This window comes from Streptosporangium sp. DT93 (assembly GCF_049844535.1).
In the GTDB taxonomy this organism is placed as follows: Bacteria; Actinomycetota; Actinomycetes; order Streptosporangiales; family Streptosporangiaceae; genus Streptosporangium.
The window spans coordinates 10,255-66,695 of the sequence record NZ_JBNCLF010000007.1; the positions used below are offsets into that span (position 1 = coordinate 10,255).

Sequence of the window (56,441 nt, forward strand, 5' to 3'; positions counted from 1 at the left end):
GTACCCCGTCACCGAACCCGACGACGCACCCCACGACAACGCCACGCTGCTCGCCGTGGCCGACGCCGACACCGCGCCGGGCTTGCCGGGGGCACCGCCGGTGCAGCCGGTCGTGGTGACGCTCACCGGGTCGCTCTTGGCACCCTCACCGGCGGAGTTGTAGGCCGCGACCGTGTAGGTGTGCGCCTCGCACGAACCCAGCCCCGACACCGTCGCGCTCGTCCCCGACACCGTCGCCCGGACCGACGAGCCCTCGTACACCCGGTACCCCGTCACCGAACCCGACGACGCACCCCACGACAACGCCACGCTGCTCGCCGTGGCCGACGCCGACACCGCGCCCGGCTTGCCGGGAACGGTGGCGCCGGTGCCGGTGCAGGACGCGCCGTTGAGGGTGCAGCCGGACGGGGTGGCGCCGCCGGGGCTCGCGATGAAGCCGAAGCTCACGCTCGCGCCGGGGGCCAGGGTGCCGTTCCAGCCGACGTTGGTGAAGGTGAAGCGCTGCCCGCTGCGGCTCGGCGTCGCGTCCCAGGAGGAGCTGACGCCTCCCCCGGACGGAAGGTCGAAGGCGACCGACCAGCCGTTGAGGGTGGTGGTGCCGCCGTTGGTGATCGTGTACTTGCCCTCGAACGCCGAACCCCACTGGGAGGTCTTGACGAAGACGGCGGAGGCGGAGGCGGCCTGGGCCGGAGGCGCGACCACCATCGCCAGGAGGAGGGCCGCCAGGGCGGCGAGGGAACGAGCGATGACGCGTGGTTTCACGGTGAACCTCATGTGTTCATGTGTTCGGCGGGAGGTGACCGTACGGCCGCGCCACGCGGGGGGGTGCGCGGGTGCGGACGTGGACGCGAGCCGTACGGCGAGGTGGGCTCCGGCCCCTCGCGAGGAGGGGCCGTGCCGTGGATCAGCGGGGCGCGGCGAGAACGTCCGGCACGACGGCGGGAACGACGGGGACGGCGGCCGGAATGGGCACGGCGGCCGGGGCGGCGCGGCGGAGAGCGGGCGCGGCGACGACGGACCGCGAGGCGAACGGGGTCGCGGCACGGGTCGCGGCGTGTCTCACGATGCCTGTCGCGGGGTGTGGCGCGGCGTGTCCCGCGGCGCCTGTGGCGAGATGTCGCGCGGTGTGTCTCGCCACCTCTGTCGCGGCGTGTGGCGCGGGCAGCGTGCGGCCGGATCTTGCAGCCGATGTCAGGACGGGTAAAGAAGAGGTGCGCCGCATGATCGCTCCCATGGACGGGAAACCTGGGGGGTGAGGCGTCCGGACGGTCGGACCTTCTGTGGGCGACGACTGGCGTCACCGGGTTTTCGCAGCTCGTGGCTTTCCGGCAGGTGGCGGTCGGGCCATTGCCACTTCCCTTCACCACTTCTTTTAGGAAAGTTTCCTAAGAGTTGCCGTGATCGTAGCCTTGACAGAGGCATGCCACAAGGCCCAAAAAGCCATGGAAAGGATTAATGCCAGCGGTAGGGACTCTTCGGTCGATACGGTGGCGTCCCATTAACAACGCCCCTGGAACGGCACCGTGTTCTTCGGCATCGTCGACATCTGGACCTTCGTGCTCGGCGCCTTGCTCATCGTGCCGCTACCCGGCCCGAACTCCCTGTACGTCCTCAGCCTCGCCGTCCGGCACGGGGTACGGAGGTCACGGGAGCCATGGGGGCGGGGAAGGTCCCGGAGACCGGGGCGGCGAGGGAGGCCGCTCCCGATCGGGGACACCCCCCACGGAACCCCTTCCTCAAGGCCCTGCCGATCAGCCTGATGAATCCCAAGGCGATACTGTTCTTCGTCTCGTTCTTCATCCAGTTCGTGAGCCCGGACTACCACGCCCCGGCGCTGTCCTTCCTGATCCTGGGCGCGATCTGCCAGGTGTTCAGCGTCCTCTACCTGTCGATCCTGATCTTCGGCGGGACGTTCCTGGCGATGCGCCTCCGGGCCCGCCGCGGGTTGTCGTCCGGGCTGCGCGCGGGCGTGGGCGCGCTGTTCATCGGCTTCGGAGTGAGGCCGGCCACCGGACCCCTCGGCTGAGGGACCGGTCGTCACGGTCCCCGCTGAACTTGATCGCGACGCTGACCAGCGAGAGGAAGAGCTCGGCGTCGGCCCGGCCCTCGATGGTCATCGCCACCCACCCGGCGTCGGTCCCGGGGGTGATCCGGTGGCAGTCGGTGAGCACCCGGGCCCACCGGTCGATCACCGGGGTGGTCAGGAGCAGCTCCGCGGTGTGATCCCCCCGCATCCTGACGATCTCTCGCCCCCGGGCACGGAAGCTCAGCCCCTTGCGGGTGCGCTTCAGCGCGAGGTCGGGCCAGCCCATGAGCTGGGCCGCCACGCTCGCGACGCCCTCGGTGGAACGGCCGGACGCGCGCGTGCGCAGTGCTGGCATGTTCCAATCGTCATGGACCCGCCCGAAGGAGGAAAGCGTCCGTTCTCCAACTGTTATCGACAAAACAATTCTCTTCCGGAATCGTAATGATCCGTACACCCCTTAGATTGCTTGGGGTGATATTGGAGGATTTTCAGGAGGAGATGGGGGCGCGTCAGGTACGGTGAGTCGCGAATGAACAACGGAACCCGTCCCTGCACACGCCTCGCCGCCTGTTTCCGCGACGGACCTGGAACGCTCGTCGTACGCCGTGATGGTCGTGAACGTCCAGTGCCCGCCGCCGTGCCGTCCCGGGGAGCGCCATGAGCCACCAGCCCGTCGTCCTTCCCCGCCTCGCCGCGCTGGCCAGGCAGGCGGCGCCGAGGATCCTTGAGGGCGTCATCGCCCCCCTCGCCGTCTTCTACGCGGCCCTGGCCGTCCTCGGGCTCAAGGGAGCGCTCATCGCGGCGGTCACCTGGGTGTACGCGGGGGTGGGCTGGCGGCTGATCCGCCGCGTCCCCGTTCCGGGGACGATGATCCTCGCCGTCATCGCGATCACCGTCCGCGCCCTGCTGGGGTTCTGGACCGGGAGCGCGGTGCTCTACTTCCTCCAGCCGGAGCTGGGCACCATCTGCATCAGCATGGTCTTCCTCGCCTCGGTGCGGTTCAACCGGCCGCTCGTGCAGAAGCTGACCCTGGACTACATCCACCTGCCCTCGGCGGTGCTGAAGCACGAGCGGGTCCGCCGGTTCTTCGCCCGCATCACCCTGCTGTGGGCCTTCGTGCTGCTGGCCAACTCCTCGGTGAGCATCTGGCTCCTGCTGCACAACTCGATCGGCACCTACCTGCTGGTCCGCACCGCGGCGGTGGCAGCGATCAGCGGACTGGCGGTGCTCTTCTCGGTGCTCGCCTTCCGCCGGGTACTCGGCCGCCTGCACCACGACCCGGTCACCGCCCCGTCGGCCTGATCTCCTCCGCACGATCTTCCCTGCCCGCGGCCCGCGTCCTCCCGGTCCGCGTCCTTCAGGTCCGGCGTCCCGGGGTCAGGTACTCCCCCACGGAGACCGGCGCGGTAGAGGCGCGGATAAGGGGGCAGAAGGTCTGCATGGTCATGGCACATCAACACCCGAAACGCTGGGCCGGACTTCCGGTCTTCGTCGTGCTTCTCGTCCTGGTGGCCGTGGTGGGATCGCTGTCGGCCGTCAACGCCGGAGGCGAGTACCTGTCGCTGGAGCGGCCGGCCTGGGCGCCGCCGCAGTGGCTGTTCGGCCCCGCCTGGACGGTCCTCTACATCATGATCGCCCTGTCCGGCTGGCTCGCCTGGTCGGCACGCGGCCTGACGCCGGCGCTCGGCGTGTACGCGGTCCAGCTGGTCCTCAATGCGGCCTGGACGCCGCTCTTCTTCGGCGCGGGCCGGTACGGCCTGGCGTTCGCGGAGATCGTCGTCCTCTGGCTCGCGATCCTGGCCAACATCGTGATGTTCCGGCGGATCAGCCGCCCGGCCGCCTGGCTCCTGGTGCCCTACCTGCTCTGGGTGACGTACGCGGCGGCGCTGAACTTCGCCATCTGGCAGCTCAACTGACACCGCCGTCCCGGCGGTCCGGGGACCGCCGGGACGGGAACCGTCATCAAGGCGGGACGGCCGCGAGCCTTCCTGGCAGGACGCGCCCCCCTGGGTGATCCGCGAGCCTTCAGGGCTGGACGTGGACCCTCTGACGATCCGCGGGCCCTCCGCGAGCGGGGCGCGGATCTCCTGGTGATCTCAGGGATGTGATCGAGAACCTCGGGGTTCCTCCCCGATGTGCCCGGATCGGCGGGCGGCGAGCGTGGTGCACGAGAGATCTCTCTCCATGATCACGCCCCTGCCCCCCGAGCCCGGAGCCCCCCGTGACGCAGACCATCCTCGATCTCCTGCACGACGTGATGACGTCGCCCTGGATCTACCTGGCACTGTTCGCCCTGGCGCTGCTCGACGGCTTCTTCCCCGTGGTCCCGGCGGAGACCGCCGTCATCACGGCCGGGGTGTTCGCCGCCGCCACCGGCGCGCCCGACCTGCTCCCGGTGATCGCGGTCTCCGCGCTGGGGGCCTTCGTCGGCGACCATGTCTCGTACCTCGTCGGACGTGGCGCGGGCGACCGGCTGCGCAACGGCAGGCGCAGTCGTAAGGCGTTCGCCTGGGCGGAGAAGGCGCTCGCCGAGCGGGGCGGGCTGGTCCTGGTGGTGGCCCGCTACATCCCCGGCGGGCGGACCGCCTGCACCCTGACCATGGGCGCGGTCGCCTACCCCCGGCGTTCCTTCGCCTTCTTCGACGCGGTGGCGGTGCTGTCGTGGGCGGTCTACTCCGGGTTCATCGGCTACGTGGGCGGCGCCGCGTTCGAGAACGACCCGATCAAGGGTCTCCTGCTCGGCCTGGGCATCGCCGTGACGATCACCCTCGTCGTCGAGGTCGTCCGCCACCTGCGGCGCCGCCGCGTCGTGGCGGAACCGGAGAGGGCCGTGACCGCCCACCTCCCCCGCTGAGCGCCCCGCGTGCCGTCCGCGGCACGCCCGGTCACGCCTCGGGTGGTGCCACGACCGCGTACCCGGAGCTCACGACCTTCTCCAGATCATGGTGTGCCAGTCCCCTCGCTCCGAGGTGGCCAGGACCAGGCGGTCGCCGTTGACGTTCAGCTCGCGGACCTGGACCGCGCCGGCCACGGACCGGTCGAGCGACAGCTCGACGTCGTGGGCGATCTGGCCCTCGCGGATCTCGTACCGGCCCGCGTAGGAGAGGAACGAGGCGGACGCCTCCGCCGACGGTTCCGTGAGTGGCTCCGGGGACGCGCCCCACGGGCTCCCGGCGGGCGACGGGGCGTGTCCGGCCCGTGAGACGGTCATGCTCATGTATCCGTCGGGGGTGTAGCAGAGCAGGCCCACCGCGTCCCTGCCGAAGGGGTGCGAGACCCCGCTCCCGGGTGCCCCGATTCGCCACTCGACCAGGCGCCAGGCGCCCACGAGATCCATTCCGCGAAACTACGGCGGGAGGAGCGGGCGGGTCAACAGCCCCCGACGCGAAACTCGGGGAATCCCCACGGAAGTCAGGGTGATCCCCTATGGCTCCCGTGCGCGCCGCCGGGGCACGCTTCCAGTGTTCACCGCACGACCTCCACCGGACGCCTCCACGAGGCGGTCCGGCCATTTCGCCATGTCTTCATCTGTCTGTGAGGAGTGCGCATGTCCGTGCCGGCGGCAGGCCTGGCGTTGCTGGGGTCGCTGTTCTTCGCCCTCGGCGCCGCCCTGCAGCAGTTCGAGGCCGCGCGCGTCTCGCCGGCCGTGCTCGCGCGGCTGATCAGGCGTCCCCGCTGGCTGCTGGGCGGCCTGGCCATCGTGGCCGGCACCGCCCTGCACATCGTCGCGTTGAAGTACGGCCCGCTCACCCTGGTCCAGCCGATGGGGGTGGCCAGCCTGCTGTTCGCCCTGCCGTGCGCCGCCGCCCTGCGGCGTCGCAGACCGGCCAGGGGCGAGCTGGTCTCCGCCGCCGTGATCGCCACCGGCCTGGTCGGCCTGGTGCTGGTCGTGCCCGTCCACGCCGGCGAGCCGCGGCTGACGACCGCCGAGGCGGTGGTGCTGCTCGCGGCGGCGGCGGCCGTCGCCCTGGCCCTGTGCCTCACCGCCCGGCGCGCCTCACCCGCCGCGCGGGCCTGCCTGCTCGCGACGGGCGCGGGCGTGCTCTACGGGGCGACCGCGACGCTCACCCGCGTCCTGGTCGACGGCGAGTGGGAGTTCTGGTTCCTGCTCGCCGTCCCGATGCCCGCCCTCATCGCGCTGGCCCTGCTCCAGCGCGCCTACGCCGTCGGCCACTTCGGCGTCGCCTTCGCGGCGCTCCAGGTGGCCGACCCGCTCACGGCCGTCGCCTTCGGCGCGCTGCTGCTCGGCGAACCGCTGCCGACGGGCCCGGCGAGCATGATCACCGCGCTGGTCGCCGCGGCGCTCGTCGCCGCCGGCACCGCCGCGCTGGCCCGTACCACCCCGATGTCCCCGTCGCACGAGGCGACGGCACGATGAACGGAGCACCGATGGTCATGTCACCTCCCGCCCCCGTCTCCACCCTCGTCCCCGCGCCGGCGCCGCCCCTCGTCGCCACCCGGCCCCGCCGGGTCCTGATCGGGACGGACACCTACCCGCCGGACGTGAACGGCGCCGCCTACTTCACCCACCGGCTGGCCCGGGGCCTGGCCGGGCGCGGCAACGAGGTGCACGTGGTGTGCGCCTCGGACGACGGACCGGCCAGGACCGAGCGGGTGGAGGGGGTGACCGTGCACCGGCTGCGCTCGGCATCGGTGCTCGTCCACCCGACCATGCGGATCTCGGTGCCCACCCGGCTGGACCGGCTGATCGGCGAGATCTCCCCCGACGTCGTGCACGTGCAGGGGCACTTCGTCGTCGGCCGCGCCGCGATCTCCGCCGCCCGCCGCGGCGGCGTCCCCGTGGTCGCGACCAACCACTTCATGCCGGACAACCTCTTCCAGTTCGCGCGCGTCCCCGAGCCGCTCCGGGAGCGGGCGGGCGCGCTGGCCTGGAGGGACTTCAACCGCGTCTTCTCCCGGGCCGACCACGTCACCACGCCGACCGGGATCGCGGCGGGCCTGCTCGTCGGCAAGGGCTTCGGCCTGCCGGTGGAGGCCGTCTCCTGCGGCATCGACCTGACGCGGTTCCGGCCTCGCGCGGAACCGGGCGCGCGGGCGCGGGCGCGGCGGGCCTTCGGGCTGCCCGACCGGGACACGATCCTGTTCGTCGGCAGGCTGGACGAGGAGAAGCGGCTGGACGAGCTCGTCCGCGCCCTGCCGCGCGTGCTGAACCACACCGACGCGCAGGTCGTGCTCGCGGGCATGGGCGGGCAGCGGGAGGCACTGGCCAGGCTGGCCGGCCGGATCGGGGTCGGCGACCGGGTCGTCCTCCCGGGCTTCGTGCCCGACGAGACGCTCCCCGGGCTGTACGGGGCCGCCGACGTCTTCGCCATGCCGGGCGTCGCGGAGCTGCAGAGCATCGCCACGCTGGAGGCCATGGCCACCGGCCTGCCGGTCGTCGCCGCGGACGCCATGGCCCTGCCCCACCTGGTACGGCCGGGCCGCAACGGCCGGCTCTTCCGGCCGGGCGACGTGGCGGAGCTGGCGTGGCATCTGGGCGGCCTGCTCGCCTGCCCCGGGACGCGCGCCGCGATGGGCGCGGAGAGCCGGGCCATCGCGGTGACCCACGACGACCAGGTCTCCCTGGCCAGGTTCGAGGCGATCTACCAGGGGCTGGAGTGGTGAGCCCGTCGCCTCCCGAGCGCTCCCGCGCGATCGACGTTCACGACGATCGGCCAGGGGGTGAAACGATGGGCTCGGTTCCGCCCGGGCCCCGCGGATGTGCGACCGAGGTTCGAGGCGATCCACCGGGGCAGGGAGCGGTGAACCGCCCGGCGTGACCGGTCGCCTCGCTCACGGGCTCACCAATCGCCCATAGGCTTCCAAAGGTGATATGTCGCACGTACGCGCGCCGGGTCTACCTACGCTAACGTAGGTTACGGTTGCGTAGTCTCTGAGGGAGAAGCCTGATGCGAACGTTCAGTGAGACCGAGCTGCTGCTCGAGCTTGAACCCGTCGTCGCCGGGGAGCTGGATCGGCACCACAGGATGGCCAAGGAGTGGTTCCCCCACGAGTACGTGCCCTGGTCGCAGGGGCGTGACTTCGACGGCGTCTTCGGCGGCGAGGCCTGGGCCGAGGGCGACAGCCGCATCCCCGAGGACGCGCGCATCTCCCTCATCGTCAACCTGCTGACCGAGGACAACCTCCCCAGCTACCACCACGAGATCGCCACCACGCTGGGCCGCGACGCCGCGTGGGGCACCTGGGTGCACCGCTGGACCGCCGAGGAGGGCCGTCACGCCACCGCCATCCGCGACTACCTGACGGTCACCCGCGCGGTCGACCCGGTCGCGCTGGAGCGTGCCCGGATGGTGCACATGGGCGAGGGCTTCACCAACTCCTACGAGGGCGTCCTCGCCTCGGTGGCCTACGTCTCCTTCCAGGAGCTCGCCACCCGCATCTCGCACCGCAACACCGGCATGGCCTCCCAGGACCCGGACTGCGAGCGGCTGCTCGCCCGCATCGCGGCCGACGAGAACCTGCACATGCTCTTCTACCGCAACCTGCTCAGCTCGGCCTTCACGCTCGCCCCCGACCAGACCATGCGCGCCGTGACCGACGTCGTCACCACGTTCCAGATGCCCGGCACCGGCATCGAGGGCTTCACCCGCAAGGCCATGATCATCGCCAACGCCGGGATCTACGACCTGCGCCTGCACCTGGACGACGTGCTCCAGCCGGTCCTGCGGCAGTGGGACGTGTTCAACCTCACGAACCTCGGCCCGGAGGGTGAGAAGGCCCGCGAGGAGCTCGCCGAGTTCCTGGAGCGCCTGGACGTCACCGCCTCCCGCTACGTCGAGCGCCGCGAGGCCCGCCGCGCCCGCCAGGCCGCCAACGCCTGATCCCGTCCTGCCGGGGACCCGTGAGCGGTCCCCGGCGGACGGCGGGATCCACGGGATTTTCCGTCCTTCAGGCCCCGAGCTCGATTCCCCGCCACTCAGACCTCGAACTCGATCGCCCGCCCCTCAGGCGGCGATCAGCTCCCGGACCGGCTCGCGCTCCGCCTCCGGGCGAAGGCTGCGCAGGAGGGCCAGCACGAGCAGCGCGGCCAGGCCGGTCGTGACCGGCGGGACGAGGAAGGCGAGGGCGGGTCCGGAGACGTCCACGAGCCGGCCCGCGACGGTCGCCCCCGCGGCGATGCCCAGCCCGATGGCGCCGCTGAGCCAGGTGAAGGCCTCGGTCCTGACCTCGGCCGGGACGAGCCCCTCGACGAGGGTGTACCCGGTGATGACGGCGGGGGCGATGACGAACCCCGCCAGGGCGGCCCCGCCGTACAGCAGCGGGAGGGACCCGGCGAACACCAGGGCGACGGTGGCCGCCGACAGCAGTCCCAGCGTGACGGCCAGCCTGACCGGGGCGCCGACCCTCCAGCGGACGACGCCGTAGAGGATGCCCCCGACGAAGCTCGCGCCGGAGAAGCTCGCGTAGATCGGCCCCGCCGCGGCGGCCTGCCCCAGGGCCGCGGTGGAGGAGGTGATGCCGACCTGGAGGCTGCCGAAGACGGTGCCCAGGGCGACGAACGCCCCCGCGAGCACGGCCACGCCGCGCAGCCGCAGCACGCCGCGCCCGGAACGGACCCGGACCGGGATCGGCTCGGGAGCACCCCTGCGGACCCCGGCGAACGCGAGCGTCCCGGCCACGACCATGACCAGGGCCACCAGCAGCGCCCACACCGGTGAGAACCCGGTCGAGACGGCCACCAGCAGCACCGGCGCGAGGGTGAAGGTCAGCTCGTCGGTGATCGACTCCAGGGCGAAGGCCGTACCGAGCCTGCCCGACCCGCCGAGCACGTACGCCCAGCGGGCGCGGACCATCGAGCCGATCTGCGGCACCGCGGCACCGGTCAGCGCCGAGGCGAGCACCAGCCAGACCGCCGGCGCGTGCGCCGAGGCGAGGACCAGCAGGGCGCCCAGCGCGGCGGCGTGCACGGCGACCTGCGGAAGGAGCACCCTGGCCTGGCCGTACCGGTCGGCGAGACGTCCGGTACGCGGGCCGATCAGCGCGGACGCCACCGCCGCGGCCGCCGAGGCGACACCGGCCGCGCCGTACGAACCGGTGGACCAGTGCACGAGCAGCAGCACGCCGAGCTGGAGCATCGCGTTCGGCAGGCGCGCGACGAACGCGGGAACGAGGAAGCGCCAGGCTCCGGGCGACCTGAGCACGGCGAGGTACGACGTCAACGGATCTCCGTCCATCATCCAGACGGAGGTTCCGCCCGGTTCGGGGCCCGCCTGGGGTGGCGGGCTTCGACCGGGGTGATACCGCGTGTCGCGGCCGCCGAGCGGTCATGGCATGCGCTCGTCTCGAACGCACCAGCCGGTCAGCTTATGCCATGACGTCCCTTACGTCATATTCGAGGGGCGGGCGTGCGGCCGGGATCACACCGCTGCCGGAGGTTCCCGGCATGGCCGGAATCACCCTCGGGGCGGCCGGGTTCGCTCCCGGCAGGGTCGCGTTCGCCTCCAGCACGGCCGGGCCTGCCCGGGGGCGCGTCCCACGGCGAGCCGGTGCCGACGGCGGACCGCAGGAGAGGCCAGGCCAGGACCGCGAGGACGGCGGCCAGGGCGGCCACGGCCGTCATCGCCCCCGGCAGGCCCGTCACCCCGGCCCAGTGCCCGACGTAGACGGGTCCGGCGAGGAACCCCAGGTAGGCGACCGTCGTCACAACGGACGTCGCCCTTCCCCTCGCCGCCTCGCCCACGTGCGCCGCGACGACGCCCATCAGCGTGGGGAAGAGCACCGCCGTACCGGCGGCGGCCAGGGCCAACCCCGGAAGGACCACCTGGACGGTCGTCGCGACGGACACCAGCATCGTCCCGGCGGCGGCCGTCACGGAGCCGCAGACGAGCACCGTCGCGGCGTGACGGGAGCCGATAGCCCCGGCGCAGAAGCGGGTGAGCGCGACGACGGCCGCGAAGACGGCGGGACCCGCCGAGGCGAGCGCGGGACCCGCTCCGGCCACGTCCGACAGGTAGACCGCTCCCCAGCTCTGGTGGGCGTTCTCCGTGGCGAAGGCCAGCGCGCCCAGGCCGCCGATCACGAGCAGGGGGAACAGACGCACCGGGTAGCCCTGCCGCCTGCCGCCCTGGACGCCCATGTCGCCCTCGGCGGCCCGGTCGGCCCGGTCGGCCTTAGGGTCCCGGTCGAACTGGGGGTCCCGGCAGGTTCGGGCGTCTCGGCCGGTCCGGGCGGCCCCCGCCGCGTCCGGATCGGCCCGCGCATCGGCCGCGACACCCGCCCCTGTGGCTCGCGCGTCGGCCGCGACGGTCCGCGCATCGGCCGTGACGGCCCGCCCGTCGGCCTCGATGCTCAGCGCGGCGCCGATCGCCGCCCCCGCGACCAGCATGAACGGCACGACGACCGGCAGTCCGAGAGCGGACGACAGCCCGGTGGCGAGGCTTCCGGCCACCACCATCGTGGAGAAGGTGCCGTGCGCGCGGGTGATGACCGGCCTGCCGGACCCGCGCTCGGCCGCGCCCGCGGCCGCGTTGATCGCGACGTCGGCCGCCCCCGAGGCGGCACCCAGCAGCGCCAGGCCCGCCGACAGGCTCCAGACGTCGCGGCTCGCCACGGCCACCAGCGTCCCGGCCGTGCCGAGCCCCACCAGCAGGAGGGCCGCCACCCGGAGCCCCCGGCGGTCGACCGCCCTGCCGGTGAGGAGCATCGCGGGCAGCGCCCCCGCGCCGACGAAGAGCAGGGCCGTGCCCAGTTGCCCGTCGGTCAGCCCGGCCTGGTCGCGGATCGCGGGCACCGACGCGCCCCACACCCCCCAGAACGCACCGAACGCACCGAAGCCCGCATAGGCCGTCCGCGCCCGGATTCCCGACTGTCTCCCTGCCATATGTGTAACGATACACACAATCGCTGTGTATCGATACACAGCTATCCTCTGCCCATGAGCGGACGGGCGGCCCGGCGCCGGGTGACCATGGCGGAGGTCGCCCGCGCGGCCGGGGTGTCCGTGATGACCGTCTCGTACGCCTACGGCAAGCCCGGCCGGGTCTCCGACGAGGCGCGGGCCAGGGTCAAGGAGGCCGCCGAACGTCTCGGCTACCCCGGGCCGCACCCCGGCGCCCGCTCGCTGCGCAGCGGGCGTACCGGCAACCTGGGCGTCGTGCTCGGCGAGCACCTCACCTACGCCTTCGACGACCCGCAGGCCGCCCGTTTCATGTCCGGTGTCGCCCAGGTCTGCGCCGATCACGGCATGGCGCTCACGCTCGTCCCCGTCACCGGCGGCCCCGCCGACGTCGACCGGGTCACCGAGGCCGCCGTCGACGCCTTCGTGGTCTGGACGACCGCCGACGACGATCCGGTCGTCGACGCCATCGTCGCCACCGGCCTGCCCGCCGTGATCCACGGTGGGCCGCGCCGCGAGGGCCTCTCCTTCGTCGCCGCCGACGACCGGGCCGCCGCCACCGCCGTCGGCCGCGAGGTCTTCGCGGGGGCCCGGCGCCCGGGGGTGCTGAGCTTCCCGCTCGACCGCGCCCGCGTCTCCCGGATCGCCTTCGGCGCCTCCTCGGCGTCCTCGGACTTCCCCTCCGCGCCCTCCCCGGCCTCTCCCACCTCCTTCTCGGGCGATACCACCCCCGGTGGCGCCACACCCTCCGGAACCGGCTCCGCACCTGCGGGGATCGACCCGGACGCCTCGACCTTCCGGGTCACCCGCCAGCGCCTGCGCGGCTACCGCGACGCCTGGAGCGAGACCGGCGGCGACTGGGCGGCGGTCCGCGTGGCCGTCTGCTCCACCAACAGCGCGTCCGAGGCGGAGGCCCTCGCGGCCGGACTCCTTACCGGCCCCCACGCCTGCGACGCCGTCGCCGCGATGGGCGACGAGCTGGCCCTCGGCGTCCTGCGTGCCGCCGCCCGCCTGGGCCTGACCGTCCCCGGCGACCTCACCCTCTGCGGCTGGGACGACTCCGCCGCCGCCGCACCCGCCGGGCTCACCACGGTCGCCCAGTCCCTGCGCGACCAGGGCGCCCGCTGCGCCCGTACCGCACTCGGCGTCCTCGCCCCCGGCGACCGTGACACCGAGGTCGCCTGGAGCCTCGTCAGGCGCGAATCCACCCGAAGGCCCTGAACGGGGTTGCCTTGACGCCGGTGACAGGGTTCTAACGTGGCCCCGACGACGACCGGCCGGTGAGGATCACCGACGGACGGCAGGGCCACGGCATCCCCTCGACATCGCCTGTGAGGGCCGGCGACCGGCCGTTCGCCGCGTCGTCCGACCCGAGGAGTGACGGTGAAGTTCGGAATCAGCTACAGCACGCCCTTCCACGGCATCGACCCCGACGGGATCGTGGCCTACGCCCGGCACGCCGAGGACTGCGGCTTCGAGTCGCTGTACGTGCCCGAGCACATCGCGCTGTATCCCGGCGCAACGATCGGCGCGTTCGAGCTCCCGCCGACGCTGCCGTACCTCGATCCGCTCGACTGCCTGAGCTTCGTCGCCGCGGCCACGCGGCGCATCCTCCTCGGGACGGGCGTGCTGCTGCTGCCGTACCACCACCCGGTCGTCCTCGCCAAGCGCCTGGCGACCGTCGACGTCCTGTCCGGGGGGCGGATGCGGTTGCTGACCGTGGGACTCGGCTCCCTGCCCGGCGAGGCGCGGGCGATGGGGGTCGACTTCGCCACCCGTGGCCGTCGCGCCGACGAGGCGATCGACGTGATGCGGCTGCTGTGGTCCGGCGGCCAGGACGGCGTCGACTTCGACGGGCGTTTCTTCGCCTTCGAGGGCCTGTGCCAGTTCCCCAAGCCCCACGGGACCGTACGGCTGCCGATCCACGTCGGCGGATCGAGCCGGGCCGCCGCACGCCGTGCCGGACGGCGCGGTGACGGCTACTTCCCCGGCGGCGCGCTCGGCCCGGACGAACGCGCCCTCCAGCTGGACATCGCCCGGTCGGCCGCCGCCGAGGCCGGTCGCGACCCGGACGCGCTGGAGTACACGCGATCGGGATCGATCGACATGACCCCCGACCAGGTCGAGGCGCTGGCCGCGCAGGGGGTGACGCGCATCATCGTGAGCGCCGGCGCCACCGAACCCGACCGGCAACGCGAGGAGATGTCCGCGTTCGCCCAGCGATTCGCCTTCCTTCCGGTGCTGTGACAGGAAAGGAAGAGAACCACGCGAGGCGTTCGAGGCCCGAGGGGGCCTTGTTCAGGAAAGGTCGATGACGAGACCGGAAACGGCGATGCCGATCTCGCCGTCGTATTCGGCCCCTGCGGCGGCTCGCGCGGCCGTGGCGTCCGTACCCGGCTGCAGGTGCGTCAGCAACAGGTGCCGGACGTCGGCCTCCTTGGCCTGACGGCCCGCCTGGCGGGCGCTCGACAGGCTGCGCCGCGAAGCCTCCGGGACCCGGTCCGCATAGGTGGCCTCGGCCAGGAACAGGTCGGCGCCGCGCGCCAGCTCCACCCCCTCGGGGCTCGGGCAGGCGTCGCCGGTGTACGCGAGCACCCGCCCGCCCGCCGTCAGCCGTACACCGGCGTTGGGCACCGAGTGCGGCAGCAGACGGGTCAACGCACGGAACGGGCCGATGTCGATCCGGTCCCCGGCGGCGAACTCGCGCAGGACATGGGCATCGGCCAGCATTCCCGGGCGGTCCAGCGCGAGCACCGCGTCCAGGGCGCCGGGCAGCGCGTACACCGGCAGGGGGGCCGGCGGATCGTCACGGAACGCGCGCGCCCGCAGCAGCGGGTTCAGATCGGCGCAGTGATCGGGATGTCCGTGACTGACGAACACCGCGTCGACCTGGACGGCGGCGACCCGCTCCAGCAGCCGCGGCACCGTCGCGTACCCGGGGTCGACGAGCAACCTGAACCCGTCGTGCTCCACGAGATAACCGCTGCAGGCCTGTCCGGCCCCCGGCCACGCACCGCATCCGCCAAGAATCGTCAGCAGCATCCATGAACCCTAACTCCCGGCTCGCCGGCCGCGGCGCGTCCGCGGGAGTGCCGACGAGGAAGGCATTGATCATCCACCGGCCGCAGGGAAATGCCGATCTGAAATTCAAAGTCAATTTCAGATATTATGACACGTTTTATTATTGACGTTTTTATTTGACCATGGAATAGGCTCTGGCAGAACCACCGAAGCGGATTTACCGTGAGCCCATGAGTGAGCTGCGAAAACGCAAGTACGAGCGGTGGTTCCAGGCCGCGGACGTCGACGACGACGATGCGATAACGCGTCAGGACGTCGTCACGATGGGCGAACGCTACGTCCAGGCCAGGGACATTCCGCCCGACTCCCCCGAAGCACGACAGATGTACGAGACCATGGACCGGTTCTGGGAGTCCGTGATCACCCCCGCCGACACCGACAACGACGACAGGGTGACCTCGGAGGAGATGACGCGGGCATTCGCCGACGCCTTCGACGATCGCGCCCGCTATTCCGGGGAGCTCGCCCCGATCGCCGACCACTTCTTCGACCTGGCCGACGGCAACGGCAACGGCACGATCAGCCTCGCCGAGTTCACGCACATCTTCGGAAGCACGGGGCGGGCCGCCGACGAGGAGTGCGCCGAGGTGTTCAACGCGCTCGACCTCGACACCTCCGGCGCCCTGTCGAGAGCCGAGTATCACAGGGCGGTGTCCGAGTTCTTCTACGGAGACGATCCCGGCTCCCCGGCCAACCACATCTTCGGCCGCCTCGCATAACTCGCACGGAGGGAAGAGGCCCGTCTCCCTCACGGGCCTCGAAGCCTGACCCCCTTCTGGTCGGGTACTGGACTTCTCACTCCACGCCATTGACCCCTGCGAATCCGACGAATCTTTCCGAGCACCGTACTGGACATATCAACCCGAGAAGCCGGATACGCGACCAAATACGCTATATCCGAATTATTGAGGTGATCTCAGCAAGATCAATAAGGGTGTTTGCGATTCGATGCCTTCAAAGCGGCGTCGGCAGACATGAATCGGGATGGATCGCGATGCCCCTGAAATAGACGTGGAGCTTTCGGTAGAAGAGGTCTCACCACAAGTCTTCTTCGATCCAGAAAGCCCCACGTGATCACCTATCGTGCCACGCTCGACGTCTCCCGCGAGCTGGTTTGCCACCTCTCCCTGCTGTTGTCGGCCGAGCGCCGCCGACTGGGCACCCGCTCGGGTTCCCGGGCGCTGACCTGTTTCGAACAGGCGGTGATGGGGTTGCGCTGGTTTCGCGACCGCACCGACCGCGGCGCCCTCGGCCGTGGCCACGGCATCTCCCGCGCGACCGCCTACCGCTACATCGACGAGGTCATCGACGTCCTTGCCGCCCAGTCACCCGACCTGCATCACGCCTTGCAACGCGCCGTCGATGAGGGCCTCACCCATCTGATCTTGGACGGCACCCTCATCGCCACCGACCGCTGCGCCGCACAGACCACCAGCGCCAAAGGCGATCTCATCGACCTGTGGTACTCCGGAAAGGCCCGCCACCACGGCGGTAACATCCAGGCGCTGTCCGCGCCCTGCGGCCTGCCACTGTGGGTATCGGCCGTCGAGCCCGGATCGGTGCACGACCTGACCGCCGCCCGCGCACACGTCCTGGGCGCGCTGTACAAAGCCGCCGCCGACGGCCTGCCCACCCTGGCCGACTCCGGCTACGACGGTGCCGGCATAGGCATCCTCACCCCGGTCAAACAACCCGCCGGCGGCCGACCACTCGACCTCAACACCCGCACCCGCAACGCGCTCCTGCGCGCCCTGCGCTGCCTGGGAGAACGCGGCTTCGCCCTGCTCACTCAACGCTGGCGCACCCTACAACGCATCACCGCCAGCCCCAGCAGAACCGGCGACATCATCAAAGCCGCACTCGTTCTCACCCATTTCGAACACGGCTACCTGACATGAAAGTCGCTGAGATCACTTCAGTGTGCTCCTCGGACATGTCACGGTTCCAGACGACCTCGCTCATCGGGGGGTCGTTGTGGGAGTTGTCGTAGCTGTTGGAATCATCGTCATAGCCCGGGAAGTAGATGTAGGAAACATCCGCCCCTCCGCAGAGTTTGTGGCGCCGTTGGAGGGCGATGAGCCGCTCGGTGGTCATCGCACGCGTGAATTCCACGACAGCGAGGGCATCGAGCGTCCGGGGAGTTTGTCGATGGTCTTCCGGGCCTCCTCCCTGGTCTTCCGAGCCTCCTCCGTGACCTCCTGGTCATACTCCGTCGGTTTCGCGTCGATGCGAGAAGCCCATTCCACCGACGAGATCGCATCGGTGAGGCGGGAGCTGTCCGGCCATGCGCGCAGGCGCTTTTCCGGGTTCGCGATACGATCGGCCGTGGCGCGTACCTCGGCCGCCCTCCACTGACCGAGGTCGACCTGCGTCCGCAGGAACCCCTCGGCCATGTTCAGGGCCATGAACAGCGCCGCGCTGACGGCCAGGACCTTGACGAGGGACCGGCCCACGTACGACCAGTCGGGTTCCCTGACGTTCACGGCCGCACACTCCTGCGATCTAGATCAAATCGAGTACGAGGCACCATAGCCCCGGAACCCGCGCGGACAGGGAGGCCCGCTCGTTCCGTCGGGCAGCGTCAGGACCTCGTCCGGGGGCGATGCCACAGCCGGTGATCCGCGGCGATCGGCCGCCGGACCGGGCTTCTCCTCGTGGCCGGAAAACGTCATGATCGGTGGCTAACCTGTCATTCTCACCTGCCGAGGAGGAAGCCCATGAGCCCGGTCACGCCCGAGACGGTCGATCACTACGTACAAATGCTGGCGGACCTGCATCGGGTGGATCCCCACATCGGCGACGCGCTGTTCTGGATGGTCGTGCGAGGACGCGGGGAACCCCTCACGGTCGCCGACGTGGCCCGACGGCTGGGAGCCGACCCCGGCGCGGCGGTTCCCCGCACCGTGCCGGAGCTGGAGGAGGGCCATGCCGTGCTGGAGCAGAGCGACCACGGGGTGATCGTGCTGTCGCGCAACGCCTCCATCGTGGATCCCGACGTCTGGGCGCGCCTGAGCGAGAACGCGCAGGTGTGGTGCTTCTGGTGGCTGGCCAACTCCCTGAACAACCTGTCCTACGCCGCCGACGGGCGACTGGTCACCGAGTTGGACGTCCTTCATCCCGAGCCTTCGGAGTGCAGGGGCCGGGACCCTCGTGCGCTGGATTCCCACCTGAGGGCCTTGCGCGATCTCGCCGGGTGGAAGAGGGCCGACGACCAGGTCGGTGTGAGCCCCTCCGCCCCTTACCACCGGTGGGAGACCTCGTTGGCGACCATGGAGGCGATGACCGGCGTACGCCTGGACGTCGACCGGTTCACCCGGAGGCAACGCTCGGTGAGCGCCGACGCATTTCGGTGACCTTCCTGGACGAACGGGGCGGACAGGGCAAACAGAGCGGGCGGGGCGGCGGGCCTGGCGGCAGGTCAGCTCACGCAGTCCTGGGTCTTGAGCCCGAGGCCGAACTCCTGGAGCCTGTTCCGCTGGTTGACGCCGAAGTAGTAGTACGCCTTGGGGTTGCCCGGCACGGTGGCGTAGTAGCCGCTCTCCCTCTCCTTGACCGCCGGGTATGCCTTCTTGATCTGGCGCAGGGTGGAGCCCAGGCCGATACCCCTGGGAGTGCGCACCCCGGCCGACGCGAAGATGACCGCGACGCCGCGCTTCTTGGAGATGAAGATCCCTCCCGCGTCGCGGGCGCCCCGGTGGGCCTTGTAGGTCCAGGTCGAGCAGTAACCGCGCTCCTTGAGCACGATCTTGCCGGTGGCCTTGGCCCGCGTGGCGGTCATGCCCAGCCTGACGCCGCCGTAGCCGTACGGGCCGAAGGTGCCCGGCGCGGCCGTGGTCGCGGTCGCCGCCGCGGGGGTCTGTGCGGCGGCGACGGCTCCCGTCGGGATCGCGATCACCAATGCCGCACTCACGGCCAGAGCCGCCACCGTCGGTCGGATCACCTGCATGCCATTGCCCCGTTCCTGAAAAAGTCGATGAGATCGCTTTTATGACGCCAACGACCGGAGGAAAGTTCACGGCCGAAACCGGAATGTGATCACCGGCCGAGCGGAGCGCGCCGCACCGGGTCCGGTCGCGAGTCCGGGCGTACGGCCTCGGTGTGACCTCGACCATGGTCGAGTTCCCGGCGTGGTTCCCGATCGGTACGCGCGGCGGCCCCGCAACGACGGGCCGTGCCCTTCGCGCCGCCTGCCCGGGGGACGGCCTCGGACCGCGAAACCCTTCGCGCGTGGGCCGCGCCTATCCTGTCCCCATGACGATCACGGACACGGAACTGGTTCTCGCGGCGGCGCGGTCGGGGGCCGACGTCGTCAGGAGCATGTACGGCACGTCGCTGGAGCGCTTCGACAAGTCCGCGAAGGACTTCGCCACGGCCGCCGACCTCGCGTCGGAGAAGGCCATTCTCGGCGTCATCCACGACGCCCGGCCGGACGACGCCATGACGGGCGAGGAGAGCGGGCGTACCGGCCCGGCCGACGCGGAGCGCATGTGGCTGGTCGACCCCCTGTGCGGCACGCTGAACTACGCCGCGCGCACCCCGCTGGTCTCGGTGAACGTCGCCCTGCGCGTGGGCCGGGACCTCACGGTGGGGGCCTCGGCCGACCCGTTCAGCGGGGAGGTGTTCTGGACGGACGGCGACCGCGCCCACCTGCGCCGCGACGGCGTGGACGAGCCCCTCACGCCGTCGCCCGAATCGCGGCTGGTGGACTTCAACCTCGATCCGCCGTTCCCGAACGCGCCGGGCTTCCAGGCGTCCCGGCTGCTCGCCGACCCCGCCTTCACCGAGCGCTTCAGCCCGCGCGTGGTCTCCACCACCCTGGCGGTGGCCTGGGTCGCCGCCGGCCGGCGGGCCGCGTTCGTCACCGACGGGCCGATGTGGGACAACGTGCACTTCGCGAGCGGGCTCGCGGTGTGCCGGGCGGCCGGGTGCGTGATGACGAACCTCCACGGCGGGCCCCTGTACGACGGCGCGGGCGGGCTGGTCGTGGCGGCCGACGGTGAGACGCACGCCAGGCTGCTGGACCTCGTCGCGGGCCGGGTCGGGTGAGACGCCTCGGCTGACGTTCACGGCCGCTCGCGGCGAGGGCCGCCCGTGACGGACACCAGCGCGGCCCCGGTGGAGGACCGGCCGGTCAGCGTGGTGACCTCGAAGCCGCGTTCCTCCAGGGCCGGCGCCACCGTGGCGACGATCTCGCCCGCCCGTTCCGGCGCCGGCGGTTCCCAGAACAGGTGAAGGCTGCCTCCCGGGGCGAGCCAGCGGTGCAGGGCGTCCAGCTCCGGTGCCGCGGAGCGCGTCCAGAACAGGTTGACGTTGATCGCGAAGATCCTGTCGAAGGAGGCGTCGGCGAAACCGGCCTCCTCCAGCGACGTGACCAGGAAGCTCGCCCGGCCCGCCGACACGTGGCCGGCGTTGCCTCGCCGGGCCGCCTCGACGGCCGTGCCCGACCGGTCGATCGCGGTGAGCGATCCCTCCGTGAGGCGGTCGAGGACGAGCGTGGCCGCGACGCCGCGACCGCATCCGATCTCCAGGACGCGGTGGGAGGGCGCGAGGTCCAGCGTCCCCACCGCCCAGGAGAACCGTTCGGGTGTCGATTTCCTCACCATGATCACATCATCGTCGATGCCCGCCGGCCGAGGGCCCGCCGTGGTGCCCATATTTTCGGAGAGAGGGCCGTGCGTTTCGGAATCCCACCCGAAACCTCTTTTCGCGTACGGCCGGGCCGTGCCCGCGTGTCCGCCGGAAGTTCGGTGACCACACCATTTCCTTCGGCCGGTCGCGGTGCCCGGCCTCCATTTCGGTAAGTGTTCCTCGTTTTCGGTCGGCGGTCTTTCCCGTCACGGGACGGCTCGGGGCCGCCATACCCGCCGACCACGCGAAGGAGCGGCCGACGGGCCTGTTGGCCCTCGCTAGCTGGGCGAACGTCCCTGTCAAGGGCGGCGGGGCCGGGCACGCGCCCCGGGCGGCCCGCACCGCCGGGCCGGCGGGACCGGAGGAACCATCGTTCCCCGGCCCCCGGCGAAGCAATAGTTTTTGTTCCCGTTGACAACCTCCCGGCCTGTCGAACCGAATTCAAAATGTCATGAAAAATGACCGGCGATATTGAAAGTACAGTCGCGGCGGCACACACTCGGCGTTGAGAACATTCACCCCCCAGCGTGTGGAGCGACAATGGACCGAGCCCCGACCACAATTCACGGGCACAGAAAACCGATGTTCCGGCGCGTCATGTCCGCCGTCGTCGCGGTGTTCGCCGTGGCGTTCCTCTGCGTGCCGCCCGCGGGCGCGGCGGCGTACCCGACGCCGAAGAGCCTGACCGCCTTCCTCGACCTCGAGTGCTTCAGGACCAGCCCGTACCAGCCGCCGGCCACGACGGTCACCGTGCGGCACATCAACCCGTTGCTCACCAACCTGCCGACCGAGACCCTCACCCTCGGCCAGCGTGAGCAGCTGTGCGTCCCGGTCGCCAAGAACAACCAGGTGCCGCCGTCGCCCGCGCTCGACTTCATCAGGTACGTCGACCTGTCCTGCTACAAGGTCTCCGGTATGACGGTGAACGCGGGCCTCGTGCTCAGCCACCTCAACCCACTGTTCCAGACCCTGCCGCGCACGCAGGTCACCCTGAACACCCCGCAGCAACTGTGCGTGCCGGTCATCAAGAACAACGTCCTCCCGCCCGCCGAGATCCTGTCGCTCGTCCGCCACATCGACCTCAAGTGCTACGGCATCACGCCCAACAACCCGCTGAACCAGCAGGTGAGCCTGCGCCAGCTCAACCCCGTCCTGGTCGGGAAGATCCCCACGCACGGCGCGCAGGTCCTCAACGCCCGCCAGCTGTGCGTCCCGGTGATGAAGGCCGGTGACAACATCCCGGCCGAGGTGTTCAACATCGTCCGCTGGATCGACCTGGAGAAGTTCGACATCGCCACCCCGACGACCCTGCCGACGATCACGCTGACCCTGCGGCACATCAACCCCGTCCTCGGCGGCCTCCCGATCGAGCAGGCCGTCCTGTCCGGCGCGAGCCAGCTCGCGTTGCCGGTCGCCAAGAACGGCAACTTCCCCCCGGGCTGATCTCCTGCCCCGGAGCCCCTCCGTCCGTGCGGGCGGAGGGGCTCCGCCGTTTCCACCCGGTCGCCGGTGCGAGCCGATGCAAGCCGGTGTGAGCGAGGGTGAGCGGGGGTGAGCCGGTGGGAGCGGGGGCGAGGTGAGACGAGCCCAACGCGAGCCGACGCGAGCCGACGCGAGGTGGCACGAGCCGGTCCGCTGAACGCGGGCGCGCGGCGCATGGTTTGCTTGCCGTATGGACGAGTCGCAGATCACCCGTTACCTGGAGAGACTGGGCGTACCCCGGCCTGCGGAGCCCGACGTCCAGGGCCTGCGCGCCCTGCAGCTCGCGCACCTGAGGACGGTGCCGTTCGAGAACCTGAGCATCCACCTCGGTGAGCCGATCACGCTCGACCCCGGCGCGCTGTTCGACAAGGTCGTCGGCCGCAACCGCGGCGGCTTCTGTTACGAGCTGAACGGGCTGTTCGCCGGGTTGCTGACAGGGCTCGGCTACCGGGTGACGGTGCTGGCCGCCCGGGGCCTGGACGGCGACACGCCGGGGCCGCTCTTCGACCACCTGGCGCTCCGCGTCGATCTCGACGAGCCGTGGCTCGCGGACGTCGCCTTCGGGGACTTCGCCGACGGGCCGCTACGGCTCGACGAGCGCGCGGAGCAGCGGGACGCCGCGGGCGTGTTCCGGATCGCGCCCGCCCCCGGTGACCACGGCGAGCGGGGCGACCTCGACGTCGTGCGCGAGGGCGGGCCGGGCTACCGGCTGACCGCGCGGCCGTACGAGCTGGCGGACTTCGTCCCGACGTGCTGGTGGCAGGAGACCTCGCCGCGGTCGCACTTCACCGCGTCCCCGGTCTGCTCGATGCGCACGGAGCGGGGCCGGATCACGATCAGCGGCCGCAGGCTGGTCCGCACCGAGCACGGCGAGCGCACCGAACGCGTCCTGGACGACGCCGGACTCCGCGCCGCCTACCTGGATCACTTCGGGATCGCGCTCGACCGGCTCCCGTCGCTCTCCGGGGCCTGCCCCTCCGAGGCGCCGCCGGTCCGGCCGGCGAAGGCGGGGTAGCCCGGCAGGGGGGCGACGTCCCAGCTCCCGGCCACCCGCGACAGGAGCCGCCGCATCGTCTCGGCGAAGGCCGGGAACTCCCCCAGGGTGCTCGCCATCTCCCAGCGGTGCCTCATGAGCTGCCGCACGGTCGGGGACCGCCGGGTGCGGTTCACCGGCTTGTCGTCCGCCATGCGCGGGATGAGGGTGACGGTCAGGTGCACCGTCCAGAGCGCGATGGCCCGCCGGGTCCCGGCCTGCCAGAGCTCGTCCCTGACCAGTTCCGGGTAGGCGCGGACGACCTCGGCGCGGTAGATCTCCTCGATCTCCTCCGCCACGCCGGGGGGCAGGGAGAAGACGCACCAGCAGCTGGAGAAGGGCATCCGGCAGTAGGCGGCGGTCAGGAAGACCGGCTGGAAGCACGCCGCCTCGAAGTCGAGCAGCCGCAGGCCGCCGGGGGTGATCAGGTTGTTGTCGGGGCAGGTGTCGCCGGGGGTGAAGGCGAGGTGGTCGTCCGCGCCGGTCACCGCGATCCGTGCCAGCTCCCCGGCCAGCTCGTGCGGCACGTCGATCCCGATCCCGGCGAGCGCCGCGGGGAACTCGGCCGTGCGCCGGACGGCCCACGGCTCCTCCTCCCAGGAGGGTGCTCCCCTGCCGTAGCGGGCCGAGAGCGCGGCCATGTCGGCCCGGCGGTGCACCGACGCGGCGGCCATCCGGCCGAGACCGCGCGCCCAGGCCGCCAGCCCGTCCAGGGCGGCCCGGGGGTCGTCGCCGAGCAGCAGGTCGGCCAGCGTCGGCGCGGTCCCGAGGTCCTCCATCACCAGCAGGGGGAGCGAGGGGTGCACGCCCAGCAGGCCGGGGCCGCCCAGCCCCATCGAGAGCCCGGCCGCCTCGGCGGTGAAGCCGCGCAGCCCCTCGGGCTCCGCGCCGAACCTTTTGACGATCACACTGTCACCCGACGCCGTGCGGCAGCGTACGACGGCGCTGCGCGTGTTGCCCCCGAGGTCGACCGGGTCGGACAGTTCGGTCCCCAGCACCTCGCCCGCGGCGTGCAAGATCGCATCCATCCCGGCATTCTGCCATCCGGTGCCGCCGGTCCGGCGTGCCGGGAAAACGTCCTCACCTTCGACGGTTCCCGGCATGTCAGGACTCGTCCGCAACCGGCTCGCCACGCGGGCGTTCCGGCTCACGTGCCCGTCCTCACGCTCAAGCGCGTCCCCAGGCTCGCGCGTGCCCGGCCCGGCACGCGGGCGTTCCCGCTCACGCGCGCGTCGTGCGGGCGTGGGAGGGCACCTGCGGCCACCGTGGCGCGAGAACCGGGCACCTCCAGGTCACCGGCAGGCTCCACCGCCCGAAGACGACCTTGCCTCCCCCGGGTGCCGGGTAGTGGCCCCACTCGTCGGTGCACATGCCGACGAGCCGCAGGCCACGGCCGCTCTCGTCGTCCTCACCGGGGTCGGCGGGCTCGGGCGTGCCTCCGCAGCCGTCCCACACCTCGGCGAACAGTCCCTCGGCGGTGACCCGCAGCCGCAGCACGATCGGGCACGCCTCGGCGGCCCGCGTCGCGCGCGTGACCGTGATGGCGTTGGTGGTCATCTCCGAGACGACCAGGACGCAGGCGTCCGTCAGCTCCGCGAGACCCCACCGGTCCAGCCGGGCGCGGGTGAACTCGCGGGCCCGGGAGGCCGCGGCCGGCTGCGCCGCCAGCCGTAGCTCGTCCGCGTTCAGGGTCAGATGGTCGGGGTCGTCCAGATCGGAATGAAACGGTGAGTACATCGGTCCCGGCCGTTCGACGGGGAGCACGCTCATGGATGGCTCCAGGGAAGGACAACGGAGGTTCGGTCACGTCCCCGGCGCAGGAAGGGACGTCTCGCCCGAGCGGAGATCCCGCGGATCTGACGGCTCCGGCGTTGTTCTCCACCCTGATGCACGGAGCGTGCTGGAAACAGGTGACGAGGTCGCATCCGTTCGTCACTTTCCGGAGTCGTACCGCCCCCCGAGGTAACGATCTTGCAGACTTCGGCGATCCGGTCGCCGATTTCCGTACTCGCCAGTCACGGAACGTGATCGCCAAGTAACGTTCTGCGCGAAGAATCGCCGTCGGGGATCCGCCGGGAGGGGCCGAGCCGATGCCACGTGCACCGCGCAGCGTCAAACAACAGATGGACGTCTTCAGCGCCGAACTTCGCGAGCGTGGCTGCACCTGGGCCGAGGTCGCCGCGGAGTTCCAGCGACGTTGGCATCTGAACTCCCGCCAGGGCTTCCGAGAGGCGCATCGCCTGACACAAGCCAAGGTCTGTCATCTATGGAACGAATACTGGCCGAACGAGCCTCTCACGACCCGCAAGCTCGGGTCGTGGGAGGCCTGGCCCGGCCCCACCGGCAACGAACCGCCGATCGCCGGCCTCAACCGGCTGGCCCGCCTCTACCAGTGCCGCACCGCCGACCTGGTCGACGGTGAAGACCACCGCGATGCCGACGAGCACAACGTCCTGGCCACCCGGTTCCAGGGACGACCGCTGGTGGCGGCGGGCGCGGCGGGCAGCCTGTCCTCGGACGACATCCGGGGAGTGCTGTCGGCCCTGCCCGTCCTGGCCACCGGCCCCGTGCCCCTCGGGAGGCCGCGCGACGAGGAGTACGACGCGCTGGTACGGGCGCTCGCCCAGTGGGCGGCGAACATGAAACGGCGCGACGTGCTGGCCCTGATCAGGGCCGCGGCGTCCGCCGCCGCTGCCTCGCCCCTGCTGACCCGGCTCAACGACGACGAGCTCGACCGGCTCACCCTGATCTCCGCGGAGCCGTCCCGGGTCGACCAGGCGACCGTGGAGCACATCGACGCGGTGCTGCACCACTGCATGCGCCAGGAGGACGCGCTCGGTCCCCAGTCGGTGCTGGGGACCGTGCTGGCCCAGCACCACCTGGTGCGGTCGTTGATCCCCGCGGCGCCGAACGACGAGGTGCGCGAGCGGCTGCTGTCGCTGCTGGCCAACATCTGCCGGTTCACCGCGTGGGTGCTGTACAACCTCAACGACTTCAACGGGGCGAACCATTACTACGACCAGGCCAAGGTCGCCGCCCACGCGGCCGACGACGACGCGATGAACAGTTTCGTGCTGGCCAACTGGTCACAGCTCGCGACCTGGCAGGGCGATCCCCGCCAGGGGGTCGAGCACGCGCTCGGGGCGCTGGCCTGGGGGCAGCGGGCCCGCAGCAAGCTGCTGGTGTCGTACGCGTGCGACGTGGGGGCCCGCGCCTACTCGGCGGTGCTGAGCCGTTCGGCCAGGACGGACCGCAAGGACCACGCGCGGTGCATGACCAGCCTGGACCAGGCCCGCCGCGAGCTCGGGCACGCCGGTGAGGGGGATGTGGGGACCGGCCTGCTCTACTTCTACGGTGCGGGGCAGTACCTGTCGACGAAGACCAAGTGCCTGCTGAACATGGGGGACGCGCAGACCGCCGTCGAGGTGGCCGCCCACTCCCTGACCCAGATCGATCCGGCGTTCGTCCGGAACATGGCCTTCAGCCGGCTGGACCTGGCACGCGGGCACCTGCGGCTGCGCTCCATCGACGAGGCGTGCGAGCATATCGGCGAGGCCGCGCGCCTCACCTGCAAGAACACCTCACCCCGGCTGGCCAGGTCGGTGGTGGAGGTCCGCGAGACGCTGAATCCGTGGGCGAGGACCCGCCAGGTCGCCGACCTGGACGAGAAGCTGCACGCCTTCCAGCTCATCGCCTGACGGACCGGCCGCCCGGTGGCGGGCGCGGTGTCTCACGGACAGGGCTTCTCAGGGGCACGGCTTCTCATGAACGGCGCGCCGGGGGCATTCTCTCCAGCACCAGCACGTCGAAGACCGGGGCGGGGATCGGCGGGTCCATCAGCCTGCGGGACACCCCGCGCCAGCCCCACCCACGGTAGATCTCCTGTGTTCGCACGGCCGCGGGCTGCACCGACAGGGTGGCCCGCTCGGCCCCGGAACCGCCGAGGAGCTCGTCGTGGATCCGGCGGCCGATCCCGGCCCCCCTGCTGCCGGGCAGCACGCCGTAGTCGATGAAGGCGAACGTCCTGGTCCCGGTCTCGGTCGCGAACTCCTCGCCGACCGGATCGGCCAGGCGGCTCCACCAGGCGGTGTCGGGCGGCAGCAGGTATCCGTACCCGAACCCGACGAGATCCGGGCCGGAGCGCGCGGTCGTCAGCCGGAAGCCGGGGCGGGTGAGCAGCTCGGGGAAGTAGCGGCGCTGGTTGGCGAACTCGGTGGCGTTCCCGTTGAACGGGGGCAGCGAGAACACCGCCTCGTAGAGATCACAGATCCTCCCTGCCAGCGCGCACGCCTCCGAGCGGCCGTGCGTCTCGATGACGATCTCCTTGGTGGGGGGTGTGCCGGTCATGTCGCCTCCTCGCCTCCATCACCACCGCCCTCCCCCGGGAAGATTCCTTACCCGTGGAAGGGCTCGGTAGCCGCGCCGGTTCCTGTGTGGTGGGACGGCCCGCGCTCACTCGTTCCGCCGGAAGACGACCACCAGCACGCGCAGCGCCAGGATCGCGCTCACGAGCAGGAGGTTGTAGCCGATGAGCTGGTGGAGCCCCACCTCCCGGGTGACGCGCGGGCCGCCGTCGGCCCCGAGCAGCATCGCGGCCATGAGACCCGTGGTGGCCGCCATCACGGTGAGCAGCACCTGGTGGAGCATGCCGGTGACGTGCCGCCGGTCGCGCTCGTCGGCGAACAGGCGCACGTTCAGGCCGAAGCGGCCGTGCTCGGCCGCGTCGGCGATCCGCTCGATCCGGCGGGGCAGGCGGCGCACCATGGGAAGCAGGCCCAGTGCCTCCTGCATGACCGCATCCCGTACGCGCCGGGGGTCGGGGGCCTCGGTGAGGTGACGGACCGAGAACGCGCGCGCCTCGGTGACGATGTCGAAGCCGGGCGCCAGCCTGCCGAGCGTGCCCTCGATCGTCGCCAGCGCCCGGAACACCGCGGCCACCTCGGGCGGCAGGGACAGGCCGTGCGAGGAGACGATCCTGAAGAGCCGGCCGAACATCTGCGCGTCCGGGGCGGCCCCGGCGACCAGGTGGCGGGCCATGAACCGGCCGAGCTCGCGTTCCAGCTCCCGCTCGTCGATCTCGTCCGGCCGCGGCACCACCTCCAGCAGGGCGTCGCTCACCCCGAGCGGGTCCCCCCGGTCCATCGCGCCGAGCAGGCGCTGCAGCGAGCCGCGCAGCGAGCCGTCGAGCCGCCCCACCGAGCCGAAGTCGAGCAGCGCGAGCCGGCCGTCGGCCAGGAGCATGAGGTTGCCCGGGTGGGGGTCGGCGTGGAACACCCCGTGCAGCATGATCTGGCGCAGCAGCGTGTCGAGCAGGGTCCCGGCGAGCTCCCGCCCGGCCTGCCCGCCGGGGGCGGCCGACCCCAGCGGGGTACCGTCCAGCCACTCCATGACGAGCACCCGCCGCCCGGACGCCCGCGGGTACGGCACCGGGACGTGGACCGGCTCGCCCTCGGAGGCCGCCGCCACGGCGGCCATGTTGCCGGCCTCGATCCGGAAGTCGAGCTCCTCCCGCAGCGCGTCGGCGAACCCCCGGGACAGGCCCGCGACGCCGAAGGACCGCCCCCACCGGGTACGCCGCTCCAGCGAGTGGGCGAGACGGTCGATGATGTCGAGATCCTGCTCGACCACACCGGCGATCCCTGGCCGCTGGACCTTGACGACCACCTCCTCCCCCGTCCGCAGGCGCGCGCGGTAGACCTGCGCGATCGAGGCGGCGGCGAGCGGCTCGCGGTCGAAGCGGGCGAACGTCTCCTCGATCGGGCCGCCCAGCTCGGTCACCAGCACCGGCTCGATCTCCGTCCACGGCGCCGAGGCCGCGCCGTCCTGCAGCAGCCGCAGTTCCTCGACGAACTCCACCGGCAGCAGGTCGCTCCGGGTGGACAGGATCTGGCCGAGTTTCACGAACGTGACCCCGCCGTCGTCGAGGGCCTCACGCAGCGACCTGGCCAGCCGTGCCCGGCTGGAGGGCGCGCCGAGGTCGGGATCGCGGCCGCGCAGGTACGGTCCGAGGCCGTGCCGTACGAAGATGCGCGTGATGCGCAGGTAGCGGCGCGAGCGGGTCAGGTGGCGGCGCAGTCTCCCGGCCAGCTCCAGCGGACCCGGGAGCGACCCGGACGGGATCAGCACCTCGGCGATCACCAGGGGGACCAGCCCGGCGAGCAGGGAGCAGACGACGGCCAGGATGAAGAACCAGATCGGGGTGACACCGGGATCGTCCGGGTCCACCGTCCCCGCGAAGGCCTTCATGAGCGGCCCGGCGACCAGGATCACGAACGTCGCGGCCAGCAGCGTGCGGATGACGCCGAACCGCAGGTCGAGCAGGCGCCGCGTGGCCACCGTGAACGCGGTCACCATGACCAGCAGGCCGATCGCGAGTGCCGGGATCGTTAGGAAATCCACATTCGTTCCGTTCGCTCCGCCGTCGTCCGTCGTCCGTCGTCTGTTGTTCGTCTTCGCCGTGGTCGTCGTGATCACGGTCGTGATGTCGTGGTGGTCGCGTCCGTCGTGCGGGTGAGGTCCCGGCACGCTCCCGGGCCGGGAAGCGGGCTCCCCCGCCGTACGCGCGTACGGCGTGCGGGCCGCGCGGCGGGACACGTGATCGACGGCGAACAGACTAGCCGGGACTTTCACGACAAACGGGAAGTCGGCGCGAAGAGGGCACGGTACCGGCGGCGGACGGGACCGGCACGTTCCCCGGTTCGGGCGCGAGCGAAAACAGGACGCGCCTCCGCGACCCGGGTCAGAGCGGAACGGACACGCCCCGCGAACGGAGGACCAAAAGGGCGAGGGGGGCGCCAGGGACGCGATCCCCTTACACCGGGAATGCCTCCGGAAACAAATTGTCGCAGGCCGGAAGGAAAACATTCCGGCCCGCCCGGGCGATTTTCCGTACATCGGTAGAGGCATTGATGAATTGCGGGGACGCCGGGCTCATCAAGGCCCTAACAGGCACAACATGGCCGTGCGGCGAGGCAGGGAAATTTTCGTTTACCTTTTTAGAAACACGATCGCCTGCCCGCCGAAAGGATCGCTTATATATTTTTCCGTGCCGTCAAGATCGCACTACGAGCGGAAAAGCAATGAGGTCCGCCCGTGGCGCGCCGCTTTGATAAGGAGCATGCCGCATGTCATTGAAGAACCGTTTCACCCGGGCCACCGCCGGCTGTGCCTTCGCGGTCGCGGCCGTCCTGACCCTCGGAGCCTTCTCCCCCGTGCCGCCGCCGGTCGGCCCGGACCGCGCGTACGCCCCGCAGGTGCCGCGGGTGGCGGAGGCGGCGGAGCCCGCCGGCTCGTCCCGTGACCTCGCGTCCCGCGACCTCTCCCCCGGCGAGCTCTCCCCGCGTGCCGCGACGCCGCCGCCGGTTCCCGCGCCCAGGGTGCGCGCCCTGTCGGCCGAGGAGATCCGCACGCGGGGCCTCGACAGGTACATCGACATGTCCCGCCAGCGCGAGACCTCCCCCACCGTCATCGACGCCTCGCGGACCGGGTTCCCCGGCGGCGTCCTCGTCCCCTCCAGGAGGCCCGCCGGGTACGGGGTCTCCGACCAGCGGTCGGGGTGCTGGTACCTGACGACCACGTACGGCCCCCCCTCGCTGCGGGGGGCGGCCCACCACACCTGGTGCGGTGACGGCATCCGGGTCACGTACACCTCGGCGGGGTGTACGGGGACCACGAGCCTGCCCACCTCCGTGTACGAGGGCTGCGAGACGATCCAGCGGTTCGGTGCCGGCTGGAACGCCTGGGACGTCACGGACAGGTGGCGTTTCTGCACCTCCTACCACCCCTACACCGGCACGTGCTCCGAGCGGATCCACCCGTGGCAGCGGAACCGCTACGGCGCCAACGGCCAGGTCTGGACCCTGGGCTGGGGCGACTAGGGGCGGCACCGTGACGCCGGACCGGGACCTCCCGGCCCCGGCTCGCGGCTCGCGCACCGGCGGCGCCGGTGACGCGGGACAGGACGGGGACGGCCATCGCGCGACCATCCGGGTTCCAGGGCACCGGGTCACGCGGTGGCCGTCCGCCGTTCCTCCACGCCGTCCCTCCACGCCTTCGGTCCAGACCGTCGCCACGAGCCCGCCGCCCTCCGGGCCGTCACTTCGGGCCACCGCCACGAACTCGCCGCCCTCCGGGCCGTCACTTCGGGCCACCGCCACGAACTCGCCGCGCTCCAGGCCGTCGCGTCACCGCCGCGGGTCCGCCGCACCCCGGACCGTCGCTCCGGGCCACCGCCACGAGCCGTTCCCGTCGACCCGGAGGCGTTATTTCATCACTTGTTGATTTATTCGGCGCCGCGGCCTATCGTCATCGCAGCAGCAGCGGTGGAGCGCTTCTGCCAGGCCCCAAGGAGGCGCAGCGATGCCCACACCCCTCGTCGTGAGATTCGACGAACCGCAGGCCCGATCGCTGTCCCTGGTCGGCGGCAAGGCCGCCAACCTCGGCGTGCTCACCGCCGCGGGGCTGCCCGTCCCCGCGGGCGTGTGCGTCACCACCGAGGCCTACCGCAGGGTGACCGCGCGGGCCGGGCTGGAGAGCGTCCTCGACGCGCTGGCCACGACGCCCGCCGGGGACGTCGCCGCCCTGAACGCGCTGGCCGCGAGGGCCCGCGAGCTCGTGCTCGCCGCCCCGATCCCCGACGACATCGCGGACGCCGTACGGGCGAACGCGAACGGCCCGGTCGCGGTGCGTTCGTCGGCGACGGCGGAGGACCTGCCGGACGCCAGCTTCGCCGGCCAGCAGGACACCTACCTCAACGTGATCGGCGCCGACGCCGTGCTGGACGCGGTCCGGCGGTGCTGGGCCTCGCTCTGGACCGACCGGGCCGTCGCCTACCGGGCGGCGAACGGCATCGACCCCGGCTCGGTACGCCTGGCGGTGGTGATCCAGGAGATGGTCCGCTCGCGGGTGGCCGGGGTGATGTTCACCGCCAACCCGGTCACCGGGCGGCGGCGCGAAGCGGTGATCGACGCCGCTCCCGGCCTCGGCGAGGCCGTGGTCTCCGGCGCGGTCAACCCCGACCACTTCGTGATCGACACCGCCACCGGCCGCGTCACCGAGCGCCGCCTGGGTGACAAGCGGCTGGTCGTACGGCCGCTGGCGGGCGGCGGGGTCGAGCACGTGCGAGCCGATGACGACGACGGCCGTGACGGTGAGGTCCCGGCCGCGAGCGCCTGCGTCACCGACGCGCGGCTGCGGGAGCTGGCCGCGCTCGGCGACCGGGTCGAGCGGCACTACGGCGCGCCCCAGGACACCGAGTGGGCGATCGACTCCGACGGCGTCCTGTGGCTGACCCAGTCGCGTCCCGTCACCACCCTCTACCCGATCCCCCGGCACGCCGAGCCGCCCTCGTGGGACGCGATCCCGGCGGCCGGACCGGAAGGACAGGGCGAACCAGGCGGATCGGGCGGACAGGGTGGACCGGGCAGGTCGGGTGGACGGAACGGAGGGAACGAGCCGGACGGACCCGGCGGACCGGACGGCACGCGGGTCTACTTCTGCTTCAGCCTGGCCCAGGGCCTCTACCGGCCGATCACCCCCATGGGCATGTCGGTCTTCAGGCTGCTGTCGGCGTCGGCGTACCGGATGCTGGGCAACCCCGTGCCCGACGGGCCGGCCGGGGCGCCCGTCGTCGCGGAGTCGGGCGGGCGGCTGTTCTTCGACATCACCGGCCCGATGCGCGGCCGGGTGGGACGCGCGATCTTCCCGAGGGTCCTCGACGTGATGGAGGCGAGGTCGGCGAAGGTGCTGCGCGGCCTGTTCGACGATCCCCGGTTCGGCGTCGTCCACACCTCCCCCCTCCCGGCGCTGCGCCGCGCGGTCCGGCTCGCGTCCCGCTTCCACATCCCGGGCCGTGTCGTACGGGCGGTGCTCCGTCCCGCCTCGGCGCACCGGGACGTGCGGACGGTGACCGCGCTGATCAGGAGCCGGCTGGCGGCACCGGAGGGCGCCACCCCGCTGGAGCGCCTGGACCACGTCGAGCGGGTGCTGGGCCATCGCGTCATGCCGATGCTGCCGTCGGTCGCGCCGGCGGTGGCGGCCGGGTTCGTCATGCTCGGCCTGGCCGCCAAGGCGCTGGGCGGCCTGGCCCGGCCCGGTGAGCTGCAGACCGTGCTGCGCGGTCTTCCGCACAACGTGACCACCGAGATGGACCTGGCGCTGTGGGAGCTGTCCACCCGCATCCGCCGGGACCCCGGGAGCGCCGCCCTGCTGCTGGGCACCCCGGCGGCCGAGCTGGCCGCGCGCTTCCACGCCGGGGCGCTGCCCGGCGTCGCGGGCGAGGGCCTGGCGGAGTTCCTCTCCGTCTACGGCGGCAGGGCCGTCGCCGAGATCGACCTGGGACTGCCGCGCTGGTCGGAGGATCCCACGCACATCATCGGCGTCCTCACCAACTACCTGCGGCTGGAGGACCCGGCCCTGGCGCCCGACGTCCTGTTCGGCAGGGGCGCCGCCGAGGCCACCGCCATGATCGGGACCCTGGGCGGGCGCGCCGGGGGTCCTCGCGGGTGGTTCGTCCGCTTCGCCCTGGGCCGGGCCCGTGCGCTGGTGGGGTTGCGTGAGATGCCCAAGTACCTCCTGGTGACCTCCCTGGCGGCCATGCGGGCCGAACTGCTCGTGGTGGGGGCCGAGCTGGCCGCCCGCGGCGTGCTCGCCGACGCCGACGACGTCTTCTTCCTGACCGTCCGCGAGGCCAGGGCGGCCCTGACCGGCAGTGGTCCCCGGACGGCCCCGGCCGCCTCCGAGGCCGGGACGGCCCTCGGCTCCCGCCAGACCGGGACGGCCCCGACCGGCTCACCGCGCGAGGAGGACGCGCCGCGTGGAGAGGACGCACCGCGTGGAGAGGACGCACCGCGTGGAGAGGACGCACCGCGCGGAGAGGGAACGCCCGCGGGGCTCGTGGCGCGGCGGCGTGCCGAGGCCGCCCGTGAGCTGCGCCGCAGGCACGTCCCCCGCGTCCTGCTCTCGGACGGCACCGAACCGGAGGCCGTCGCCGTACGGGCGCCGGTGGACGGGGCGCTGACCGGCACCCCGGCGTCGGCGGGCACCGTCACCGGCGTCGCCAGGGTCGTCCTGGACCCGGTCGGCGCGCACCTGGAGCCCGGGGAGATCCTGGTCTGTCCCTCCACCGATCCCGGCTGGACCCCGCTGTTCCTGACCGCGGGCGGCCTGGTGATGGAGATGGGCGGCGCCAACTCGCACGGCGCGGTGGTGGCCCGCGAGTACGGCATCCCGGCCGTCGTGGGGGTGAGCGGCGCGACCGAGCACATCGTCACCGGCCGGCGGATCACCGTCGACGGAACCTCGGGCGGCGTCCTCACCGACACCGCGACCACCTGACTCCCCCTCCCGCCGGCGCCCGCCGCCACACGGGCCCCGGCGGCCCCCGCGCCCCGTCGAGCACCTCCGTGACCAGCAGCTACGCCGCCCGACACACAGCGGACGTTCATCTTCCGTTCCGATTTTCCCTCCCGAACGGGGTAGGGGGCGCGGCATGCGATATCACGTTCTGGCATGTGACTACGACGAGACCCTGGCCACCGAGGGCCGGGTCGACGACGACACCTTGGCCGCCCTCGAACGTCTCATCCGCACCGGACGCCGGCCGCTCCTGGTGACCGGCAGGGAGGTGGACTCCCTCACCGCGGACTTCCCCCGGCTCGACCTGTTCGACCTGGTGGTCGCCGAGAACGGGGCCGTGCTGTACCGGCCCGAGGAGCAGGAGACCACCGCCCTCGCCGAGGCGCCCCCCGAGGCGTTCGTCGAGCGCCTGCGCGAGCTGGGCGTGGAACCGCTCAGCGTCGGCTCGGTCATCGTGTCCACCCTGGAACCTCACGCCGAGACCGTGCTCAAGGCCATCCGCGATCTGGGCCTGGAGATGCAGGTGATCTTCAACAAGGGCGCGGTCATGGTGCTGCCCTCCGGCGTCAACAAGGCGAGCGGCCTGGCCGCGGCCCTGGCCGAGCTCGCCGTGTCCGAGCACAGCACGATCGGCGTGGGCGACGCCGAGAACGACCACGCGTTCCTGGACGCCTGCGAGTGCGCGGTCGCGGTCGCCAACGCGCTGCCCGCCGTCAAGGAACGCTGTGACCTGGTGACCGAGCACGAGCGCGGCGCCGGGGTGGTCGAGCTGATCGACCGGCTGGTCGAGAACGACCTGGACGACGTGGACGTCACGCGCCGCCACCTGCTGCTGGGCACCAGCGGCGAGGACGAGGAGAAGGAGAGGGAGAGGGAGGAGGTCCGGTTCCCGCCGTACGGGATGCGCATGCTGATCGCCGGCCCCTCGCACAGCGGCAAGTCCACCGTCACCGCCGCACTGCTGGAACGGATCACCAAGGCCGGTTACCGGTTCTGCCTGATCGACCCCGAGGGCGACTACACCGAGGGGATCGAGGGCGCCTCCGTGCTCGGCGACGTCGAGCGCGCCCCCACCGAGGAGGAGATCCTCCAGGTGGTCAGGGACGCCGGGCAGAGCGTGGTGGTCAACCTGCTGGGCGTGCCCATCGACGACCGGCCCGGTTTCTTCCAGGACTTCCTGCCCCGCCTGTCGGCGCTGCCGGCCCGTCAGGGACATCCCCACTGGCTGGTGGTCGACGAGGCCCACCACATGATGCCCCAGGGGTTCGGCCTGCAGTCGGTGGAGCTGCTGCGCGAGATGGGCGGGCTGCTGCTGGTCACGGTGCACCCCGACGCGGTCAGCGAGCCGGTCGTGCAGACCCTCAACGCGGTCGTCGCGGTGGGCGACGGCCCCGGGGAGGTGCTGGAGGCGTTCGCCGGTGCCGCCGGCATCGACGCCCCCGGAGGGGAGTTCTCCGACCTGCCGACCGGGGACCTGATGTTCTGGCGGGTCGGGGAGGAGCCGATCCGGGTGCGGCTGGCCCCGCCCGAGGAGGAGCGCCAGAGGCACCGCCGCAAGTACGCGGCCGGCGAGCTCGGCGAGGAGAGCAGCTTCTTCTTCCGCGGCCCCGAGAACGCGCTGAACCTGCGGGCCGGCAACCTGACGTCGTTCTGCCGCATGGCCGAGGGCGTCGACGAGGGGACGTGGAACCACCACCTGGGCCGGGGGGACTACTCGCGGTGGCTGGCGGGCAGCGTCAAGGACGAGGAGCTGGCGGCCGAGGTCGCCGAGGTCGAGCAGAACCCCGGCGACTCCGCCGACGAGACCAGGCGGCGGGTGCGCGAGCTCATCGAGGCCCGCTACACCGCCCCCGCCGAGCCGAGCGGGCTCGTCTGACCTGACGTCCGAGCCACGGGACCGGCGCCGTGAACCGGACGCCGGGTGCCGTGGCCCGGGTGTCGTGGCCCGGGTGCCGTGGCCCGGGTGCCGTGGCCCGGGTGTCGTGGCCCGGGTGTCGTGGCCCGGGTGTCGGTGAGGGGCCGTGGCCCGGGTGTCGGTCAGGGGCCGTGAAGATTTCACACGGTTTTTGGCGTTCTTTACCTTTACCTGACCGGACGTGACGGTGATCCTGACAGGGTTCGAACTCCGGCACCCCCCTGAAGGAGATCCCCGTGCGCACTTCCGAACGTCTCCGGCCTTCCTGGCCGGCCCGGCTGGCCGTCGTCCTCGCCGCCGTCACGTCCATGAGCGGCGTGGTCGCCGTCACCCCCGCCGAGGCGGCGGTGTACAACTCCTGCACCATCTCCCGCTGCTCCGACGCGCGCTCGGCCAAGTCCATCTGGTCGGGGAAGGGCTACCCCACCAGCAGGGGCTGGTACGCCTGGACGGGCGGCAAGTACAACTTCACCGGCGGGCGCTTCTACAACCGGGAGGGCCAGCTCCCGGCAGGCGGCACCTACAACGAGTACGACGTGTACTCCCGCAACCAGGGCGCCGCGCGTGACGCGTACCGCATCGTCGTCAACCGGAGCACCGGCGTGGCCTGGTTCTCCCCCAACCACTACACCGACTTCTACCGGCTCTAGGAACCCGGCTCCAGGAACCCCGGCGCCGGGCCGGCCGTGCCTCCGCACACCGGTCCCGGTCCCGGCCGCGAACACGGCCGTGCCTCCGGTCGCGAGGTTCCGTTCCGGGGAGCGGATCCCGTCGTCCCGGCCCGACCGGCGGGCCGGAGGGGGATCTCGACCCGGAGTCCCGGGAAGAGCATGATGGCCTGATGTCCTACGCCGACGTCTTCGCCCGCAGCATCGCCGATCCCGAGGACTTCTGGGCCGAGGCCGCCGAGGCGGTCGGCTGGAGCAGGCCCCCGCGCGAGATCCTGGACGCCGGGGCGCCGCCCTTCTACCGCTGGTTCCCCGACGGGGAGCTGAACACCTGCCACAACGCCCTGGACCGGCACGTGGAGGCGGGTCACGGCGATCGGCTCGCGCTGGTGTACGACAGCCCGGTGACCGGCACCGGAGGGCGCTACACCTACGCCGGTCTGCGCGACGAGGTCGCGAGGTTCGCCGGGGTGCTGCGCTCCCTGGGCGTGGAACAGGGCGACCGGGTGGTGGTCTACCTGCCGATGGTTCCCGAGGCCGTGATCGCCATGCTGGCGTGCGCGCGGCTCGGGGCGGTGCACTCGGTGGTGTTCGGCGGGTTCGCGCCCAAGGAGCTGGCGGCCAGGATCGACGACGCGCGCCCCCGGGTGGTGGTCTCGGCCTCCTGCGGGATCGAGCCCTCACGGGTGGTGCCGTACAAGCCGATGCTCGACGCCGCGCTGGAGCTGGCCGCGCACGCGCCCGCGCACTGCGTGATCCTCCAGCGCGAGCAGTCGCCCGCCGGGCTCGTCCCCGAACGCGACGTCGACTGGGCGGAGGCGATGGCGGGGGCCGAGCCGGCCGGGTGCGTGCCGGTCAAGGCGACCGACCCGCTGTACATCCTCTACACCAGCGGCACCACCGGGACGCCCAAGGGCGTGGTGCGCGACAACGGCGGGCACGCGGTGGCGCTGCTGTGGAGCATGGAGAACGTCTACGACATCGCGCCGGGCGACGTGTTCTGGGCGGCCTCCGACGTCGGCTGGGTGGTCGGGCACTCCTACATCGTGTACGGCCCGCTGCTGCGCGGCGCCACGACCGTGCTGTACGAGGGCAAGCCGGTCGGCACCCCCGACGCGGGCGCGTTCTGGCGGGTGATCGCCGAGCACCGGGTGAACGCGCTGTTCACCGCGCCGACCGCGTTCCGGGCGATCCGCCGGGCCGACCCGGAGGCGCTGCTGCTGCGCGACCACGACGTCTCGTCGCTGCGGACGCTGTTCCTGGCCGGGGAGCGCCTGGACCCCGACACCTACCACTGGGCCTCGGGGAAGCTCGGCGTCCCGGTCGTCGACCACTGGTGGCAGACCGAGACCGGCTGGCCCGTCGCGGCCGGCCTGCGCGGCCTGGACCCCATGCCGATCAAGCCGGGCTCCCCCGGCGTGCCCGTCCCCGGCTACGACGTGCGCGTGCTGCGGGCCTCGGGCGAGGAGTGCGCCCCGGGCGAGGAGGGGGCGATCTGCATCCGGCTCCCGCTGCCACCCGGCACGCTCCCCACGCTCTGGCAGGACGACGAGCGCTACGTGAGGTCCTACCTGTCGGCCTTCCCCGGCCACTACCTGACCGGCGACGGCGGCCACCTCGACGAGGACGGCTACCTGTTCGTGATGGGCCGCACCGACGACGTGATCAACGTGGCCGGTCACCGGCTGTCCACCGGGTCCATGGAGGCGGTGCTGGCCGCGCACCCGGCGGTGGCCGAGTGCGCGGTGATCGGGGTGGCCGACGAGCTGAAGGGGCAGGTCCCGCGCGGCTTCGTGGTGCTCAAGAGCGGAACGGCGATCGACCCGGAGACCCTGCGCGCCGAACTGGTCGCGGCCGTACGCGACCAGGTGGGCGCGGTGGCGGTCTTCCGGCAGGTGGACGTGGTCCCGGCGCTGCCGAAGACCCGGTCGGGGAAGATCCTGCGCAAGACCATGCGCGGGATCGCCGAGGGCGCCGACGAGCCCGTCCCCTCGACCATCGAGGACCCGGCGGTGCTGGACGTGCTGCGCCCGATCATCGGACGCCGCCCCGCCGAGGACGGACGGCCCCGATGACCCGCCCGTCTCCTCCCGCGCACGGTAGGGCGGACGCCCTGCATCGGCACGGTCACGATCGGTTCCACACCGTCCCTAAAGGTGCCTTGCCCTCATTAAGGTCTTGTCGTGGCGAATGACACCGGAAGGCTGATCGCCGGACGATACCGGCTGATGGAGGTGCTCGGCCGCGGCGGGATGGGCACGGTGTGGCGGGCGCTGGACGAGAGCCTGCACCGCGAGGTGGCGATCAAGGAGCTCACCCTCCCCGACCATCTGGACCCGCCGGACCGCGAGACGCTGCACAGGCGGGTCCAGCGCGAGGCGCGGGCCGCGGCGCGGCTGAAGCACCCGGCGATCATCACCGTCCACGACCACGTCGTCGAGGCCGACGGCAGCCCGTGGATCGTGACGGAGATCATCGACGGGCCGTCGCTGGAGGCGGTGCTGAGGACCCGCGGGCGCCTGCCGTTCCCGGAGGTGGCGGAGATCGGGACGCGGCTCCTCGCGGCGCTGGCGGTCGCGCACGCCGCCGGGATCACCCACCGCGACATCAAACCCGCCAACGTCCTGCTCGAGGGCGAACGGGTCGTGCTGACCGACTTCGGCATCGCCGCCGTCGAGGGGGACGCCACGCTCACCGCCGCCGGCGTCACCCTGGGCACCCCGGCCTTCATCTCCCCCGAGCAGATCAACGGCCACCCGGCCACCGCGGCGTCGGACCTGTGGTCACTGGGCGCCACCCTGTACGCCGCGGTGGAGGGCCGCCGGCCGTTCACCGGCACGACGCCCGGGACGGTGTACGTCTCGATCGTCACCCGGCCGCCCGACCCGCCCGCGCACGCCGGCCCCCTGGGCCCGCTCCTGGAGGGGCTGCTACGCAAGGAGCCCGCCGACCGTCTCACCGCCTCCCAGGCCGCCGGGATGCTCGCCGAGATCGCCGGCGCGCCGGCTCCCGGCGAGCCCTCCACCGGACCGCGCCCGCACCACGACGGCGCCCCGGTCACCGCGCTCCTCACCCCCGGCACGCCGGCGCCTCCCGCGACGACCGGGCCGCCCGCCCTCCTCACGGCCGGTGTCACGCGGATCGGCCCGCCCCCCGGCGGCACGCTGTTCGACGCCGCGCCGTCCGGCACCGTTCCGCCCGCCCCGCCGTCGCCCGGCATGCTCGACGTACCGGGCGTGTCCGGTCCCGGTGCGCCCGGAGTGCCGCCGTCCGCCGCCGCGTCCACCCTCGCGGGTACGGGGACCGTGGCGAGCCCCCCTCGCCGCCGGTTCCGCTCGGTGATCGTCGCGGCCGTGCTGCTCCTGGCCGCGGCGATCTCGGCCTACCTGCTCCTGCCCTCGACGGACCCCGCCAAGGCGACGGCCGTCGCCCACCTCAGGGCCCACACCGAGACGGTGAACACGGTGACGTTCAGCCCGGACGGGAGGACGCTGGCCAGCGGGGGTGGCGACGGCGCGGTGATCCTGTGGGACACGGCGACCCGGCGGCCGGTCGGCGCCCCCCTCACCGGCCACACCAGGGCGGTGCAGTCGGTGGCGTTCAGCCCGGACGGAAAGACCCTGGCCGCCGGCGGCAGCAACGGGGAGGGTACCGACTCCGGCGACCACACGGTGGTCATGTGGGACACGGCGACCCGGCAGCCGCTCGGCGACCGGCTCACCGGCCACACCGGCTGGATACGGTCGGTGGCGTTCAGCCCCGACGGGAGGATCCTCGCCACCGCAGGCGCCGACAACACGGTGATCCTGTGGGACACGGCGACCTGGCAGGTGATCGGCGACCCGCTCACCGGCCACACCGACTGGGTGCAGTCGGTGGCGTTCAGCCCGGACGGAAAGACGCTGGTCACCGGAGGCGACGACAACACGGTGATCCTGTGGGACGTCGCGACCCGGCAGGCCGTCGGCGACCCCCTCACCGGCCGCACCGGGCAGGTGTGGTCGCTGGCCTTCAGCCCCGACGGCAGGACCTTCGCCACCGGAGGCGACGACAGGACGGTGGTCGTCTGGGACGTGGCGACCCGTAAGCCCGCCGGGGCCCCGCTCACCGGCCTTCCGGGCGATGTCCACGCCCTCGCCTTCAGCCCGGACGGCGCCACCCTGGCCGTGGGCACCGGTTCCGTCGTCCGGCTGTGGGACGTGCGGACCCGGCGGGCCGTCGGCGACCCGCTCACCGGTCACGCCGACTCGGTGTGGTCGCTGGCCTTCAGCCCGGACGGCAAGACCCTGGCCACCGCCGGCGGGGACCGCCAGGTGATCCTGTGGGGGCTCCCCTGACCGGCCGGGGCTCCTTCACGACCGTCCCCGTCCCCGTCAGCGGCGGCGGGCCCCGGCGACGGTGACCCGGATCGAGTACAGGTCGCCGGCGGAGTTGGTGATGAACAGGGTGTTGCGCTTGAGGCCGCCGAAGGTGAGGTTCGACGTCGCCTCGGGCAGCGGGAGCCTGCCGATCAGGGTGCCGTCCGGGTCGTGACAGCGCAGGCCGTCGAGGGCGGCGGCCCAGATCCTGTCGTGGCAGTCGACCCTGATGCCGTCGAACCAGCCCTCGGTGAACGTCTCGCCCCCCGACAGCCCGCCCTCGGCGGTCACCTCGAACACCCGCATGTGGCGCCTGCGGCTGTCCACGACGTACAGCCGCCTCTCGTCGGCGGAGAAGGCCAGGCCGTTGGGGCGGGCGAAGTCGTCGGCGACGATCCTCAGGTCGCCGGTGCCGGGGTCGAGCCGGTAGACGTGGTCGGCGCCGATCTCGCTCTCGGCCGGGCTCCCCTCGTAGTGGTCGCTGATCCCGTAGCGCGGGTCGGTGAACCAGATCGAGCCGTCGGAGCGTACGACGACGTCGTTGGGGCTGTTCAGCCGTTTGCCCTCGTAGGCGTCCGCGAGGACGGTGACGGAGCCGTCGTGCTCGGTCCTGGTCAGCCGCCGGGCGCCCTGCTCGCAGGTGAGCAGCCGGCCCTCGCGGTCGACCGTGTTGCCGTTGGCGTTGCCGGAGGAGTGGCGGAACACGCCGACCGCCCCGGTCGTCTCGTCCCAGCGCAGCAGCCGGTCGTTCGGGATGTCGCTCCACACCAGGTAGCGACCGGCCGGGAAGTAGGCCGGCCCCTCGGTCTTGCGGCTCCCCCGGTGCAGCACCTCCACGTACTCGTCACCGCCGTACAGGGAGAACCGGTCGTCCAGCACCTCGAACTCTGCCCTGAACCTGTCGATCATGACTAGACCTCCTTTGGCGAGAAACTACCATCACCGAATGAGATATGGTCAAGTTCGTCTTTCTTGGATTTTCATTCGAAAGGTGGTCTGCCGTGGACCGGATCGACCGGGCCCTCGTCTCCGAGCTGCAACGAGACGCGACCCAGTCCTACGCGGCCCTGGGACAGATCGTCGGGCTGTCCGCCGGCGCCGCCCACGAGCGGGTCCGGAAACTGCGTGAACGCGGTGTCATCCGGGCCACCACGATCGACGTCGACCCGTCGGCGCTCGGCCGGCACGTGCTGGCCTACGTCATGGTCGAGGCCGGGGCGTGGATGGGCGACTCGGGGAGGGCCCTGGCCGCCCTCCCCGAGATCCAGGAGGCGCACGTCATCGCCGGAGCGGCGTCCGTGCTGGTCAAGGTCCGCACCGCGACCACCCAGGCCCTGCAGGACGTGTTGCGCCGGATCTACGACATCCCGGGCGTCAGCGGGACCCAGGCCATCGTCGTGCTGGAGACGTTCTTCGAACGCCCGGTGGACCCCGGCCGCGAGTGACGCGCCGGGCCTGTGCGGTGCGGTGCGGTGCGGTGCGGGAAGAGGCGTACGCGCTCTTCGGGCGGCTCCCGCACCGCGTCGCGTCATCCGCCGAATCGCGTCACCCGGCGCGTCGCGTCAGCGGTCGGCGGAGGCCCGCGCGTCCTCGCCGGGGCTCTTCGAGCGCCTCTGGGGCGCCAGGTAGGCCCACTGCCAGAGCGCCTCGACGGGGCCCCGCTCGAAGCGCCGCAGCCAGAGCGTGGAGAGCGTCATGAACAGCGCGCAGATGCCCAGCCAGGCCACCGGCACCCACCAGGGCCGCAGGTCGTCGAAGCGCGCGGCCAGGCCGAGACCCCATCCGTAGCAGAGCGCGGAGGCGACCAGGTTCTGCAGGATGTAGCAGCTCAGCGCGGTACGGCCGACGTTGGTCAGTCCTCGCCGCAGCACGCCGGGGGCGCCGGTCATCCGCCGCGCGACGGTCACGACGAGGCCGAGCAGGCCCAGCGCCACCAGCGGGGGCAGCAGGTAGCGGTCCACCAGGAACCAGCCGGGACCGGCGAAGGAGGTGAGCAGGTTCAGCGGCAGGCCCACGGCGAGCCCGACGACCATGAGCCTGCGGCGGAGCGCGGTGCCGCGCGCGGAGTCCTCGAACACCCCGGCGCGCATCAGCCGGGAGCCGAGCAGGAACAACACGATGCCCAGCGGGACGATGAGGACGATCTCGATGCGGTAGAGGCCCATCGACTGGATCCGGGCGGCCACCTGCTCGGGGTAGGTTCCCTCGGAGAAGAGCGTGGAGGGCGCCGAGGCCGTGTCCACGGCCGCGCTCCCGGTGAGCATGCCGAAGGTGAGCAGGCCGATCAGCACGGTGAACACCGACCCGACCGTGACCATCCACACGGTGATCGCGCGCTCGCTCCTGCCGATCAGGTACGCCACGACGACGGAGGTCAGCGCGTACCCCATGAGCACGTCGAACTCGAAGATCAGCAGGTAGTGGATCAGGCCCTCGACGAACAGCAGCCCGGCCCGCCACAGGTACCAGCCGGGCCAGGGCGCGTTCCGGCGCGCGGCCGAGCGGTACTGCAGCTCCAGCCCGATCCCGAAGAGCAGGGTGAGCAGCGCCAGGAACTTGCCGTTGGTGAGGAAGCGGAGCAGGGTCTCCGCCGTCCCGGGCGCGCCCAGCGCGTTCAGCACCTCGGCGGGGCCTCCGGGATCGGTGAAGATCCAGATGTTGGTGCCCAGGGTGCCGGCGATGGCGAGGCCCCGGAGCAGGTCGAGCACTTCGATGCGGCGTTGTGTCACCCCTCCACGATCGCGGGCGGCGAGGCCCGGGACATCGTCACGCAGACCCATCCGTGGCGTACATCGATGTATGTACCGGGCGCCGGTTCCGCTCCACCCTCGCCGGTCGCCCCCGGCCCCCGCCCGCCGTACCGGCCCCGCACGGCTCCTGCCGCGCGCCGCCCGCCCGCCGCATCGGCCCCGTCCGGCCCCCGGTCCGCCCGGAGTCCGGTGCGCGGCTATCCGCCGGAGACGATCCGGGCGTGCAGCAGCGCGGCGGTCGCCGGGTCCCAGCCGAACGTCTCCCTCCCGGCCAGCCACGCCGCCGCCCCGGCCCCGTCGCCCGCCCGCACCACCCCGGCGCCCAGCCTCTCTCGTACGGCGGTGCCGACCGGTCCCTCCGCCGCCAGCACGCCACCGGCCAGCACGATCGGGCCCGTCCCGTCCGCGGGACGCACCTCGGCCACCGTCTCGCAGAGCAGCCGGGCGGCGGTGGAGACGATCTCCAGCGCGGCCGGGTCGCCCTCGGCCGCCGCCCGCGTGACGAGCGGGGCGAGCCGGGCCAACTCCAGCGGCGGGCGTGACTGGGCGCGGACCGCCAGCCTGATCGCCAGCGCCCGCATCTCCCCCGCCGCGCCGTCACCCGTCTCACCGACCGCCCTGTCCGGACCCGCCGTCTCCGGGTCGATCGTCTCCGGGTCGGTCGCCTCCGGAGGGGGCGGCGCGTCGTCCAGGAGGGCGTCCATGACCAGGCGGGTCAGCGTCCCGCCCGCGTCGCCCCGGCTGAGGGCGCGGGCGGCGGCGCGGGCCGCCCGCCTGCCCAGCCAGAACCCCGACCCCTGGTCGCCCAGCAGCCAGCCGAGCCCGTCGGCGACGGTCACCGGTTCGCCGTCCTCGACCCGGGCGGCGATCGCCCCGGTCCCGGCGATCAGCACGGTGCCGCGCGGCTCCGCCGTACCGGCGGCGAAGGCGATGCCGAGGTCGCCCACCAGGCGGGGCCGGGCGCGCAGCCCCGCCCCGGCCCACATGCGGTCGAACACGGGCCGGTCCAGCGCGCCGGCGCCCGCCATGCCGACGACCGCCCCGGCCACCAGGGCCGGGTCCGTCCCGCGCAGGGCCGACTCCAGCGCCAGGCCGATGTTGGCGACGGCGGCGGCGTTGCCGTGGGCCGCGGGATTGCCGCCGGGAGCGCGGCCGTACCCGGCCCGGCGCCCGGAGGCGTCCAGCAGCAGCGCCCGCGAGGACGTCCCGCCGACGTCCAGCCCGAGGACGTACACGGCGTTCAGAGGTGCTCGCCGAAGAACGCGGCGACCGCCTCGACCGCCCGGGTGACGTGCGGCTCGCCGTCGTAGAGGTCGATGTGGACCTTGCTGTCCAGCCAGACGATCCTCCTGGGCTCGTCCATCCGCCGGTAGGCCTCCTCCGCGCCCTCCGGCGAGCAGAACCGGTCGACCACGCCGTGCACGATCAGGCCGGGCGTGGGCGAGAGGAAGTCGGCGCCCGTCATGTTGTCCATGGTGATCAGCTCGCGGATCGAGGCCCTGGTCACCGTGTTGCGCCAGTGTTCGGAGGCTCCGCGTTCCGTGCCGTAGTAGGCCCACGGCTCGTCGCCGGGCATGGCCGCCTCCCCCTCCTCGGCCACCGCGGGCAGGTACTCCGTGCCGCCGCCCGTGTCCTGGCGCTCCAGCACCTCGGCGAAGGAGGCCAGCGCCCGCCGGTACCCGTCGGGCGACATCCCGGCCCGCATGCCGTAGGGGTTGTTGTACGCCCCGGCGACGCCCGCGAACGCCCTCACCCGGGGGTCGAACGCGGCGAACCTCAGCGCGTAGCCCCCGCCGAGGCAGATCCCGACCGCGCCGATCCTGCCGCCGTCCACCTCGGGCCGCGAGCGCAGCAGCGACACGGCGGCCCGCAGGTCCTCCAGCTTGCCCTGCGGGTCCTCGTGGCAGCGCGGCTCGCCGCCCGACTCTCCCCAGTTGCGGTGGTCGAAGGCCAGCGTCGCGTATCCCGCCTCGGTCAGCCGGGCGGCGTAGCGGCCGGTCACCTGGTCGCGGGTGCCGGTGAACGGCCCGGTGAGGACCAGGGCGGGATGCGGTCCCGGCGCCGCCGGGACCCTCAGGTCGCCGACGAGGGTGACCCCTCCGGCGGTGAACGTCACTTTTTCCGACATGGCGCAAGTCTGTACGGCCCGCGAAGCGGACGCCAACACGTGCCGGGCGGCGCCCCGGGGCCGGGTCCCGGGGCGCCGCCCGGCGCGCTAGGAGTCGAACCCCAGGCCCATCCTGTCCAGGGTGCGCAGCCAGAGGTTGCGCCGGCCCTCGTGCAGGTCGGCCTGGGCGATCGACCAGCGGGTCATCTGGATCCCGGCCGAGCGGACCGGCTCGGGCGGGAACGGCACGGGCTTCTCCTTCACCATCCGCAGCTCGGTCCGCTCGGTCCGCTCCCCCGCGAGCAGGTCGAGCATGACGTTGGCCCCGAACCGGGTGGCGCCGACCCCCATGCCGGTGTACCCGGCGGCGTAGGCGACGCGACCGCCGTGCGACCGGCCGTAGAAGGCGCTGAACCGGCTGCAGGTGTCGATCACCCCGCCCCACCTGTGGGTGAAGCGCACCCCGTCGAGCTGGGGGAACGTGGTGGCGAAGTGCTCGGCCAGTTTGACGAAGGTCTCGTCGCGCTGCTCGTACTCGGGCTTGATCATGCCGCCGTTGTAGTAGACCGCGTCGTAGCCGCCCCACAGGATCCGGTCGTCGTCGGTGAGCCGGTAGTAGTGGAACTGGTTGGCCGCGTCCCCCACCCCCTGCCGGTTGTGCCAGCCCACCGAGGCGAGCTGCCCGGCCGAGAGCGGCTCGGTCACCAGCGCGTAGTCGTAGACCGGCACCAGGAAGTGCCGTAGCCGCCGCAGCAGCGGCTGGAACACCCCGGTGCCGAGGGCGACCGCGCGTGCCCTGACGGTGCCGTGCGGGGTGATCAGGTCCATGCTCGTCGGGGTGTCCTTCATCGCCCGTACCGGCGTGCGCTCGTAGACGCGCACGCCCAGCGAGAGGCAGGCCTGCCGGAGCCCCCAGGCCAGCCGGGCGGGGTCGATCATGGCGCAGCCGTCGCGCTCCCACTGGCCGCCGATGTAGGTGGGCGAGTTCACCTCCGCCCGGACCTGCTCGGTGTCCAGGACGTCGACGCGGGCCCCCATCTCTCGGACGATCTCGACGTGCCGGTTCATCTCCTCCAGCTGCCACGGCTCGGTGGCCACGTGCAGCTCGCCGGTGCGGCGGTAGCCGCAGTCGATGCCGTACCGTTCGACGGCCTCGCCGATCTCGTCGAGGTTGTCGACGCCGAGGCGTTCCAGCGCGGCGATCTCCTCGGGCCAGCGTTCCAGCCCGTTGGCGATGCCGTGGGTGAGGGTGGCCATCGCGAAGCCGCCGTTGCGGCCCGACGCCGCCCACCCGACCCGGCGTCCCTCCAGCAGGACGACGTCGAGCGACGGGTCGCGTTCCTTGGCCATCAGGGCCGTCCAGAGCCCCGAGAAGCCTCCGCCGACCACCGCCAGGCCCGCGGTCGTGTCGTCGAGGAGCCGCGGCAGCGGCTCCGGTTTCGCCGTACTGTCGAGCCAGTACGGCTTGCGCTCCGCGTCAGCAAGAGCCTTCAGCGGATCCACAGATCTCACTTCCCTACGTGAGTCAGCATGTCTTTAGGTGTGTCGCGTGGTCGCGGGGACCACGCGCGGGTTCCCCCCGCCTGAATCCGATCTCGCCTCCCTGTTCCGTGCCGGGAACTCCCCTCGCGGGAGCAGGTGTACACCGAGGCCCCGTGCCCTCCGACGGGGGCACGGGGCTCGACGTGGGTCAGGTACGGCGGCGCGCGGTGACCGAGTTGACCACCGCGATGGCGACGCCTACCGCGAATATAAGCGTTCCGACGATGTTGACCTGCGGGGGAACCCCGTTTCTGGTGGCACCGAAGATCCACAGCGGGAACGTCTGGAGCGCGCCGTTGGTGAACTGGGTGATCACGAAGTCGTCGATGGAGAGCGCGAAGGCCAGCAGCGCGCCGGCCACGACGCCGGGCAGGATCATCGGGAAGGTGATCCGCCAGAACGTCGTCCAGGTGGACGCGCCGAGGTCGCGCGCGGCCTCCTCGATCGACCGGTCCAGCCCGATCACCCGGGCCCGCACGGTGATCGCCACGAAGGACAGCGAGAACAGCACGTGCGCGATGACGACGGTCACGAAGCCGGTCTTCACGCCGGCGCTGATGAACAGCGACAGCAGCGAGGCGCCCATGACGATCTCGGGCGAGGCGATCGCGGCGAACATCACCAGGTTGGTGGCGCCCTGCCCGCGGAACCGGTAGCGGCCCAGGGCCAGGCCCAGGAGCGTGCCGATCACCGTCGTGATCAGCGTGGTGAGCGCGGCGACCTGCAGGGAGTTGACGACCGACTCGATCATCTGCGGGTACTCGTCCAGCCGGCCCCACCACTTGAGGGTGAAGCCCTGCCAGGTCACGTTGGACTTGCTGCGGGTGTCATTGAAGCCGAAGACGACCATGACGGCGATCGGCACGAACAGCCAGGCGAGGATCAGCCAGACGTAGGCCTTGAGCAGGCGGTCGCCGAGCCGCGACCTGCCGCGCGCGGCCGGGCGGGCGTCCGCCCCCGCGATCGTCGGCGCGCTCATCGGGTCACCGCCCCGGGGAGGCTCCCGATCGTCTTGCCGGCCGCCGGGCCGCTCGCCCCGGGCAGGTTCCCGGTCGTCCGCGTGATCGTCGGCGCGCTCATCGGGCCGCCGCCTCGAGGACGTTCTCGGTGCCGAGCGCCCTGGCGTAGGCGAAGATGCCGATCAGCATCGCCGCCATCAGCGCGAACGACAGCGCCGCGGCGGTCGGGTAGTCGCCGTTGGTCAGGTACTCGACCTGGATGATGTTTCCGATCATGGTGTTGTCCGGGCCGCCGAGGATGCTCGCGTTGACGTAGTCGGCGGTCATCGGGACGAACGTCATCAGCACCCCGGCGAACACCCCCGGCAGCGAGAGCGGCAGCACGATCCTGGTGAACGCCTCACGCCTGGCCGCGTACAGGTCCTGGGCGGCCTCGATCACCTTGGGGTCGACCCGCTCCAGCGCGACGTAGATCGGCAGGATCATGAACGGCAGGTAGTTGTAGACGAGGCCGCCGATCACCGCGGTGGTCGTCTGGAGCACGTGGAAGTCGCCGGGCAGCAGTCCCGCCGACTTCAGCGGGGCCAGCACCATGCCGTCGTCGGCCAGCAGGAACTTCCACGACACCGTGCGCAGCACGAACGAGACGAAGAACGGCAGCAGCACCAGCAGCAGGTAGGTGGACTTGCGATCTCCCCCCTTGAACGCGATCCAGTAGGCCATCGGGTAGGCCAGCGCGACGGCGATCAGCGTGCCGGCCAGGCCGTACCCGGCCGAGCGCAGGAACTGCGTGCGGTACTGGGTCAGCACGTCGCCGTAGATACCGACGTTGAAGGTCTGGACGAACCCGTTGAGCGAGTCGCCCTCCTGCAGGGAGACCGAGGCCATGAAGACCATCGGCACCACCAGGAAGATCGCCAGCCACAGCCCGCCCGGCAGGACGAGGAGGTAGGGGGTGAGACGTTTCACGGGCGGGTCACCGTCAGCCCTGCGTGATCGGCTGGAAGATGTCCTGGAAGACCTTCTCCTGTGCCGTGTCCAGCGTCTTGTACGAGCGCAGCTTGGCCATGTCCGCCTCGGAGGGAAAGATCAGCGGGCTCTCCGCGATCTGCTTCAGCGACGCCTTCTTCTCGCCCGTGGCCTTGTCCGCGTTCGCCAGGACCAGCTCCCTGGTCGCGGGGACCGGGGTGATGTAGTTGATGTACTCCACCAGCATCGTGGCGATCTTGGGCTGGTAGACGTAGTCCATCAGCGTCAGCGCGTCGACCGGGTTCTGCGCGGTCTTGGGGATGCACATGTTGTCGGTCCAGATCGTGCCGCCCTCCTCGGGCACCACGAACCTGAGGTCCTTGCCCTCGGCGACCTGCTGGAAGATGTCGCCCGACCAGGCCATCGTGATCCAGATGTCGCCCCGGGCGAGGGCGTCGACGTAGTCGTTCTCGTAGTACTTGCGCACCAGGCCCGCCTCGCGCTGCTCCTTGAGCTTGGCGCCGGCCTTCTTCCAGTCGGCCTCGGTGGAGGCGTCGGGGTCGATGCCCAGGGCGAACATGCCGAAGTTGGCGGCCTCCTGGGTGTCGAGCATCATGCCGATCTTGCCCTTGTACTTGGGGTTCCACAGGTCGGCGATGCTCGTGACCTTGTCCACGTACTTGGGGTTGTAGGCGATGCCGGTCACCCCGACCGTCCAGGGGATCGTGTGGGTGTTGTCCGGGTCCCAGGTGGGGTCCTTGACCGCGGAGCTCGCGTTGGCGGCGAAGTTGGGCAGCTTGGAGTGGTCCAGCGGCACCAGGTACCCCAGCGCGATGGCCCGGTTGAGCTGGAAGCCGTTGGTCAGCACCATCAGGTCGTAGCCGATGTCGTTGCCCGCGGCCAGCAGCGGCTGGATCTTGCCGAAGAACGTGCCGACGTCCTGGATGGCCTCCTGGTAGGTGACCTTGATGCCGGTGTCGGCGGTGAACATCTCCAGCGACGGGTACCTCTTGCCGTCCTTGTCGATGTAGAGCGGCCAGTTGGCGAAGCGCAGCGTGCCGTTCTTCTTCTTGGAGGCCCAGTAGTCCGCGACGGCGTCCCGCGCGGGCGGTGCCACCTTCTTGCCCTCCACCGCGCAGGCGGCGAGGGCGAGGCCGGTGGCCGACAGCCCCGCCAGGCGGAGGGCGTCGCGGCGGGTGACGGAGCGGCTCTGCGTCATGCCTCGCAGGAGGGCGGGGTTCGTGCGGGGGTGCATAGCGGACTCAACTTCCGATCGCGTACGAGTGGTGCGGCCGCCACGACAGCCAGACGGAGTCGCCACGCTCCGCCGTGCTCGTGCTGTCGAGGGCGTTCTGCTGGAACACGGTCACCTCTGCCCCGTGGGCCAGGCGGACCGTGTAGCTGGTGTAGAGGCCGAGGTAGACGACCTCCGAGACGACGCCGCGGACCACGCTCAGGTCCCCGGCGGGCCTCTCGGTGCAGATCGTGATCTTCTCCGGTCGCACCGTGATCGCGATCGGCTCCCCGGCGCGGAACGATCCGCCCTCGGCGAGCACGTGGTCGTCCTCGCCCAGCTCCAGGACCGCGAACCCGTCCCGCAGGACCTCCACGGTGCCGCTGAGCAGGTTGGAGGTGCCGATGAACCCGGCCACGAAGGCCGTGGCGGGCCGTTCGTAGATCTCCCGGGGCGTGCCGAGCTGCTCGACCGCGCCGTCGTTCATGACCGCGATGCGGTCGCTCATCGTGAGCGCCTCGCTCTGGTCGTGGGTGACGTACACGAAGGTGATGCCGACCTCGCGCTGGATGCGCTTGAGCTCGATCTGCATCGCCTGGCGCAGCTTGAGGTCCAGCGCGCCGAGCGGCTCGTCCAGCAGCAGTGCCCGGGGCCGGTTGACCAGGGCTCGGGCCAGCGCGACCCGCTGCTGCTGGCCGCCGGACATCTCCCTGGGCCGGCGCCTCTCGCGGCCGGTGAGGTCCACGATCTCCAGGATCTCGCCGACCCGGCGCTTGATCTCGGGGGCGGGGACGCGCTTGCGCCGCAGCCCGAAGGCGACGTTCTCCCAGACGTTCATGTGCGGGAACAGCGCGTAGGACTGGAAGACCATGTTGACGTCGCGCCGGTTGGGCGGCACCCCGGTGACGTCCTGGCCCTGCAGCCGCACGGTGCCGCGCGAGGGGTCCTCGAATCCGGCGATCATGCGCATGGTGGTGGTCTTGCCGCAGCCCGAGGGGCCGAGCAGGGAGAAGAACTCCCCCTCGACGATGCTCAGGGTGACGCCGCGGACCGCCTGGACGACCTCGCCGCGGGAGACGTACTCCTTGACGACCCCGTCGAGCTCGATCGCGGGCACGGTGGGCGGTACGGGGGCGGCCTCGGCCGCTCCCGTGCCCGCCTGAGTTTCGGTCATTCCAGGCTTGTCCCTCTGTTCAGGATCATTCGCCGATGTAGTGCATCACGTGCTTGACGCGAAGATAATCGTGCAGACCGAAAACCGACAGGTCCTTGCCGTAGCCGGAGTGCTTGAAACCGCCGTGCGGCATCTCCGAGACGAACGGGATGTGGGTGTTGACCCACACCACGCCGAAGTCCAGCCGGTTCGACACCCGCATCGCCCGGCCGTGGTCGGAGGTCCACACCGAGCCCGACAGGCCGTAGCGGACGCCGTTGGCCTTGGCGATCGCGTCGGCCTCGTCGGAGAAGGTCTGGACGGTGATGACCGGCCCGAACACCTCGTCCTGCACCATCTCGTCGTCCTGCCGCAGGCCGTCGACGACGGTGGGGGCGAAGAAGTAGCCCTTCCCGCCGACCCGGGAGCCGCCGGTCAGGACCTTGGCGTGGCCGGGGACGCGCTCCAGGAAGCCGGTGACCTTCGCGAGCTGGTCGGCGTTGTTGAGCGGCCCGTACAGCGCCTCCTCGTTGCCGAGGTCGCCGGTCACGGTGCCCGCCGCGGCCTCGACGAGCGCGGCCGTGAACGCGTCGTGGACGCTCTCGTGGACCAGCACCCGGCAGGCCGCGGTGCAGTCCTGGCCCGCGTTGTACAGCCCGGCGGTGGCGATCGTCTCGGCGGCGGCCTTCAGGTCCTTGACGTCGTCGAACACCACGACGGGGGCCTTGCCGCCCAGCTCCAGGTGGACCCGCTTGACGTCCTCGGCGGCGCTGCGGGCCACGGCCATGCCGGCGCCGACCGAGCCGGTGATCGCGACCATCGACGCGGACGGATGGCCGACGACCAGCGCGCCGGTCTCCCGGTCGCCGACGACGACGTTGAACACGCCCTTCGGCAGGACCTCACCGATGATCTCGGCCAGCTTGACGGTGGAGACCGGGGTGGTGTCGGAGGGCTTGAGCACCACGGTGTTGCCCGCGGCCAGCGCCGGGGCGATCTTCCACACCGCCATCATCATCGGGTAGTTCCACGGCGTGACCTGGCCCACCACCCCGATCGGCTCGTGCCTGATCACGGAGGTGTGGTCGGCGAGGAACTCGCCCGAGGTGGGGCCCTCCAGGGTGCGCGCGGCGCCCGCGAAGAAGCGGAAGTGGTCGGCGGCGACCGGGGTCTCGTCCTCGGCCATCCGGGCGCGCGGCTTGCCGGTGTTGCGGCACTCGGCCTCGTTCAGCTCCCCGGCCCTGGCCTCGACGGCGTCGGCCACCTTCAGCAGCAGGTTGGCGCGCTCCCCGGGGGTGATGCTGCTCCACCCCTCGAACGCGGCGGTCGCGGCGGCGTAGGCGGCGTCCACGTCCTGCTGTCCCGAGACGGGGGCCCGCAGGTACACCTCCCCGGTGCAGGGATCGACGACGTCGGAGAACCGGCCGCTCCTCGACTCCACGAGCTCGCCGTCGATGTGGTTACGCAGGCGGGGCAGATCAACCGGGGTGGACACCGTCGGCCTCCTAGTGATCGGGGCTGATTCGTCGCGACTCTTACAGAGGAGAAAAGCCTGCGACAAGGGATTTCGTTGTTAAGATACCAAATTGCTACGAATTCCCTTGACAGAAGCGCCGGAACTGGCACCATGTCGCATCGGAGCCGCAACATGACGGCAACAGGCCCGCAATATGACGCCAGGGAGCGTGGATGACGACGCCGCCCAAGGTACGCCGCGAGAACGACGCCCGGCCAGGCCCCGTCGTCCTCGACGACCTGTCCAAGCGGATCATCGAGGAGCTCCAGGCCGACGGGCGCAAGGCGTACGCCGCCATCGGCAAGGCCGTGGGACTCTCCGAGGCCGCCGTACGCCAGCGCGTCCAGCGCCTGCTGGACGCCGGGGTCATGCAGATCGTCGCGGTGACCGACCCGCTCACCCTCGGCTTCTCCCGCCAGGCGATGATCGGCGTCAAGTGCGAGGGCGACCTGGAGACGGTCGCCGACGAGCTGTCGGCGATCGAGGAGATCGACTACGTCGTGCTGACCGCCGGGTCGCTCGACATCATGGTCGAGGTGGTCTGCGAGAGCGACCAGCACCTCCTGGAGATCCTCGGCAAGATCCGGGCCATCCCCACGGTGCGCGCCACCGAGACCTTCGTCTACCTCAAGCTGCACAAGCAGACCTACTCCTGGGGCACCCGCTGACGCCCGGGGCCCACCGGCCCGCGGTCACCGGCCGATGCGGGTCTCCATGACACCGGCCAGGTCGGCCAGGAACTCGTCGACCTCGGCGACCGCGTACCCCGGCCTCAGCATCACCGTGGCGAACCTGGCCTCGCGCACGTCGCCGGCGCTGAGAGGACGGTCGGTGGTGCCGCGCAGGGTCGCCACGACCCGGTCGAGGAAGGCGTCGACCTCCTCCTCCCGATAGCCCATGCCGAGACGTCCCGGCCGGAACGCGACCCGTTCGATCCGGGCGGCGTGCTCCTCGACGTCACCGGGCCCGAAGACCTCCGGAGGCTCCTCGTCCCGCGCGTACCCGACGGGATCGGGGTGTTCCCCGGGCTCCGGATACTCCCCGGATTCCGGGGCCCCACCGGGATCGGGACACCCACCGGACTCCGGGTCTCGTCCCTCCCGTCCCGGGTCGCGCTCGATCACCCCCCGGTCCCACCGCTCGGGCTCCCGCCCGACCGCCCCCCGCTCCCACCCGGCGGGTTCTCGCGCGACCTGGGCGGTCTGCCGCGTCTCGACCGCGACGATGAAGGCCTCCAGCGCGAAATCGACGGCGACCTCGTTGTAGCCGCCCAGCTTCGTGCGGAAACGGGCGTCGCGGATCTCGTCCGCGGTGATGGGCTCCCCTTCCAGGGAGCCTCTGCCGAGGGTGCCCTCGATCCGGCGGATCAGCAGATCCACCTGATCGGGGTCGTATCCAGTACGCACTCCGAGAACCCGTGGAAAGCGGTTCAATGCACGTCCTTTCGCCTCACCCGATGACCTCCATTCTGAAGGGGATCACCCCGCAAAAGCGAGTGATCGGAAAAGGAAAGGATCTCCACGACCAAAGGAACGATTCCGGTAAAGTGATCGTCCATGCGGCTCTCCCGGGTGTCCTTCCGATACTCACGCCGAGGTCCCTGGATCCTGAAGGACGTCGAGCTCGAACTCCGGCCGGGGGCCGTCGTCGAGGTCACGGGCCGTAACGGCGCCGGAAAATCGACCCTGCTGCGGCTGCTCGCCGGGTTCGTCCCACCGTCCCGGGGGGCGATCGCCGAGCGTCCCGGCATCGTCGGCTACGCCCCCGACGTCTTCCCCGCCGACCAGCCGTTCACCGTCTCCGCCTACCTGGCCCACATGTCGAGGATCCGGGGCGTCCCCGCCGGTTCCGCCGTGGACCTGGCAGGACGGCTGAACGCGGCCCACCTGCTCGACCAGCCGCTCGGCGACCTGTCCAAGGGCAGCGCCCAGAAGATCGGGATCATCCAGTCACTGCTGGCCCCGCCGGACCTGCTGATCCTGGACGAACCCTTCGCCGGGCTCGACGAGCAGACCCGCACCGAGCTTCCCGTGATCATCGAAGAGATCGCCGCACGCGGCGGCACGGTCGTGGTCAGCGACCACCAGAAGCAGCTGACGGACTTCCCCGGCGCCGGGCACTGGCTCGTCGCGGACGGCACGATCACGACCGGCACGGTCACGATCGACGGGACCACGATCGACGGGACCACGGATGGCGCGGTCACGGCCGACGCGGTCGAGGTCGGCGAGGTCACGACCGGCGAGGCCACCGCCCGCGCCCGGGAGTCCTCGCCGGGATCGCCCCGGCAGGTGATCATCGAGGTGATCGTGGACGTGGACGACGCCGACGAGGTAGAGCAGAAACTCCGCGCCGACGGCCACACCGTCAGACGGTCCGGCGGCCACGTCGTCAGGCGGTCGTCGTGATCCACCTCGTACGCTTCAAGCTCGCCGCCTACGCCCGCTCGCACCGGCTGCTCCAGCCGATGATCGGGCTGTTCGCGATGCTGGTGATCTTCTATTCCACGCTCACCCCGCCCGGCAGGGAGCTCTCCGCCTACGCCGACTCGGCCGGGCTGCTCATCCTCGTCTTCGCCTGGGCCGCCAGGGGACTGCTCGACACCGAGCCCCCCACCCAGCGGCTGATCTCCATGACGGCCGCCGGGCGGCCCGGGCGCGAGATCGGCGCCGGGGTGCTCGCCGCGCTGACCGTCAACCTGGGCCTCGCGGCGATCGCGATCGGCCTCCCCCTGGTCCACGGCTTCGCCGTCATGCCCGCCCCCGCCGACCTGGCGGGCGGCATCGCGCTGCACCTGCTCGGCCTGAGC

Annotated in this window: 50 protein-coding genes (1 of these 50 running past the window's edge); 26 read left to right on the top strand and 24 right to left on the bottom strand. The window is 71.8% G+C overall.

Annotation, left to right across the window (positions count from 1 at the left end; translation table 11 throughout):
• On the bottom strand, positions 1–774 hold a 774-nt coding region (locus ACLQ2R_RS16650; RefSeq protein WP_425960487.1), incomplete at its 3' end, for a cellulose binding domain-containing protein.
• 985 nt (positions 775–1,759) lie between these two features.
• Between ACLQ2R_RS16650 and ACLQ2R_RS16655 the strand changes: the two genes are divergently transcribed.
• Positions 1,760–2,026, top strand: a complete 267-nt coding sequence (locus ACLQ2R_RS16655) for a LysE family transporter (RefSeq protein ID WP_425960489.1) — start codon at positions 1,760–1,762, stop codon at positions 2,024–2,026.
• On the opposite strand, the gene ACLQ2R_RS16660 is transcribed toward ACLQ2R_RS16655, so the two are convergent.
• Positions 1,983–2,381, bottom strand: coding sequence for a luciferase family protein (locus tag ACLQ2R_RS16660; protein WP_425960491.1), 399 nt, complete (start codon positions 2,379–2,381; stop codon positions 1,983–1,985). The genes ACLQ2R_RS16655 and ACLQ2R_RS16660 overlap by 44 nt on opposite strands.
• A gap of 302 nt (positions 2,382–2,683) precedes the next feature.
• Here ACLQ2R_RS16660 and ACLQ2R_RS16665 point away from each other — a divergent pair, with 302 nt between their 5' ends.
• The 3 genes from ACLQ2R_RS16665 to ACLQ2R_RS16675 all read left to right on the top strand — a co-directional run bounded on the left by ACLQ2R_RS16665 (position 2,684) and on the right by ACLQ2R_RS16675 (position 4,880).
• Entirely contained in the window at positions 2,684–3,328 is a 645-nt protein-coding gene (locus ACLQ2R_RS16665; RefSeq protein WP_425960493.1) for a VC0807 family protein, read from the top strand.
• Positions 3,329–3,465: 137 nt separating this feature from the next.
• Entirely contained in the window at positions 3,466–3,942 is a 477-nt protein-coding gene (locus ACLQ2R_RS16670; RefSeq protein ID WP_425960495.1) for a TspO/MBR family protein, read from the top strand.
• Positions 3,943–4,247: 305 nt separating this feature from the next.
• A complete protein-coding gene (locus ACLQ2R_RS16675; protein ID WP_425960497.1) occupies positions 4,248–4,880 on the top strand; it encodes a DedA family protein in 633 nt (210 codons plus the stop codon).
• A gap of 69 nt (positions 4,881–4,949) precedes the next feature.
• Here the strand turns inward: ACLQ2R_RS16675 and ACLQ2R_RS16680 are convergent, their stop codons facing one another.
• A complete protein-coding gene (locus tag ACLQ2R_RS16680) occupies positions 4,950–5,363 on the bottom strand; it encodes a lipocalin-like domain-containing protein (RefSeq protein ID WP_425960499.1) in 414 nt (137 codons plus the stop codon).
• Positions 5,364–5,573: 210 nt separating this feature from the next.
• Between ACLQ2R_RS16680 and ACLQ2R_RS16685 the strand changes: the two genes are divergently transcribed.
• The 3 genes from ACLQ2R_RS16685 (at position 5,574) to ACLQ2R_RS16695 (ending at position 8,868) form a co-directional block, all read left to right on the top strand.
• Positions 5,574–6,404, top strand: a complete 831-nt coding sequence (locus ACLQ2R_RS16685; protein WP_425960501.1) for a DMT family transporter — start codon at positions 5,574–5,576, stop codon at positions 6,402–6,404.
• Positions 6,405–6,421: 17 nt separating this feature from the next.
• A complete protein-coding gene (locus ACLQ2R_RS16690) occupies positions 6,422–7,651 on the top strand; it encodes a glycosyltransferase (RefSeq protein WP_425961151.1) in 1,230 nt (409 codons plus the stop codon).
• A gap of 284 nt (positions 7,652–7,935) precedes the next feature.
• On the top strand, positions 7,936–8,868 hold the full coding sequence (locus ACLQ2R_RS16695; RefSeq protein ID WP_425960503.1) for an acyl-ACP desaturase: 933 nt from the start codon (positions 7,936–7,938) through the stop codon (positions 8,866–8,868).
• Positions 8,869–8,991: 123 nt separating this feature from the next.
• Here ACLQ2R_RS16695 and ACLQ2R_RS16700 read toward each other — a convergent pair whose 3' ends face one another.
• A complete protein-coding gene (locus ACLQ2R_RS16700; RefSeq protein WP_425960505.1) occupies positions 8,992–10,206 on the bottom strand; it encodes an MFS transporter in 1,215 nt (404 codons plus the stop codon).
• Positions 10,207–10,373: 167 nt separating this feature from the next.
• The gene (locus ACLQ2R_RS16705; RefSeq protein WP_425960507.1) at positions 10,374–11,867 is read right to left on the bottom strand and encodes an MFS transporter; all 1,494 of its coding nucleotides are present in this window, start codon (positions 11,865–11,867) and stop codon (positions 10,374–10,376) included.
• Positions 11,868–11,921: 54 nt separating this feature from the next.
• On the opposite strand from ACLQ2R_RS16705, the gene ACLQ2R_RS16710 reads away from it, so the two are divergent.
• Both ACLQ2R_RS16710 and ACLQ2R_RS16715 read left to right on the top strand, forming a co-directional pair.
• Positions 11,922–13,103 (top strand): LacI family DNA-binding transcriptional regulator, encoded by a 1,182-nt coding sequence (locus tag ACLQ2R_RS16710; protein ID WP_425960509.1) that lies wholly within the window; start codon positions 11,922–11,924, stop codon positions 13,101–13,103.
• A gap of 162 nt (positions 13,104–13,265) precedes the next feature.
• Entirely contained in the window at positions 13,266–14,129 is an 864-nt protein-coding gene (locus tag ACLQ2R_RS16715; protein ID WP_425960511.1) for an LLM class F420-dependent oxidoreductase, read from the top strand.
• A 51-nt stretch (positions 14,130–14,180) separates the two neighbouring features.
• Here the strand turns inward: ACLQ2R_RS16715 and ACLQ2R_RS16720 are convergent, their stop codons facing one another.
• Positions 14,181–14,924, bottom strand: a complete 744-nt coding sequence (locus ACLQ2R_RS16720) for an MBL fold metallo-hydrolase (protein WP_425960513.1) — start codon at positions 14,922–14,924, stop codon at positions 14,181–14,183.
• Positions 14,925–15,133: 209 nt separating this feature from the next.
• Here ACLQ2R_RS16720 and ACLQ2R_RS16725 point away from each other — a divergent pair, with 209 nt between their 5' ends.
• A complete protein-coding gene (locus tag ACLQ2R_RS16725; RefSeq protein ID WP_425960514.1) occupies positions 15,134–15,682 on the top strand; it encodes an EF-hand domain-containing protein in 549 nt (182 codons plus the stop codon).
• Positions 15,683–16,033: 351 nt separating this feature from the next.
• On the top strand, positions 16,034–16,861 hold the full coding sequence (locus ACLQ2R_RS16730) for a transposase family protein (protein WP_425960515.1): 828 nt from the start codon (positions 16,034–16,036) through the stop codon (positions 16,859–16,861).
• A 192-nt stretch (positions 16,862–17,053) separates the two neighbouring features.
• Here the strand turns inward: ACLQ2R_RS16730 and ACLQ2R_RS16735 are convergent, their stop codons facing one another.
• Positions 17,054–17,446, bottom strand: a complete 393-nt coding sequence (locus ACLQ2R_RS16735; protein WP_425960517.1) for a hypothetical protein — start codon at positions 17,444–17,446, stop codon at positions 17,054–17,056.
• Positions 17,447–17,680: 234 nt separating this feature from the next.
• Between ACLQ2R_RS16735 and ACLQ2R_RS16740 the strand changes: the two genes are divergently transcribed.
• Positions 17,681–18,316, top strand: a complete 636-nt coding sequence (locus ACLQ2R_RS16740) for a DUF6461 domain-containing protein (RefSeq protein WP_425960519.1) — start codon at positions 17,681–17,683, stop codon at positions 18,314–18,316.
• Positions 18,317–18,381: 65 nt separating this feature from the next.
• Here ACLQ2R_RS16740 and ACLQ2R_RS16745 read toward each other — a convergent pair whose 3' ends face one another.
• Entirely contained in the window at positions 18,382–18,873 is a 492-nt protein-coding gene (locus ACLQ2R_RS16745) for a hypothetical protein (protein ID WP_425960521.1), read from the bottom strand.
• 341 nt (positions 18,874–19,214) lie between these two features.
• On the opposite strand from ACLQ2R_RS16745, the gene ACLQ2R_RS16750 reads away from it, so the two are divergent.
• Positions 19,215–20,009, top strand: coding sequence for an inositol monophosphatase family protein (locus tag ACLQ2R_RS16750; RefSeq protein WP_425960523.1), 795 nt, complete (start codon positions 19,215–19,217; stop codon positions 20,007–20,009).
• Between the two features lie 17 nt (positions 20,010–20,026).
• On the opposite strand, the gene ACLQ2R_RS16755 is transcribed toward ACLQ2R_RS16750, so the two are convergent.
• On the bottom strand, positions 20,027–20,566 hold the full coding sequence (locus ACLQ2R_RS16755; protein WP_425960524.1) for a class I SAM-dependent methyltransferase: 540 nt from the start codon (positions 20,564–20,566) through the stop codon (positions 20,027–20,029).
• 607 nt (positions 20,567–21,173) lie between these two features.
• Here ACLQ2R_RS16755 and ACLQ2R_RS16760 point away from each other — a divergent pair.
• Together ACLQ2R_RS16760 and ACLQ2R_RS16765 are read left to right on the top strand one after the other, a co-directional pair.
• On the top strand, positions 21,174–22,034 hold the full coding sequence (locus ACLQ2R_RS16760; RefSeq protein WP_425960526.1) for a hypothetical protein: 861 nt from the start codon (positions 21,174–21,176) through the stop codon (positions 22,032–22,034).
• Positions 22,035–22,263: 229 nt separating this feature from the next.
• On the top strand, positions 22,264–23,088 hold the full coding sequence (locus ACLQ2R_RS16765) for an arylamine N-acetyltransferase family protein (RefSeq protein WP_425960528.1): 825 nt from the start codon (positions 22,264–22,266) through the stop codon (positions 23,086–23,088).
• Here ACLQ2R_RS16765 and ACLQ2R_RS16770 read toward each other — a convergent pair.
• Together ACLQ2R_RS16770 and ACLQ2R_RS16775 are read right to left on the bottom strand one after the other, a co-directional pair.
• Positions 22,998–24,134 (bottom strand): hypothetical protein, encoded by a 1,137-nt coding sequence (locus ACLQ2R_RS16770; protein WP_425960530.1) that lies wholly within the window; start codon positions 24,132–24,134, stop codon positions 22,998–23,000. The two genes, ACLQ2R_RS16765 and ACLQ2R_RS16770, sit on opposite strands and share 91 nt — an antisense overlap.
• A gap of 193 nt (positions 24,135–24,327) precedes the next feature.
• Positions 24,328–24,876: an ATP-binding protein gene (locus ACLQ2R_RS16775; protein ID WP_425960532.1), complete on the bottom strand. Its 549-nt coding sequence runs from the start codon at positions 24,874–24,876 to the stop codon at positions 24,328–24,330.
• A gap of 320 nt (positions 24,877–25,196) precedes the next feature.
• Here ACLQ2R_RS16775 and ACLQ2R_RS16780 point away from each other — a divergent pair, with 320 nt between their 5' ends.
• Positions 25,197–26,804, top strand: a complete 1,608-nt coding sequence (locus ACLQ2R_RS16780; protein WP_425960534.1) for a hypothetical protein — start codon at positions 25,197–25,199, stop codon at positions 26,802–26,804.
• Between the two features lie 64 nt (positions 26,805–26,868).
• Here ACLQ2R_RS16780 and ACLQ2R_RS16785 read toward each other — a convergent pair whose 3' ends face one another.
• On the bottom strand, positions 26,869–27,453 hold the full coding sequence (locus tag ACLQ2R_RS16785) for a hypothetical protein (RefSeq protein ID WP_425960536.1): 585 nt from the start codon (positions 27,451–27,453) through the stop codon (positions 26,869–26,871).
• Between the two features lie 105 nt (positions 27,454–27,558).
• The gene (locus ACLQ2R_RS16790; RefSeq protein WP_425960538.1) at positions 27,559–29,505 is read right to left on the bottom strand and encodes an AarF/UbiB family protein; all 1,947 of its coding nucleotides are present in this window, start codon (positions 29,503–29,505) and stop codon (positions 27,559–27,561) included.
• Between the two features lie 725 nt (positions 29,506–30,230).
• Between ACLQ2R_RS16790 and ACLQ2R_RS16795 the strand changes: the two genes are divergently transcribed.
• The 6 genes from ACLQ2R_RS16795 to ACLQ2R_RS16820 all read left to right on the top strand — a co-directional run bounded on the left by ACLQ2R_RS16795 (position 30,231) and on the right by ACLQ2R_RS16820 (position 41,381).
• Positions 30,231–30,983 carry a hypothetical protein gene (locus tag ACLQ2R_RS16795; protein ID WP_425960540.1) on the top strand — a complete coding sequence of 251 codons (753 nt, stop codon included), beginning with the start codon at positions 30,231–30,233 and terminating at the stop codon, positions 30,981–30,983.
• 481 nt (positions 30,984–31,464) lie between these two features.
• Positions 31,465–34,440 carry a PEP/pyruvate-binding domain-containing protein gene (locus ACLQ2R_RS16800; protein WP_425960541.1) on the top strand — a complete coding sequence of 992 codons (2,976 nt, stop codon included), beginning with the start codon at positions 31,465–31,467 and terminating at the stop codon, positions 34,438–34,440.
• 154 nt (positions 34,441–34,594) lie between these two features.
• On the top strand, positions 34,595–36,337 hold the full coding sequence (locus tag ACLQ2R_RS16805) for an HAD-IIB family hydrolase (RefSeq protein ID WP_425960543.1): 1,743 nt from the start codon (positions 34,595–34,597) through the stop codon (positions 36,335–36,337).
• A gap of 275 nt (positions 36,338–36,612) precedes the next feature.
• The gene (locus ACLQ2R_RS16810; protein WP_425960545.1) at positions 36,613–37,026 is read left to right on the top strand and encodes a ribonuclease domain-containing protein; all 414 of its coding nucleotides are present in this window, start codon (positions 36,613–36,615) and stop codon (positions 37,024–37,026) included.
• Between the two features lie 191 nt (positions 37,027–37,217).
• Positions 37,218–39,119: a propionyl-CoA synthetase gene (locus tag ACLQ2R_RS16815; RefSeq protein WP_425960547.1), complete on the top strand. Its 1,902-nt coding sequence runs from the start codon at positions 37,218–37,220 to the stop codon at positions 39,117–39,119.
• A gap of 108 nt (positions 39,120–39,227) precedes the next feature.
• Positions 39,228–41,381, top strand: a complete 2,154-nt coding sequence (locus ACLQ2R_RS16820) for a protein kinase domain-containing protein (RefSeq protein WP_425960549.1) — start codon at positions 39,228–39,230, stop codon at positions 41,379–41,381.
• A 36-nt stretch (positions 41,382–41,417) separates the two neighbouring features.
• Here ACLQ2R_RS16820 and ACLQ2R_RS16825 read toward each other — a convergent pair whose 3' ends face one another.
• Positions 41,418–42,311 (bottom strand): SMP-30/gluconolactonase/LRE family protein, encoded by an 894-nt coding sequence (locus tag ACLQ2R_RS16825; RefSeq protein ID WP_425960551.1) that lies wholly within the window; start codon positions 42,309–42,311, stop codon positions 41,418–41,420.
• A gap of 92 nt (positions 42,312–42,403) precedes the next feature.
• Here ACLQ2R_RS16825 and ACLQ2R_RS16830 point away from each other — a divergent pair, with 92 nt between their 5' ends.
• On the top strand, positions 42,404–42,847 hold the full coding sequence (locus ACLQ2R_RS16830) for an Lrp/AsnC family transcriptional regulator (protein WP_425960553.1): 444 nt from the start codon (positions 42,404–42,406) through the stop codon (positions 42,845–42,847).
• A gap of 117 nt (positions 42,848–42,964) precedes the next feature.
• Here ACLQ2R_RS16830 and ACLQ2R_RS16835 read toward each other — a convergent pair whose 3' ends face one another.
• From ACLQ2R_RS16835 to ACLQ2R_RS16875, 9 genes are all read right to left on the bottom strand, one after another.
• Positions 42,965–44,131, bottom strand: a complete 1,167-nt coding sequence (locus ACLQ2R_RS16835; RefSeq protein WP_425960555.1) for a DUF418 domain-containing protein — start codon at positions 44,129–44,131, stop codon at positions 42,965–42,967.
• Between the two features lie 218 nt (positions 44,132–44,349).
• Positions 44,350–45,387: an N-acetylglucosamine kinase gene (locus ACLQ2R_RS16840; protein ID WP_425960557.1), complete on the bottom strand. Its 1,038-nt coding sequence runs from the start codon at positions 45,385–45,387 to the stop codon at positions 44,350–44,352.
• A 5-nt stretch (positions 45,388–45,392) separates the two neighbouring features.
• Positions 45,393–46,280, bottom strand: coding sequence for an alpha/beta hydrolase (locus ACLQ2R_RS16845; RefSeq protein ID WP_425960558.1), 888 nt, complete (start codon positions 46,278–46,280; stop codon positions 45,393–45,395).
• A gap of 87 nt (positions 46,281–46,367) precedes the next feature.
• Complete coding sequence (locus ACLQ2R_RS16850; protein ID WP_425960560.1) at positions 46,368–47,762, bottom strand: NAD(P)/FAD-dependent oxidoreductase; 1,395 nt, start codon at positions 47,760–47,762, stop codon at positions 46,368–46,370.
• A 187-nt stretch (positions 47,763–47,949) separates the two neighbouring features.
• Positions 47,950–48,780, bottom strand: coding sequence for an ABC transporter permease (locus ACLQ2R_RS16855; protein ID WP_425960562.1), 831 nt, complete (start codon positions 48,778–48,780; stop codon positions 47,950–47,952).
• 97 nt (positions 48,781–48,877) lie between these two features.
• Positions 48,878–49,729 carry an ABC transporter permease gene (locus ACLQ2R_RS16860; protein ID WP_425960564.1) on the bottom strand — a complete coding sequence of 284 codons (852 nt, stop codon included), beginning with the start codon at positions 49,727–49,729 and terminating at the stop codon, positions 48,878–48,880.
• Between the two features lie 13 nt (positions 49,730–49,742).
• Positions 49,743–50,948, bottom strand: a complete 1,206-nt coding sequence (locus tag ACLQ2R_RS16865) for an ABC transporter substrate-binding protein (RefSeq protein ID WP_425960566.1) — start codon at positions 50,946–50,948, stop codon at positions 49,743–49,745.
• Positions 50,949–50,991: 43 nt separating this feature from the next.
• Positions 50,992–52,137, bottom strand: a complete 1,146-nt coding sequence (locus ACLQ2R_RS16870) for an ABC transporter ATP-binding protein (protein ID WP_425960567.1) — start codon at positions 52,135–52,137, stop codon at positions 50,992–50,994.
• Positions 52,138–52,162: 25 nt separating this feature from the next.
• Positions 52,163–53,611 (bottom strand): gamma-aminobutyraldehyde dehydrogenase, encoded by a 1,449-nt coding sequence (locus ACLQ2R_RS16875; RefSeq protein ID WP_425960569.1) that lies wholly within the window; start codon positions 53,609–53,611, stop codon positions 52,163–52,165.
• 194 nt (positions 53,612–53,805) lie between these two features.
• On the opposite strand from ACLQ2R_RS16875, the gene ACLQ2R_RS16880 reads away from it, so the two are divergent.
• Positions 53,806–54,300 carry an Lrp/AsnC family transcriptional regulator gene (locus ACLQ2R_RS16880; protein ID WP_425960571.1) on the top strand — a complete coding sequence of 165 codons (495 nt, stop codon included), beginning with the start codon at positions 53,806–53,808 and terminating at the stop codon, positions 54,298–54,300.
• A gap of 24 nt (positions 54,301–54,324) precedes the next feature.
• Here the strand turns inward: ACLQ2R_RS16880 and ACLQ2R_RS16885 are convergent, their stop codons facing one another.
• On the bottom strand, positions 54,325–55,011 hold the full coding sequence (locus ACLQ2R_RS16885; protein WP_425960573.1) for a DivIVA domain-containing protein: 687 nt from the start codon (positions 55,009–55,011) through the stop codon (positions 54,325–54,327).
• A 177-nt stretch (positions 55,012–55,188) separates the two neighbouring features.
• Between ACLQ2R_RS16885 and ACLQ2R_RS16890 the strand changes: the two genes are divergently transcribed.
• Positions 55,189–56,040 (top strand): ABC transporter ATP-binding protein, encoded by an 852-nt coding sequence (locus tag ACLQ2R_RS16890; RefSeq protein ID WP_425960575.1) that lies wholly within the window; start codon positions 55,189–55,191, stop codon positions 56,038–56,040.
• Positions 56,037–56,441, top strand: partial view of a hypothetical protein gene (locus tag ACLQ2R_RS16895; RefSeq protein WP_425960577.1) — the 5' portion only. The gene runs 267 nt beyond the window's last position; 405 of the gene's 672 nt are visible here — the first part of the coding sequence; the start codon lies at positions 56,037–56,039; its stop codon lies off the right edge, out of view. Before ACLQ2R_RS16890 ends, ACLQ2R_RS16895 begins: the two co-directional genes overlap by 4 nt.

Coding starts and splice junctions, on each gene's coding strand:
- ACLQ2R_RS16870 (WP_425960567.1), bottom strand. CDS start 52,137: ATGACCGAAACTCAGGCGGGCACGGGAGCGGCCGAGGCCGCCCCCGTA.
- ACLQ2R_RS16690 (WP_425961151.1), top strand. CDS start 6,422: ATGTCACCTCCCGCCCCCGTCTCCACCCTCGTCCCCGCGCCGGCGCCG.
- ACLQ2R_RS16705 (WP_425960507.1), bottom strand. CDS start 11,867: ATGGCAGGGAGACAGTCGGGAATCCGGGCGCGGACGGCCTATGCGGGC.
- ACLQ2R_RS16740 (WP_425960519.1), top strand. CDS start 17,681: ATGAGCCCGGTCACGCCCGAGACGGTCGATCACTACGTACAAATGCTG.
- ACLQ2R_RS16775 (WP_425960532.1), bottom strand. CDS start 24,876: ATGAGCGTGCTCCCCGTCGAACGGCCGGGACCGATGTACTCACCGTTT.
- ACLQ2R_RS16695 (WP_425960503.1), top strand. CDS start 7,936: ATGCGAACGTTCAGTGAGACCGAGCTGCTGCTCGAGCTTGAACCCGTC.
- ACLQ2R_RS16765 (WP_425960528.1), top strand. CDS start 22,264: ATGGACGAGTCGCAGATCACCCGTTACCTGGAGAGACTGGGCGTACCC.
- ACLQ2R_RS16670 (WP_425960495.1), top strand. CDS start 3,466: ATGGTCATGGCACATCAACACCCGAAACGCTGGGCCGGACTTCCGGTC.
- ACLQ2R_RS16750 (WP_425960523.1), top strand. CDS start 19,215: ATGACGATCACGGACACGGAACTGGTTCTCGCGGCGGCGCGGTCGGGG.
- ACLQ2R_RS16880 (WP_425960571.1), top strand. CDS start 53,806: ATGACGACGCCGCCCAAGGTACGCCGCGAGAACGACGCCCGGCCAGGC.
- ACLQ2R_RS16805 (WP_425960543.1), top strand. CDS start 34,595: ATGCGATATCACGTTCTGGCATGTGACTACGACGAGACCCTGGCCACC.
- ACLQ2R_RS16845 (WP_425960558.1), bottom strand. CDS start 46,280: ATGTCGGAAAAAGTGACGTTCACCGCCGGAGGGGTCACCCTCGTCGGC.
- ACLQ2R_RS16770 (WP_425960530.1), bottom strand. CDS start 24,134: ATGGATGCGATCTTGCACGCCGCGGGCGAGGTGCTGGGGACCGAACTG.
- ACLQ2R_RS16655 (WP_425960489.1), top strand. CDS start 1,760: ATGAATCCCAAGGCGATACTGTTCTTCGTCTCGTTCTTCATCCAGTTC.
- ACLQ2R_RS16665 (WP_425960493.1), top strand. CDS start 2,684: ATGAGCCACCAGCCCGTCGTCCTTCCCCGCCTCGCCGCGCTGGCCAGG.
- ACLQ2R_RS16725 (WP_425960514.1), top strand. CDS start 15,134: ATGAGTGAGCTGCGAAAACGCAAGTACGAGCGGTGGTTCCAGGCCGCG.
- ACLQ2R_RS16720 (WP_425960513.1), bottom strand. CDS start 14,924: ATGCTGCTGACGATTCTTGGCGGATGCGGTGCGTGGCCGGGGGCCGGA.
- ACLQ2R_RS16710 (WP_425960509.1), top strand. CDS start 11,922: ATGAGCGGACGGGCGGCCCGGCGCCGGGTGACCATGGCGGAGGTCGCC.
- ACLQ2R_RS16855 (WP_425960562.1), bottom strand. CDS start 48,780: ATGAGCGCGCCGACGATCGCGGGGGCGGACGCCCGCCCGGCCGCGCGC.
- ACLQ2R_RS16785 (WP_425960536.1), bottom strand. CDS start 27,453: ATGACCGGCACACCCCCCACCAAGGAGATCGTCATCGAGACGCACGGC.
- ACLQ2R_RS16685 (WP_425960501.1), top strand. CDS start 5,574: ATGTCCGTGCCGGCGGCAGGCCTGGCGTTGCTGGGGTCGCTGTTCTTC.
- ACLQ2R_RS16890 (WP_425960575.1), top strand. CDS start 55,189: ATGCGGCTCTCCCGGGTGTCCTTCCGATACTCACGCCGAGGTCCCTGG.
- ACLQ2R_RS16755 (WP_425960524.1), bottom strand. CDS start 20,566: ATGGTGAGGAAATCGACACCCGAACGGTTCTCCTGGGCGGTGGGGACG.
- ACLQ2R_RS16865 (WP_425960566.1), bottom strand. CDS start 50,948: ATGACGCAGAGCCGCTCCGTCACCCGCCGCGACGCCCTCCGCCTGGCG.
- ACLQ2R_RS16760 (WP_425960526.1), top strand. CDS start 21,174: ATGTTCCGGCGCGTCATGTCCGCCGTCGTCGCGGTGTTCGCCGTGGCG.
- ACLQ2R_RS16795 (WP_425960540.1), top strand. CDS start 30,231: ATGTCATTGAAGAACCGTTTCACCCGGGCCACCGCCGGCTGTGCCTTC.
- ACLQ2R_RS16815 (WP_425960547.1), top strand. CDS start 37,218: ATGTCCTACGCCGACGTCTTCGCCCGCAGCATCGCCGATCCCGAGGAC.
- ACLQ2R_RS16780 (WP_425960534.1), top strand. CDS start 25,197: ATGCCACGTGCACCGCGCAGCGTCAAACAACAGATGGACGTCTTCAGC.
- ACLQ2R_RS16660 (WP_425960491.1), bottom strand. CDS start 2,381: ATGCCAGCACTGCGCACGCGCGCGTCCGGCCGTTCCACCGAGGGCGTC.
- ACLQ2R_RS16825 (WP_425960551.1), bottom strand. CDS start 42,311: ATGATCGACAGGTTCAGGGCAGAGTTCGAGGTGCTGGACGACCGGTTC.
- ACLQ2R_RS16680 (WP_425960499.1), bottom strand. CDS start 5,363: ATGGATCTCGTGGGCGCCTGGCGCCTGGTCGAGTGGCGAATCGGGGCA.
- ACLQ2R_RS16800 (WP_425960541.1), top strand. CDS start 31,465: ATGCCCACACCCCTCGTCGTGAGATTCGACGAACCGCAGGCCCGATCG.